This window comes from Prevotella heparinolytica, from assembly GCF_004342845.1.
Taxonomy (GTDB): domain Bacteria; phylum Bacteroidota; class Bacteroidia; order Bacteroidales; family Bacteroidaceae; genus Bacteroides; species Bacteroides heparinolyticus.
This window is the reverse complement of record NZ_SLXB01000006.1, coordinates 1-57,671: the sequence shown is the minus strand read 5'-3', so window position 1 is coordinate 57,671 and position 57,671 is coordinate 1. Positions and strand designations below refer to the sequence as shown.

Genomic DNA, 57,671 nt, shown 5'->3' with positions numbered 1-57,671 from the left:
ACAAATACGTTATCTACACTTTTTCACCGGAAATATTTTCAACCGGATTAAAATTTAGACCCATAACCTGCAGATTTCTCAGCGAAGTTATGGACTGTATGGAATATCAGGAAGAATGCAGTTTCCATTAAATAATCTGTTTGTCAATAAACAAGGTATAGGAAATTATCTTACCGTTGGCTTTCTTAATGGTATATATAGTTTCTCCTTTAAGCCCCAAACCTTTTCGTTGCTCTTCCCATGTTATTTTTTTAACAAGACGATTATTTATGGCTATAATTATATCACCTATCTCAATACCGGCCCGTTCTGCTATACCTCCTTTATATAAGCCATTGACAATCCAGCCATCGCAAATATCTGTGCGGTCGACAGTTGCCATATGCGTTACAGAGGATTGGGCATAAGTTCCCTTATTTTTATTACGTTTTACCCATACAGAAGAGTTTGCCGGGTCTAAAACGATATCGTAGAGAGACCATATTTCATTACCTATTATACCTATATAGGGTCTGCCAAATGATAATGCGCCCTTTTCATTGAGAGAATAATCTATCACAAGATTTTCAAGCGTATCGACCATGCAGAATTTTGCAGCCCTCACCGTAACATCATCAGAAGCACCGCCAACACCTCCGGCCTGTGTGCAGAAATATGCTTTTGGTGTATCCGTAAGATTTAGCGAAGATGCAGTTTTATTAGTAAGAATAATAGTGGAGCCACACCCTAAATCCATTCTAAACCAACCCTCCAACATATTTTTATCGTCGATTTGTAGCTTCGCCTTTACATCAATGCGGTTATCCTCAAATCGAGCGTTAAGTTTTATATAATTATCAAGCAAACCAACTGAAAAAGGTTCTTTTAACTGACGTATGCAGCACTCGCTGAAATTAATCTCCAAAGGAGTCTTTAATAGGTGAGTATTGCCTAATAAACCGTCAGTATGCCTCCCAAGAATATCACGCAACTTAATTATAGGTGTAATCTGGTTTTCGTATTCCTGCTCTCCACAATGGATTTTAACCGGGTCAATGAATATGTCTATGAGTTTAGGCTCGCTATTTCCTGCACCTCCCATTTTTGCCTTTCCTTTTCTTCCGAAAGCGTTTTGAAGATTTTTAAGTTTTAAATAATCTTCATCAAGATACAGAAAGTCAGCTCCTGTATCGTAAATAATGGTAACAGGAACTGTATCATTCAAGGTAGATTGGAGATACAGATGTCCGTCAAAGATAAACGGAATAACTCCATCGGGAACAGCCGCAACACTTCTCAAAGAGAATAGAGCCGAAAAAAGACAAATAAAGAAAAGAGTTTTCTTCATAAACAAATGTATTTTGATTATACCCCCCCAAAAAAATAGATGGTTTCCAGACTAATGCCTACTCTGTTACGACATAGTAAAGATACGGAAAATCTTTTTTCCTGCAAACGAGAAAGGCCGCATTTTTCATAAACCATCTTCTTATCATCTTCTTGTCATGTTCTTGTCATGTTCTTGTTGCTCTTCTCGCTATAAACAAGAAAGAAACAAGAATGAAACATCATCGACATAGAAAGATAATACATTATTCAGTAACTTTGCGACCTATAAACCAATCAACAATAACCGAATGATGAAAAAAAGCGCATTGGCTATACTCATGGCCTTCCTGTCATTGACCGCAAAAGCCCAAAATCCTTCAATCAACGAAGATGGGAAAAAAATAGAAAAAGAAAAGCCGGAGACCAAAGATCATCTGCCCGAAGTGCATGGAACCATCCGTTCCAAATTTGAATATCAGACAACAATGGGGGCAGGACGTTTCGAGGTGCGCAATGCCCGCATCAGCATAACAGGCAACATTTTTCCCATTGTTGCCTACAAAGCGGAAATAGATCTTTCGGACGAAGGGAAAATAAAAATGTTGGATGCCTATGCCCGGCTTTTTCCTACCAAAGGACTGATGCTTACCGCCGGACAAATGCGTGTGCCTTTCACCATCGATGCACACCGTTCGCCGCATCAACAATATTTTCCAAACCGTTCATTCATTGCCAAGCAAGTGGGAAATGTGCGCGATGTGGGTTTCACCATAGGCTATACCTTCCCTACCGATATACCCATCACCGTAGAAGGGGGGCTTTTCAATGGTTCGGGACTGACCAACCAGAAAGAGTGGCACAAGGAAGTAAACTTCTCGGCAAAAGCTCAATTCTTCTTTGCTAAAACACTGAACCTGACCCTCAGTGTCCAAAGCATACAACCCCAAGAAATACGTATGCGGTCCTATGACATCGGCGCCTATTATGAATCAGGGCGTTTTCATATCGAAGGAGAATATTTGTACAAACAATACGCCGACAATGCTTTCGGAAACGTGCATGCCGCAAATACTTTCATAAACTATGATTTACCGCTACGAAAAGTATTCAACAAGCTGTCTTTTCTGCTACGTTATGACATGATGACCGACCAAAGCGATGCCAAAACAACGGATAAAGAGACCGGCGTTCTTGTCGTGACCGACCACAAACGACAACGATTGACGGGCGACATCACTTTCAGCCTCTGCAAAGCATTCCGCACAGACTTGCGGCTGAACTACGAGAAATACTTCTATGCAAGTAATAGTATCGCCAAAGAATCAGAACAAGATAAGATTGTATTGGAATTGATGACCCGGTTTTAAAAAAGGGCAGTCGTTTTCAAGAACATCCCTAACTATACCGGCATCGGATAATACCTGACAAACATTTCTTGCGGAAAGTTTGAATTTTAATCTCAAAAAACATATATTTGAGAAAACAGAATTCGAGAGATGGCTAATCCGCAAATTCCGGGTATTTCCCAAGTAGAACAAGACCTGTTGTACAGTAAGCTGAACACGTACAATCAAGGAAAGGCTTCCTACAAGGAAGCAGGCACTTATCTTGTCGTGCTGCCTCGTCCCGAATATCCCCGGTACTCTTTATGGATATACTCTCCTCTGCCCGAACGGCAATCTATTTTCTTCATTTGCGACCTTTCTGCCGACATACACGAATCCTTGCGGATGGCAAGCACACTGTGTTTCTACTCCATCCGCCGCCTGATAATAGTGGAATATAATGCCAAAAGGATGCAGAGCAAAGGAGATGATATCATTTCTTTCGGCAAATACCACGGACACTTTTTGCACGAGATACTTCGCATAGATCCCGCCTATCTTTCATGGATAGCCTTCAAATTCCAACCGCGGATACCGAAACAAGAACGTTTCGTACAGATAGCCAAGATTTACCATTCAGTCAGTCTGGACATCCAACGAAGAAGAGCGAAACAGGCAACAAGCAACGGGCGTTTTCTGGGGAAAGAAGGAGAGAAACTGGAAAATCTGACCTTGACCGTGCTCAGCGTCACAGTAGAAGATAACCCCTACAAAACTCAAGTCAGAGGAACCACAGCCTATTTCTACGTACGCCAAGTGTTGAAACTGAAAGATGCCTCCGGAAATCTGGTTACTTTCAGAATCAATGCACGCACGGCAAGCCGAAGTTCGTGCCAACTGCCTGCCGCAGAACATGCCTACCGACCGGGAGAAACGATAGAAATCGCATCTGCCCGCGTGGCACGTACCTACATGGCAGGAAGTAGAAAATATACACGGCTCACACACATAAAGATGGCATAAGTTGCCGGAAAAAACATGCCCGCATGGGGGGAGGTACCGTATCACAATCCCGATACAATCCTATCGACATCAAGAGAAATGCCTACCGACCATGTCCGTCCTGCAGTCGGTGCAGAATTCCAATAGTACACTTCGGGTTTATAGGCAAAAAGGTTGTCTATAACACAATTCACGCTAATCCCTTGCCAAATACGCTGTTGCAGAGAAAACTTCCATAACTGGTAGGCATTGTCGAATTCTTTCAACTTCGTGTCGGGTTTAGATAAGTAACGTCCTGAAAGAGCAATGTTCAGTCCGTATATACTACACAATTGACGATCGAAGTCTATTCGCCAAGTGGCAGAGTGAGGACGCGGCTGTGAAAATTGCGAATCAATGGAACTGCCGCTTGTATGAAGATAGTTGTAATTCAGCTTTATTCCAACCCCCGATTCTGTTCGATACTGAGTTCCGAAGTCAATGCCCGACACCGTGACGCCATCCTCATTGCAATATATCGCCCCTTTCTCACGAACGGCATCACCGGGAAAATCCGTTGTAGTGATGCGCCTGTCATACTTATTGTAATACCCTGTAAGCGTCAGGCTGTATTGTCCGGCAAGCACTCCGTTACGAATGTGTCCGTTGTGCTCCAATGCCAGATTGAAGTTGTTGCTTCTTTCCGGCTTCAGGTCAGGATTACCGTAAACCATCTGAATACCTGCCATGTCAAAGTGCATATACATTTCCTTCAACGTAGGAGCACGAAATCCACCGGCATAGTTGGCACGTATGGAGAAACAGTCCCACTTAAACATGGTGGCAATACGTGCTGTTACGGCATTGGCCTTTGAAGCGGAGAAATAGTCGTGCCTAAGACTTGCCACAAAATTGAGCCACTGTGTGGGATTATAATCGAACTGAGCGAAAGCATCCACGATGTACTGCCTGTGAGCTTCATTATCAAGAAACTGATAAGTTGTCAAATAATCGTTCAGGTAGTCTCCACCGACAGTCAGCATGTTTTGTCCGAACTGATGAGTATAGAGCGCACGAACAACGTGCTGGCAATTACTGTAATCGTGGTCGTGAGTGCGCTTGCCTCCTATGAAACGAAACTTGTCGTATCGGTCGTAACCATACGAGATTTCGAGATTCTGCTCCTTACTGAAATCACAGACTACTTTCAAGCCTCCGTTGTAATCCTTATAATGATCGTCATAGTTGGCACGATTGCTCTCGCGAACAAAATATCCGCCTCTTGCAATCAGCTTCAATCCGTCGGTAGCTTTGAAAACAAGCCGTTCCTTTACATTGAAAGTTTTTCCACCGTAGACTTGTTGTATCTTCGAATTCGTATCGAAAGCATCGGTCAGACGAATAGACTCCATGACAGTACGTTGCAGGTTTGTTTGCGAATTCCATTTGCCAGAGTTAAAACTGAAAGTACCTCCATGTCTCCACTCCTTCCCGGCATCTCGATAGCGGGAGTTGATATTGGCAGTCCACGGCTCACTGCTTTCGCGAGTGATGATATTCACCACACCGGCCACGGCATTGGCCCCATAAAGAGCCGACGCAGCACCTTTCACAACCTCTATCCTTCCCACATTATCAAGGTTCAAACGGCTGTAATCCACGTTATTCATTGTCTCTCCGGCAAGGCGTTCGCCGTCCACCAGAAAAAGCACGGAATTACCGCCGAAACCATTCATCGTGAGCGATGTTTCCTGACTCATGGCATAACCGAACTCCAAACCGGGCAACTCCTCCGTAAGCAAATCCTGCACGTTGGTGGCATCGGCTTTGCGGATGTCGGCCGATGTAATCAGCCGTGTAACCACCGGAACTTCCTTCAGTGTCTTGGGCGTTCGGGTAGCAGTAACCACTACTTGTTGCAAGGCTGCCACATCAGGCGTCAGGCGCAACACCTGCTCGCCGGCCTTGGCACCGACATGCAGCACGAAGGTTTCCGTCTGAAAACCGACGTAGGATACCTGCACCCTCAACACGCCCTCGGAATTTACCGCCAAGCGGAAACGCCCATCCTTATCGGTCACCGCAGAATGTTCCTGATTCGATATTCTGACATGGGCACCTGCCAGCGGACTGCCGGTATCATCGAGCACACGCCCTCTCACATCAAAGGAATCTGCCCAAAGAGACGCATGCAGTCCGCAAAGCAAAAGAAAGAATACAAAGATTTTCTCTTTCATTGTCGGTGTCATTTCTGTTTCGTCCCGGTAAACGTGCAAATCAAGGCCATCGGCATGGCACCATAATTCAGGCTGAATTCCACTGTAAGTTTTCCCTGAGCAAACGCACCTCTCAACGTACCCGAATATTTTTTCCCGGCATCGGTGGTTCCGCTGAACTCCGTAGGGGACAAAGCGTAAGTGCCATCAGTCCCTGTCACCTTTACACCTTTGACAGTAAATGCAGGCACTGCCATCGGCGGATTACCAAACGCGCCGATATTGATGTCCAACGTGGCGTCGTTAGGAGCCGCTAAAGAGAAAGCTATATTCTCAAATGTACTCTCACTTTTACCTACAACACACTTTACATTTCCCTTGTAACTGCCGGCAATGCTCTTGGCCGCCGGAATCACGGGTTCGTCTTTATCATTGCTGCAAGAGGTTGACACCAAACACAGATTCACTACCGCCATGACCATGGCAATCATTGTTCTAAACTTTTTCATTCTTCTTAGGTTTTAAATTGATTATTATTGATACATATCTCTATTATTTCCTCGTTTCTTCTTTCGCCGGCTGTAGACAATATAACCGGACAGGAGCACTAACGTAATGAGCAATCCCGAAAGGAAAACAAACAACTCTGAAAAGGGGCCCAAAAACGGAGAATAACACCTTCCTACATGCAGTTCAAGAGCGAAGTTCCAAAGCGACATGGGCTGTTCTTTCAGCAGTTGCGGCATAATCGGCAGCCCTATCGCACCTTTCACATAATCAAACGTTATAAGCTTGCCTGTTCCCACGTCATCCGTATAACCACTGACCATATTCGCAGCAATCGGACGTGCTTTCCTTTTCTCTACCGGACGGCCTGAAAAATAATCCGCCACTTCACCGCTTGCCGGAGACCAACGGTACATGCCGCTGAATGAGCCTACCAGCCACCCACCATCGTTCTCCTGCTTAAAGACGGTAATTCCCATCGGACTGACTGCAGGCGACTTTTCCGAAGGCAATAAAACCGGAGGCAACCTAAACTGCTCATCCACCCTTATAAATCCGTCGGAGGTAGATACCAACCAAGCATTTTCCGCCTTGTCCCAGCGTATGGCCCGGAGTTTGTCGCTCCACACATTCTCCTGATCTTGTACGGTACCCGGCAAAGGCGAACTTTTCGTCAGTACCAAAGGAATCATTAACGGCGGACGAAGACACATGCCCGTAACCACCACTAAAAGAGATAAAGCCAAAAGGTAATACCCCAAACGATTGTGCCACCGTTGACTCCACTTCATGGCAGTCCCTTCCCATTTCCTTATTTTTCCTCTCATCAGTTGCTTGTGCCTGCGCATGACATAAGGAAAAACGAAAAGCAGAATTCCCGTCAGGCAGAGAACAGCCATCACCACTGCAACAAAATCTACCGCTAATTTGCCCACAATGCCGAACAATTCGCCACTGTGCAACAGCCACACGGTCTTGAACAGCGTTACCTTAGGCGTGTAATTTTCGGGCGATTGGAGCCGGTGACGCTCTACCTTGTAAACCGTACTGTCATTCAGATTCAAGAACGAAACGGTATAAACAGAAGAACGCGTTAAAGCCAACACCTGCCGACCTTTTTTATCCAATGCGACATCAGAAAGACGCTCCTCGTTATCCGGCAAATCTTGTTTCACCCATCCGCTTCCATCATAGCGATACAGGTCGTACAAAGCCGCACACCACAGAGTACCTTCAGCGGTCTTTACCACATTCTTTATATTACGTCCGTCAACGCCACGGGGAAGCCCGGTATTGAAATCTTTAAAGTCCGAGAAGTCCTTATTCGTCAGCCAGATGCCGGCACAACCATAAGCCAGCACCAAACTATCATCAAGAGCTACCGTACCTTTAAGGATACCGTTGTTATAGTTCTGAAAATGATAGCTGCCGGGCAACCATGCGCGACTTATCTGGCAATCGGCAAACAGTTTCCTATGATTGAGAATAACACCTGACACACAAAAGAACAACATAAATACAGCCGAAATAACTCCGACATATTTGTGATAGTTCTTCCATGTCAACACTCGTTTCTTTCCTTTTATCATACACTCCTCGTTCAAAAAAAGCCGGTCACTCCTCAGGAACATAGATTATCTCGCCCGACTCCAACTGGTAGGCAATGCCCACCTTCCGTCCTTTGGCTCCCGACCGCTGACTTTGGTTTTCGGACGGAGTATAGCGTTCTATCTTCTCTCCTTTCTTGGTGATTATCTCCATGTTGTCTTTGCCGGGATTCTTCACCATGGTAAAATCTTCGCGACTGAACATCTCCGTCATGTTGTAGCGGCTGACGAGAGCCACCATCAGGGCTACGGCAAAAACCATCGCCACATCGAAGAGATTGCTCACCACACTCATCGGATCGTCGTCGGCATCATGCGCCAGACAGTTGCGTCGTCTCGTTCTCATTCCACAGTAGTTTGCTCATCCAACAATTCGGCTATAAACTCCAGATTACTCATATCCTCGGCATACCATCGGCTCTTGGCTTGCTTGGCAATGAAGCCGATGGCGGCAGATGAAAGTCCGACGACTGTTGTGGCGAAAGCCACCTGCATGTTGTAGGCCATCGAAGCGATGTCGCCCGTCGAAAGGCCGACAAGGGCGGGTCCCATAGGGATAAGCGTCCCCATCAGTCCGAGCATCGGCCCCATCTTCAGCAGAGTGGTGGGCAGCGACATGTCTTTCTCCACAAACTGCCCATACCGGTCGAGCAACCTATTCACTTGCGCCTTGCTGCCTCGTGCAGCCACTACCTTATTTATATATGCCACTATCACGGCCTGTTTACTTTTGGGCAACCGGTCGGACAATGTATCGAGATTATCGACAGTCAACGCATCCATCTGCTCACGAATCTGCGCCCCTATCTTCCGCATCATAAGATATTGGCCGAAAAAACCTCCGAGCAGCAAGATGGCACGCACGAAAAACCATATCAACAACACAACCACAGGGACCAACAGGCCGGTGGAAATCCAAAACAATACGTCTGAAATGTAATTCATCTTTTTCTTTCTATTTTATTTTTTAGTTTCTTCATTCTCACAAGATAATTCACCCATCCTACAACCGCACCGGTCGTGACCACGCACACCACGAGCAACAGCATGCGCCAATCGAAGCTGTCGAAGCCTACCACAGCCGTACGCCCGTTGACAGTAGCAATGACCCCCATCAGAGCCAGGAGAATATTGCCGAGAAAGAGCATTTCAAGGCGTATCTCGCGTTCCGGCAAAAGCCGGCGCAGGCCATAGACCGACAAAGGGACAGCCGGAAGCAACAAACCGCCCAGCGTCCATGCCACCAACTGGAACGACACACCGGGGAGAAGGAATATTACTGCCGTCAACCCACTGAAGAGCACGGGGAAAATGAGTAATCCCGGAAAATACTTCAGCCCGATGAATACCATCCATTTACGACGGCTGACATGGGCGGAAGTCTTCAAGTCGACATGTGCCACACAAAACAGCAACGTCAACGCCACATCTACACTCAGCAACACTGCCACGTCGAGCATCAGGCTCGTATCGGCAAGCCACGATGCCATTTGCGTCTTAGACTGTTCGATGGCGAAAGGCCACATCATGGCCGTAAACACCATGACAATCACAGAAACCGCCATCACCTCGCGCACTCCGTGGAAGGTCTGTTTCAGCACGAAGCTGAAACAGACCAACAACATCATCAAAACAATTACTGTCTCCATATATGGCTAAAGAGAGTTGTTATGCTACATCATATTCTTACGGCGCCGCTTGACTAAAACAATGAGAACCAGAACCGCCACGACTACTATCAAAGCCGTCACCATGCCGCTGACCGTGGCAGTGGTCTGATTGTCACTGTTGTTCATCGTCTCTTTCTTCATCACCATACTCTTGTCGCTACCGTTCTTCTTGGCTTCACGGATGTCACTTACGTTCTGCCGATATTCTTCGGCAGCAACGGCATCGGTCTTCGAAGCGATAAAGTCACGAAGCTTTGCATTATCGCAAACAAAGCCCGAGCATGAAGGTTTGTATTTGTTCACCATCTCTACGTGCAACCGGGCTATGTCGCCTGCCTGCTCTGCCGAGGCTTTCCACAATCCTTTGCGGATGGTTTCCATCATCACGGCGGTCATTTCTTCAAGGGCAGCGGGATTACGCTTCTCGAAGAACTCCTTGGTCCCGAGATTGAATTTATCTTTCACATAAACATTATAGATTTCGTCCCAAAGTTCCTTATCAATAGCCTTGGGCTTCATCACGTTCCAGCCGTAAGTATTGGTTACGATATCGGCAAAGCCATCCGCACTGCTTGCGCCGCCCTTCATCTTCTCGCGGATATAGGCAGGGTTGAATATCGTGGTACGGCTCTCGATGCCGATGGCCTCTTTCACCTCCTGCATTCTCATGTTCTGATGGTTACGGTAATCGGCGAGATAAGCGTCGGGGTCTTTACCTGTCACATTACGAACGGCAAGATTCATCCCTCCCATAAACTCATAGACATGGTCGAGACTCAATGCCCCCCATGTATTGCTTTGGCGAGGCTGTACAACTACATCGGTACGGGTGAGGGCAGCCTCGAAAGCGGCCTTGCGGACGGTCTCCCAATCCTTTTCACTGCCATAGAAAGCCCCCATATTGTTCAGGTACACTTCAGCCAGTTGACTCTCTTTATCCCAACGGTCTCCGGCCTTAACCATCTCTTGTATGCCTGTACCATAGTTTCCATTGACACCGCCGAACACACGGAACATGCTGACCTCGCGTGCTTCCTTCGGCGACATTCCTTTCTCCACGAGTACACGCTCCGACTCTACCACACCGGCTTTGACAAGGTTCTCATAGCGGTCGCCACCGGCATTGGCCGCCATCTCGATGGCCCTGTTGATGAGGAAGAGACGCGAGGCGGCAAGATCACGCAACTGTCCGCTGGTTTGCACCACCACATCTATGCGTGGACGGGCAAGCCGGTCCGACGGTATCAGACGCAGGTCGGCCACACGCCCGAAAGCGTCTCTCACCGGCTCTACGCCAAGCATATAAAGTATCTGGGCTATTGTAGCCCCCTCGGTTTCGATGAATTCGCTACTCCAAAGCGTATAGCTCACCTTACGGGGATATTCGCCGTCGTGACGCTCACGATACAATTTTATCGTGTTCTCGGCCAAAGCCTGCGCCTTTTCCCAAGCATCTTCCGTAGGGGTATTTTCTACGTTGATGGAATAGAGGTTGCGACCCGTGGGCAGCGTATTGGGATTGACAATGGGGTCACCGCCCGGCGAGGGGGAGGTATAACCGCCATTCAAGGCATTCAACATCGAGCTCATTTCCCGGTCGGGGCTTCGACGCAGTGCATCGGCATAGTCGCCCACATTCCTCAACGCACGCTCCACGGCAGTGATGGCCTGTGCAAGGTGTATCTGCTCGCGGGTATATTTCGATCCTTTCGCATGGGGCTTTGTCGCAGCCTTGTCTTTTCCGGACTTCTGTTCCTCTTTATACCATCTCTGCCCTTCTTTGATTTTCGTCATCATCTTCTCGGGGAACTTGCCGCTTTGCTCCATCTTCTCGAAGGCGGCACGGCTCATCTGAGGTATTATTCTCTTACGGGTCACTTTGGCGGCACGCATCTCGCTCACCGTCCGGTGCTCCATATCCTTTTGCTTCTTCGGATGAGCGCCTCCTAAATTATCGGCCATCTGCATCATCATCATGATTGGATCAGGAGCAGCCTGCATGGCTTCTACTTCGCGTGCCATGCGCAGTTCGTCGGCAGTGATGCCGGCAAAACGGCAAATGTAATTGTCGGTAACCTCGACTTTTGCCGAACCGATCAGGCGTGCCACTTGCTCCTTGGCCTTTGCAAGGTAGGTGCGGCCGAACACTTGCTTATGTTTTTCCGCATCCGCCGAAGCACGTCCTTTCAGCTTGTCCACGGCAAGCAGTCCGTAAGCTATCGGATCGGTAGTCATGGCATAAACGCTGGTGGTGATGTCGGCAGGGTCGTACACCTCACCCATCGTGTATAATTTTCCGGTTATCTTCTCGTTCATCAATTCCTCGGCAAAGCTCTCTATGCATTCGATTTCTTCGGCCGTATATGCTTGACTCATGCGCTTGTCGTCAAGTCCCAATTCGCGGGCTATTCCCATTTCCACCGCCAGCGCCTTCACCTTCAGCGACTGTGCATCCGAGGGTTGCTTGTTGTAGTTGTCGACAGCATCGCTCAATTTGCGGTAGGTATTACGCAACTCGCTCTCCTTAAACGGAGGAGTGAGATAGGATTGCAATTGTGCATAAGTACGTCTTTTGGCAATCATCCCCTCGCCCACGTTCCCGATTGTGTATAGATAATAATGAGGAACAACACCTATGAGACGCTCGGGCCAGTCGTTGCTGCCAAGAGCCACCTGCTTGCGCGGCGTGTATTCCAGCGAGCCGTGCGTGCCGAAATGAATAATGGCGTCGGCACCGAAACCGAATCTTGCCCACAGGTAGGATGCTATATAGGTGTGGGGCGGAGCTTGGTTTGTTCCGTGGATTATCTTGAATGAATTGTCACCTTCGCCGGCCATCACCTGAGGCAGCAAGACGACGTTGCCAAACTGCAGGCGGGCTACGGCCAAACGCCCGTCGGCAGTCGCCATGTATTTTCCGGGGAACGGCCCGTTCAGTTCGTTCATCTCTTCTATCATCTTGCTCGACAGCGCTTTCCGCGTCCATTCATCATATTGCTCGGTTGTGACCAATGCCGGATGCCCCGATTCAAGGAACTCACCGTATGTCCCCTCGGCATAAGCGCCGAACACAGAACCACGTTGCTGAATCATCGTTTCGAGTTCCTTCGCCGAAGAGGGCAGGCCGTCCACGCGATAACCCTCGCTGCGAAGGCGCAACAACAGGTTGTATAGCGAAGGAGTCACCTCCATACCCGATGCGACCAAAGCATTCTGTCCGGGGCCTTTGAAGTAGTAGACGGCGATGCGTTTATCGCTGTTTTTCTTCTGTTGCAATGAGGCGTAGCCGCTGACCGTTTCGAGGAATTCGTCCATGCGATCGGGCATTCCGTACACTTCCTGCAAGCCCTCTTCGTTGATACGATGACCGAAAACGACGTAAGGACGCACCGCACCGTCAATCTCAGGCGTGATGATGCTCTGCGACATAAAGCCGCCCGACATTCCTTGTTTATCGTTTTCCCACTCCTCTGTCAGCCGGTTGACGTTGAGTGGCGAGAAAAGCGGAATATTCTTCCGCTTCAGGAAATCCACAACCGCGTCGCCCATGCGTCCGTGAGCCAGATTGACGACCGCCGCCACCTGAATGCTGTCGGCATGGCCGCCGCCTATGAAAGGCAGAAGTTTATTGACCCGATAGACGTTGAAGCCTTTCTGTTCAAGAGCCTTCGTCATGTCTGTGGCAGCTCCCATGAATCCGGTAAGCATCACCGCAGGTGCACCTTCTTTATATAGTCCGTTCTGCATGAGGAAAGCGTTATACTCGCCCACATTGTTGAACCCTATCTCGTCGGCATTCTCATCTTTGAGGTCAAAGTGTGTCAAAAGACAGTCGGGTCGTTCATTAACCACATCCGGTTCAGGAGCTCTGAACAGCTTGCCGTCAATGAACTTACGGATGTAGGCAAGCATACTGCGATAATTTCTGCGCCCGCCGTTTTCGAGATATTGCAGAATGAAGTCGGCGTCGACAGAATCGACCGACACGATGTTGTTGGCAGGATTGGTAGCGATGCGTGTCAGCACAGGTATGCGCAACGAAGCCTCGCTCAGTTGCCCGCGCCGATGCTCGTCAAGGCGGAGACCCATGCCACTGACAAGAATCATGTCGTAGTCACTGAGATGATCGAAATCATCGGCAGTTATCTCGCTCAGGCGGATCATGCCGTTATCGTTGGCTTTTGAAATCTGTCCCAATTCCACCGTCTGATAATTGAGGAAAGCGATATGGGTATAGCCTATCCATACGTTCCATGACACAAATGCCGCAATTACAAGCACTGCTGCCGTTGCAATGCAAAACATCCTCTTTTTACTTACTCTTTTAAATATTCCGTTCATTGTATTCTTCTTTATCGGCCGCAAAAGTACAGAAGCTGTTAAAAGAATCCAATACCCAGAAATTACGATTTACACCTGCATATATACCAAGAAATCGTTAACGGATTCGTATATTTCTCCATCACTGTGCCAATCCTCCGTGAATAACACTGCCTGCACTATACGGGCCATGAGTGGGGAGACCGCCACCATTATCATCTGATGCCGGACAGTTCAATGGCAACGACAGACAAGGCGGTAGAAATCATCCGTACCGTTCTGCACAACATAAGTCAGGGAAAGAGAACATAAAGAAGCGGCAAGCAGGTAGATTTCCGTTTGATATCCTTATATTTGTGTCCTCTTTGTAATACAAACTAAAATATAACTTCAAACAGACAATGGAAAATAATTTCGACTACCAAGCAGTGCCTTACGACTATGCCCACTGCTTCAACAACCGCTGTACGCAAAGTTCGCAGTGCCTGCGCCATTTGGTTGCAAAGAACAGCACATCGCAATGCCCCACTCTACGCATAGTGAACCCCAACTGCATTCCCGCAGACACTGCTGCATGCCCTTATTTCAACAGTACACAGAAGCTGCATGTGGCATGGGGGCTAAAGCATCTTCTGGACAATGTTCCTTATAAACACGGAAACGCCATCAGGCATGAGCTCATCAGTCACTTCGGCAAGACGAACTACTATCGCCACTACCGTCAGGAACGTGCACTGCTCCCACAAGACCAAGAATACATACGGCAACTATTCCGCAGCTACGGAATAACAGCAGAACCCCAATTTGAAAGATACAGCGACGAGTATTACTACGATTAAGCCGCACCTGTCCCTCCACATCGAGCCTTATTTCTGCTTCCATCGCCACACCTGTTTTGCAATGCCAATAAGCCAGAAACTTAGGACTTCGGCAAGGAGGACAATCAGTTTCAGCAAGCAAAACAGTTGGTTTCAGCAAATGAAACTTCCGGTGCCGGCAAGTGAAACTACCGGTGCCGGCAAGCGAAACTACCGGAGCCAACAGGTTGAAACCGACACGGACACAAGCGTTGTGTGCCAAAGGAAGCTGTGTCATAATGCCAAAATATAAGAGATTACCCCTGCTACAGTTATCTGTGGCAGGGGTAGTTTCTTCAAAAAGGGCGTTTGAAACCTCTTGAACGCCCCCTTGTAAAAAACGCTGAAGAAACTTATTTCGTATTCATCTCATCGGCTACCGCTTCTTCCCAATTAGTCCACATCGGGATATTCTCGTCATAACCGTCGTAACCGTAGTTCTGGCGAAGCTGCGCCTTATTGTTGGCCGTAATGGCAGAGTTAGGAACAGGCCAGAAGAGGTTGTGCTTGTTCACCTTGTATTCAAATGTTTGGTTACCTTGCGACCCCTTACCATAAGGACGGTTGAAAACATTGTAAGTGGTGCAACGCTTAAACCAGTAACTACCGCCACTCAAGTCAGTGCCTTCTTGCTTATCCCAAGTAGTAAGGTCATAGGTATTTCCCCATTCATCGGGCTTTCCGCTCTTGGCAAGACACCACGACACGCGCACCATTTCGGCCTGACGGAACTCTTCCATATAGAGTTCGCGGGCACGCTCATCCATGATATCGCCGATAGTCACTGTGGTGTACATCTTCTTGGCATTGGCACGCTGACGGACAGCATTCACATCCTGAGCCGCCTCGCCTGGCTTACCCTGATAGAAACGAGCCTCGGCACGGAGCAGATAGGTGTCCGCCAAACGGAACAGATACATGTCTCCGTTGCAACCTTTGCCCGATGCTCCTTGGAATTGGTTGGCACCCATGTTGGCCTCGTTCACAGCATCGAAGATGTAAAGTTGGTACAGAGGGGTAGGATACCAACTGCGGATGGTATCGGAACAGAGAATCTCTCCCTTCTTGACAAGTACGTTGCCGTCCTTTACGTAGTCTTCCGTAGCATACAGCTGATAGTTCTTACCATAGAAATCGGACTTGGGATTGTTATACTTGAAGTCTTCCATCTCCATCCAGTTACCTACGTCACGGTTGTGGCGGAGGTCTTGCCAATCCGTCTCGCCGCCATACGTCCAAATGGTCTTGTTATAATGGAATGAAGTACGGTTCAAAGCAATGCCTCGACCGGCAGCACGCACCCAGTCAAGCTCCGGATTATAGTTGCTATTGTTACGGGCATAGTTGGAACCCGGCCCTGCCAGTCCATGAGGGTCGCGAATCACGCTGTTGCTCCAGTGTACGAAGTTTGCACGCATGATGTTGTATGTGGTGAAATTCTGTTCGTTGGAGTTGATGATGGGCATGATAAGTTCCTTGTTCTCCGCATGACAAATGTTGGGAGTGCGATGTAGGTCCCATACCACATTGCGGGTCACCTTCCAAGTCTTCTCATTGCCCGAAGGCTGCCATACACCGAAAGAAGATGTCATCAGCCTCAGACCATGATTGTTGATAAGGTCGGTGGCAACGGATTCTGCCTTGGCATATTCGCCCGTCACCAGATAGCACTTCACAAGCAGATGCATACATGCCTCTTGATTTACCATGCCCAGATAGCTCATCTTCTGTTGCGAAGGAACGTGCTGCACGGCAAACTCCAAGTCGTGAACGAGCATTTGGAAAATAGCCTCTTTGCTGGTGGACTTATAGTTCTGCTTCGGAACCGTCATCAACTGCGCAATCACAGGTATATCGCCGAACTGCAAGGTCAGGTTATAGTAAGCGTATGCCCTGTGGAAGTAAGCACGTCCTTTATAGGCGTTCTTAATCTCCTCGTCCAGACCTGCCACCTTATCCACATACGAGAGTACGGAATTGGCATACTTCACGGCATTGAAACCTTCGTTCCAGAAACGCTGCATGTAGTTGCCGTCGCCACCGCCAGCCATACCGGAAGTAGGTGTCAGCTTGGCGTCGAAGTTGTCTTGGAAACCTCCGCCCATGTCTGTCTTGGCATACATCCCGACATCGGACAGGTAATAATTGGTACTCAAGCCCACATTGTTCCAGTTGCCGTCAAGAATATAGGTTTTCAACTGTTTGTCGCACATGGTCAGTGCAGATTTCAAGCCCTCTTCAGTAGAATAGGTGGTAGTAGGCTCGTAGAAAGAAAGCGGGTCTTGCTTAAGAAAAGAGTCGGTACAGGCTGTCATGGCAGCAGCAAAAGCCATCACCGCACTACCTCTATATAATGTATTGATATATCGTTTCATCTTGTTTTTACGTTTTAGAGTGTTACATTGATGCCGAATTGGAACTGTCTGTTAGCATAGCCGCCTGTCTCGGGGTCACCGTACTCCCAGCTGTCAAATGTGCAGACATTGTTGATACCGGCGGTGAAGCGAACTTTCTCGAGCATAAACTTACGCGTAAATTCCTTGGGCAGCGTATAGCCGATAGTGATGTTGTCCAGACGTACAAAGCTACGGTTATAGAGTTTCTGCACACCCGTGGCACCGCTGGGGCCTACCGCATTCAGTCGGGCATATTCGTTGGTAGGATTCTCGGGAGTCCAGTACTCTTTCTTATAAGTATTGCAAGTATTGGTAAACATCGAGCCGGAATTATCTCCGTTCAGGTAATTGCCGGACAAGCTCTTGTGCCCCATATAAGAATACATGGAGAAAGAGAACGACCAGTCCTTGAAGAATGTAAAGTCATTACGCAGATTCCAGTAGATAGGAGGATTCGTTGTGCCCAAATAGACCTTATCCTTGTCATTGTAGACCGGAGTACCGTCCGCTTTATCATCACCGGTATAGTGGTTGACAACTTTCGGGTCGCCGGGCTTCTGATTTACTTTGGCAGCTTCGGCCGCTTCGTCGAGTTGCCATATACCATCTACTTCCCAATACCAGATTTCGCCGATGGGCTTGCCTATGAACCAATTATTGGACGTATCATTGATTTCATTGCCGTTCTCATCATACTCGTAATAGAGGTGCTTGATGCGGTTCTTGTTGTAAGAGAAGCCAAGGCCGGTATTCCAAGTGAAGTTCTTCCGTTCGATGTTGCGAGAATTCAACGTGACTTCAACACCAGAGTTGGTTACTTCACCCAAATTGGTCGTGATGCTGTTGAAGCCCGTGAAATTAGGCAGGCGCTGAGCCATAATCATGTCGTGAGTCTTCTTGTAATACCACTCCACACTACCGCTCAGGCGATAGTCTAATACAGAGAAGTCAAGACCTACGTTATAAGCGGTGGTCTTCTCCCACTCCAGATTCGGATTGCCCAGACGGTCTATCTGCAGAGCCTGAATGACGCTGGCTCCGCCATTGTAATAATAGCCCATCACGCCGCCGTTCTTCAGGTTGGAAAGCGCCAGATAGGTATCTTTCAAAGAACGGTTGCCGTTTGTACCGTAGGAAACACGCAACTTGCCCGTATTCAGCCAAGGCAGATTGACGAACGCCTCTTCAGAGAACACCCAGCTACCGCCTACCGACCAGAATGTGGCCCAAGGATTATTGGAACCAAATGCCGAGTATCCGTCGCGACGAACAGTGCCGGTGAACATGTAACGGTCCTTATAGCTATAGAACAGACGTCCCAGATAGGCCGCCGCCGTGGAGTGCGTATCGGAAGTATAAATAGAACTCTGCTCCATGTTGGCTCCGGAAATGTAGTGGAAGCCCAGCACGTCGGTAGGAGTGATGTTGCGGGCATGGATTTCGTCGTACCAATGACGGTTTTCTTCGGCTTCCTGCACCAGTGTGACAGTGAAACGGTGATTGTCGAACACTTTATCCCACGTAAGAGTGTTGTTGAGCGACCAGTCGAAACTCTTTGAAGTATTACGGTTCACGCCCCGTGTAGAGGGTGTGCTGTTTGGCAACGCGGAAGACATGAAGTAACGGTCGTAAAACCACTGGTAGCGCGGAGCGATATTGAACTGGTAAGTGACGCCGAAAGGCAACGTCAGCTTGGCATTGAAGATGGTGTTCAATACCGTATATCCTTTTTCAAGGTCGTCGTACTGCACATTGAAGTGGTAGTTATAGCCGCCGTTGGTAGGATTGCCGCTACGGGGATACTGCAACTCCTTGCCGTCAGCATCATGACGCAATGCATAAGGAGACTCGCGAAGCTGGTTGTTATCCCAGTAATTACCGCCCAAAGGCACTGCATTCGATTCGTCGCTGCGGTCTTGGAAGTTGATATTGGCGCCTACTTCCAACCAGTCGGTAATCTTTGTATTCAGTTTCATGTTGGAGCGGAATGCATGGTAGTTATCGCCCTGAATGGCTCCTTGGTTGTTCAGGTAGCCGAAGCTGAAGTAATAGTTTACCCTGTCCGTGGCACCCGAAATACTGGCATTGTAATCCTGATTGAAGCCCGTGCGGAAGACGGCTTTATTCCAATCGTAGGTCTTGCCGTCCAAGAAGTTTTGCATCACCAAGGCTGCATCGTTATCCAAGCCCATACGACGGGCATACAGCGATTTCAGGCTTTCGTTTGCTTGTAAAGTCTTAGCGCCCGAGGTAGACCAAGCGTCTTGTGTGATGCCATATCGCGACAGATTTTCGTAGTGGTCGTAGTAGCCTGCGGGGACTTTGCTTTCCTTGCTGTAATAGCCCCACTGCCCTGCGTCGTTGTATCCGTAGGTGGTTGCCTTGAACCAATCTTCCCGATACTTCATATACTCTTCGGCGTTAAACACGTCGCGGTAAGCAGCCTTTGTGTTGGCGGCAAGGTTTACTCCGATATTGATGATGGGTTTGCCCTCTCTACCTTTCTTCGTGGTGATAATCAATACGCCGCTGGCAGCCTTGGCACCGTAAACGGCAGCCGACGAAGCATCTTTCAGCACATCGATTTGCGCTATATCGTCGGGGTTGATTTCGGAAAGCTCACCATTGAATGCCATTCCGTCGAGAATGATTAGAGGCGAATTGTGACTGCCTTCGGTATAGAGTGAATTCTGGCCGCGTAGTTGAATAGAAGCGCCACCCCCCTTGGCAGAAGAGTCATAACCAATCTGCAAACCCGGCGTGCCGCGCAATAAATCTTGCACAGAACCGGGATTTTGGTCGGCTATTTTATCCGGATTGATTTGCACCACCGAGCCGGTCAGATCTTTCTTGCGCATCGTACCATAACCTACCACAACCACCTCTTCCAATATTGCGCTGTCATCTTGCAGAATGACATTCACCGGTTTTCCGGGAGTGGCCGTCACCTCTGCTGTTTTATAGCCGATAAACGAAACTTCCAATACAGCACCTTTAGCTACTTGCAAATGGAAATTACCGTCAATGTCCGTAATCGTACCGTTGGCAGGATTACCTTTCTCGCGGATGTTGGCGCCTATTATCGGTTCGCCGACAGCATCCTTCACATTACCCGAAACGGATTGTTTCTGTTGTTGCATCATTTGTACAGTGTCGGCATCCTCTTCGGCAAAAGTAGCCAACGGATGGACTGCAACAAGACCGGTACAAAGCAACAAGGCGGCAAACGCCTTTCGATTTCTTTTAAATGATTTGGAATTCATCGTTTTTCTTTTTTATTAGATGAACAAGGAGATTCTTATAAAATGGAATATAACTTAAAGAAGAGAGAAGACTTTGTTTTCTTTCTATAAAGTAAGGAGAAATAGGATTTATGTTTTCATAGGCTCAAAGGGTTAATAGATGTTTTTCTTTCTGCTGCAAACATAAAAATTATTATCATGAGGGGAGAGATAAAAACTCTGCAAGAAAGATAAAAAATCGTTCATTGAACGACAAAACATCCCCGACGCTCCTCTAAAACCACAGACTGACGAATTATTAGTAGCCATATGAATGATATTCAACCCACAAACAAGAAAGAAGATTCACCGGAAAATATTATTTTTGTACATATCAAAATCATATACAATGACACACCTCCGCATTACCTGCATCTTATGCCTGTTGGCAATAATCGGCGCAGCCTCGGCGCAACGGCACAGCATCTCGCACTTCGGCGTGGAAAACGGCCTTTCCAATAACTACATCCTCAGTCTGGCACAAGACAGGAAGGGATATATCTGGATTGCGACCGAGTCGGGGCTGAACCGCTTTGACGGACGGCAGTTCACCGTGTACAACAAAAGTAACTCCGGCCTGAGCAGCAATGAGCTGAACGCCTTACTGGCCGACCCTACGGAAGACAAAGTGTGGATAGGCACGCAACGCGACGGGCTGTGCTGCTTCGACTACGCCACCGAAACCATCACTGCGCTGAAAAGTCCCGACGATGGGCTGATAAGCAATGACATCCCTTATCTGGCAGCGGCGGCAGACAGCGGGATATGGATTACCCACTACCACATGGGCGTGCAGCATTTCGACCCGAAGAGAAACGTTTTCCGGAACTATGACCGCAGTTCGATACCCCACCTGCCGTGGGGATGCTGGACGGCCATGGAGGACGGACGTGGCAACCTCTACATCGGACACGTGAAAGACGGGCTGAGCATCGTCGATACAAAGCGGAAGACCTTGCGCAACTATCGTCACCACGCCGGCGACTCAAGCAGCCTCCCCGGCGACGAGGTATACTCCCTCTGCATAGATCGCGACAAGAACGTCTGGGTGGGGACAAACCAAGGAGCCGCCCTCTTCCGCCCCGCTACAGATAAATTCATCTCCTTCAAGCATCGGAAGGGGGACGCGCAATCGCTCCTGCCGGGCACCGTCATGGACATCAAACAAATGAAGAACGGAAACATACGCTTCGCCACCAACATGGGAGGTATCAGCGTACTGGACTTGCAGAGCAACACCTTTACCGATGCCCGCGACATACGTTTCAACAACATTACGGTCACCAATGACGAATACGGCCTGACTGGCGCATACGTGCGCCGACTGTTGCAAGACTCCTTCGGCAACCTCTGGATAGGAAGCTACCGGGACGGACTGGACTTCATCAGCCATGAACCTAATATCTTCAACAGATTGCACTACACCGCAGAGAAGCAAGGGAAAAGCCGGTACAAACAAGTGTGGAGTCTCTGCCTAGACCATAAGAAACAACTTTGGATGGGCGGCGAAAGCGAGTTGGCCGTCTCTAAGCAAGGAGAGCAACTCCGGATAATCCCGCTGCCTACATCTACCCTGCATCCCCATGCCTACGTACGTGCCATCCACGAAGACAGACAGCACAGGATATGGGTAGGTACATGGGAAGCCGGGCTGTTCTACTATGAGCCGGAGAAGCGACGCTTCACGTCCATCAGCAAGGATGGCCTGCCCGCTGACGTACGATGCTTGTCCGAAGACCCGGACGGCAAACTCTGGATAGGCACACGCACCGGCGTGTATAGCTATCACCATGAAAAGCTGATGTCCGAAGAGGAACTGAACGCACAGTTGACCGATTTGCTGGTGCAGGACATCTGCCGCGACGCACACGGACGACTGTGGGTAGGGACCTTCGGCAAAGGGGTCTTTATCTTCACTCCGCAAGGCAAGTTGTTGCTGAACCACCAAAAAGGAAACGGCTTCCCGTCCAATGCGGTGAATGCCTTCACGACCGACTCGCAAGGACGCATCTGGGCCGCCACTCGCGAAGGTGCCGTCCTCTTCGCCGACACCGGTCGTCCTGAGAACTATACCATCTTCGGCAGCGACGAGGGACTGAGGAACACACAGGTACGTGCCATCCACGAAGACCGCGACGGAACCGTCTGGATGAGCACCAATGCCGGCATTTCCCGTCTGGACGAGCGACGGAAGGCATGCTATAACTACGACCATCGCGACGGCATCCCACTGGGCGACTTTATGGACGGGGCTTCCGTATCCGACGGCAACGGGACACTCTATTTCGGTTCGCAAAACGGAACGTGTTACTTCGACCCGTCGTCGCTCTCTGCCATGCGCGTCGTGGCTCCCGTCACCATCACCGGTTTCTTTGTCTACAGCAAACAGACCGAGAGTAAAGACATAGAAACATCATTGCCATTGGCTTCCGGAGAAATTGACCTGCCGTACAATCAAAACACCTTCAAGATATCGTTCAATGTACTAGACTATACACAGAGCTCACAAGTGGAGTTCGCTTACATGATGGAGGGGCTGGAAGATGTATGGTACAGCACACAGGGCGAAAACCAAGTGACTTTCCGCAACATTCCTCCCGGAGATTATACGTTCAAAGTAAAAACCCGTCTCCGCAATCAGGAGTGGGAAGAGAAAGTGGCTACGCTTCCCATCACCATCAGCCCTCCTTTCTGGCTGGCATGGTACGCCAAATTACTTTATTTCTTCGTCGCTGCCGCTTTCGTCTACATTGTAATCAGCTTCTACAAACGAAAGCTGGACTTGGAGAGCAGTCTGGAGGTGGAGCGCAAAAACAGCCAGAACAAACAAGAGTTGAATGACGAGCGCCTGCGTTTCTATACCAACATCACCCACGAGCTACGCACTCCGCTCACATTGATACTGGGCCCTTTGGAAGACCTGCTTAGCGACGGCAGCCTCTCGCCCAAGCATGCCAACAGGATCAGTATCATACACGACAGTGCCGCCCGGTTGCTGAATCTTATCAACAGCATATTGGAATTCCGGAAAACAGAGACGCAGAACCGAAAGCTTTCCGTTGCACGGGGCGACCTATCGGAACTGGTGCAGGAAATCGGGTTACGGTACAAGGAACTGAACCGCAATCCTAAAGTCGATTTCCATGTCCGTATCGATACGGAAGACACACTGCTTTTCTTCGACGCCGACATGCTGACTACGATTCTAAACAACCTCCTGTCCAATGCCGCGAAATATACCTCGGAGGGCGACATTACACTCTCTTTGAATGCTGTGGAGGAGGGAGGCGTGAAATATACTGAAATAAGTATCAGCGACACCGGGCATGGCATCGCCGAAGAAGCGCTTCCGCACATCTTCGAGCGTTACTATCAGGCCAACAGCAAATATCAGGCATCGGGGTCGGGCATCGGGCTGGCTTTGGTGAAAGGATTGGCCGACCTGCACGAAGCCACTCTCGAGGTGAGCAGCCGGCTGGAAGAAGGCACTACTTTCAGACTGCGCCTGCTGACGGACAATTTCTATCCCAATGCGTTGCATACGGACAAGCATCCGTCAAACGAAGAGACCGGAAACACAACCGACAACCCTCTGCCGGAAGAAAACACGGAAGCAGAGGAGCCGTCGGAAGATACCCGACCGCTGCTGCTTGTGGTGGAAGACAATCCGGATATACGCGAATATATCCGCCAATCGCTTAGCGACGATTTCGACATACTGACGGCCGAAGACGGCAGTGAAGGTTGGACGTCGGCTCAAGAGCGCATTCCCAACATCATAGTGAGCGACATCATGATGCCTGTGATGGATGGCATACAACTTTGCCGATTGGTGAAAGACGACATACGAACCAGCCACATTCCCGTCATCCTGCTGACTGCCAAAGACTCGCTGCACGACAAAGAGGAGGGCTACACCGCCGGTGCCGACTCGTATCTGACCAAGCCTTTCAGCGCCAAACTGTTGCACAGCCGCATCAACAATTTGCTGGAGATGCGTAAAAAGATGGCGGCCAGCCTGACGGCTGCCATTCCTCACACAGAGCCGGTTGCCGAAACGACAGAGAGTTTGAACCCGCTGGACAATGAATTCTTGCAACGTATCACGAAAATCATTGAAGACAATCTGGAGATGGAGAAAATGGATATTGCGTTCATTGCCGACAAAATGTGCATGAGCCACTCCACCCTCTACAGGAAAATAAAGGGGGTGACCGACATGTCCGCCAACGAATTCATCCGCAAAGTAAAGATGAGAAACGGGCTGAGGCTGCTGCTTTCGGAGCGATACTCCATATCCGAAATCTCCTACATGACGGGCTTCAGCAGCGTGGCATACTTCAGGCAGTGCTTCAAGAATGAGTTCGGGATGGCGCCGTCCGAGTATCTGAAGTTGAAGAAATAAAGAATGGGGTAAGACAATAATGCTACTGAGAAGAAAAGTTCCACGCTTCCTACGACATCTTGACTAAAAGTTTCACACCCTCTGTTGTATTGAGACTATACTTCTCAATACGACTGAAGCTACCTCCCAATACAAGTGAAGTGGCTTCAGTCGTATTGGGAAATAGCCTCAGTATATAAAGGGGAAAACGAAGCCTTTTTAGTCAAGCTCTATACCGTTCTTTACGGGAGAAAGGATGAACGTAAATTCATAATCGCCATAAGGCAACTGATATTCCGGACGGGCAATGTGTCCCCAACTGTTTTCGCATCCCAACCCCATCTGCACCTTGTCGATGCAGAAATTCGTCAGGTCGGATTCATCTACTTCGGGCGAGTGGCCGTTGCGCTTCTCCGAACCTTCGTCCAGCGACTCGATGGTGTAGTGCAGTGCCGATGCCGAAAAGGGTTCGGCAGCTACCACCTGCACGCCGTTTCCTGCCGCATTGAGCGTCTTCCACCAACGGATGTCGGTCTTCGTGCCGGTCTCCTGCGGACGGATGTAGGAGTAGAACTGCTCGGCCACGCTCTGACGATAGATGCCGAGGTCGGCGGCATGATTGCGGTCGATGTAGTTCTCAACCGGACCACGACCGTAATATTCCACCGCATCAAACAAACGGGGCATGGGCATCTGCATGCCGAAACGGAAGAGATTGGACACTTTGGCGTTTTTGTCGGCAGTAAGCTTCTGCGTGACTTTGATGGCTCCGGTGTTGTTGATGACGTATGTCAGGTTCAGCTTGGCCGATACGGCAGGCATGTCATAGGCAGCTTCCACAATCACTTGCTTGTTATCAATACGTTGGTTCAACGAGGTCAGCTTTATTTCGGGATTCTTCCATGCGTCATACTTACGTTGCAAACCTGCACCGAAATCGTTATCCGTGGGCGCACGCCAGAAGTTGGGTGTCAGGGCACTGCCTTCTTTTATCATATCTTGTCCATTCACCTTGTATTTTGTCAGGTAGCCGCTATGCTTGCTGAACTCTGCACGGAAAACATCATTACCCACGATGAGGAAATTATGATCATTTTCCTGCATTTGCGGAACCACGGCAGGCATGTTCTTGGTTTCCACATTTGCCAGCTCCATGGCAGGAGATTTATAAGGATTCAGTGTAAGCTGCTGCTTGGCCACAGCGTGCCCGGCAGGGAGCAAGCCTTCACGGTTCTTCAGTTTATAAGATACGTTCAGCAGCCACTCGGCGCATTGGCAGGTCTTGCCCCAATCGAGCTTGATTTTCGCTGTCTGTTGGGGAGCCACGTTGAGGTTGTCCACGCGTCCTGTACGAATTACCTTACCGCCTTTCAGCACCTCCCATTCCAGATAATAGGCGGAAAGGTCGCGGAAGAAGTTCTCGTTATACACAGCTACTTCGCCATTCTTCAAATCTGCGGGAGTGGTCCAAATGCTCTGATAGAAATAGCCCACCTCATACATGTGAGGATTGGGTACACGGTCGGGACTGATCAGGCCGTTATCACAGAAATTACCGTCGGTAGCATCGAAACGGTTGAAGTCTCCGCCATAAGCATAAATCATTTTGCCGTTCTTACCCGTCCAACGCACCGATTGGTCGACAAAGTCCCAAATGAACCCACCTTGGAATTTAGGATACTTACGCACCAAGTCCCAATACTCCTTAAAGCCGCCTTGAGAGTTGCCCATGGCATGCGCATACTCACATTGAATCAACGGTTTGGTGTAGGAGGCATCTTCACAATAAGCCCGGCAATCATCATAGCGATAGTACATCGGACAGAATATATCGGTTTTGCCATCCTTGCGGGCCTGCTCGTACTGCACCGCACGGCTTGGGTCTTCAGCCTTCACCCAATCGTAGGCAGCCTCGAAGTTAGGGCCATATCCGGCCTCGTTGCCCAACGACCAGAAGATGATGCTGGGATGATTGAAGCCACGTTGCACGTTGCGTTGGTTGCGTTCCATGTGCGCTTTTTTATAAGCAGGGTTCTTGGCAAGAGTCTTTTCCTTATAGCCCATGCCGTGCGATTCCACATTGGCCTCGGCCACCACATAGATGCCATACTTGTCGCAGAGGTCGTACCAGAGGTTATCATCCGGATAATGGCAGGTGCGCACGGCATTGATATTGAACTTCTTCATCAGCTGAATATCCTGCATCATGCGTTCGGGCGATACCACATAGCCGCCGTCCGGGTCCATCTCATGGCGGTTGGCTCCTTTGAATAGCACAGGCTGCCCGTTAACCAGCAATTGTTCTCCTTTCAGCTCTATCTTGCGGAAACCCACCTTGACGGGAATCACCTCGCTACTGCCTTGCAACGTGGCACGCAACGTATATAAATAAGGTGTCTCGGCAGTCCACTTCTGCGGATTCTCCACATTCATCACCGCCACGCCGCCATGCACCGTCTGCGCAGCCACTTGCTTGCCGGTGGCATCGAGCAGTTCCAGATTCACGTTGCCGCTACCTTTCAGGCTGACCGACACACGCAAGGAGCCATTCTGATAACCGGCATCCAAATCGGGCGTCACGCGGATATCTTCGATGCGCTTCTTATCGCGCGCATAGAGATAGCAATCGCGACCTACACCGCTATAACGAAAGAAGTCCTGGTCTTCGAGGTATGTGCCGTCGCACCAACGGAATACTTGGAAAGCTATCAGGTTCTTCTGCCCCGGCTTCAGATAGGGAGTAAGATTGAATTCCGCCTCCAGCTTGCTGTCTTCGCTATAACCTACATAGCGCCCGTTCACCCACAGATAGATGTTAGAGGTGACAGAGCCGAAATGGGCGATGATTTCCTTGCCGTTCCAGTGGGCGGGCACGGTCACTTCACGCCGATAAGAGCCTACATGGTTGTTTTCTGTCGGTACATAAGGGGGATTGTTCACGAATTGATTGCGCCAAGCATAACCCACATTCACATAGATAGGGTCGCCGAAGCCATTCAGCTCCCACACTCCGGGAACCGACATATTGCTCCACCCCTTATCGTTGAAACCTTCTTTCCAGAAGTCGACAGGACGGGCATCGGCATCTTTCACCCAAAAGAATTTCCAAGTGCCGTTCAGCGTCATGTAGTTGGCAGATTGTTCTTTTACTCCGCGAGCCGCAGCTTCGGCCGACTCGTAGGCGAAATAGTTGGTGTGCATCGGGGCACGGTTCACGGCGTTGACTTCAGGGTCGCGCCATTCGTTGAAGGATTGCGCGTTTGCCGACAGGGTCAAAACGGCAAACAAAGCGGTAATGAAATGTTTCTTCATGATAAATATGTTTATAATTAAAAAGGCGGTATGCAAGATACGCTTACGTACCGCCGCAAAAGTAAATGAGTCTGATATTCCGGTTTCCGGCACACCTTGAAATGACTTCCCAAAGGAGTGGGCGGCGACTTCCCAAAGGCGTGGATAATGACTTCCCAAAGGCGCGACGCACGACTTCCCAAAGGCGTGGGCAGCGACTTCTCAAAGGCATGGCGCACGACTTCCCAAAGGCGCGACGCGCGGCTTCCAAGGGCTGTTAAGGCTTTGCCGAAGCTGCACCGACTTCTATCGGCAACCACACATCCATGCGTCCCTCTCCGCGGTGCGCCCAAGCGTAATATGGAATCAGCGTAAGCTTTACATCCTTTACGGCCAGTTTGCCCGATGCATCGTAGCTTAAAGCCTGCGCCTCTGTCGTGATTTCGTCGATGTCGCAAAGCATATCCGGTCTTTCCACCACCTGGAATTCGGGTTGCCGGTTCAAGATAACATTGTTCAGGTTGAAAGCGTTGTCCGGCCATTCGGCACAATATACAAGAGGGCCGCGCTCCACAGCCACACGACCTCGGTCGGCCCCCACCTTGTCGTTGGCTTTCACCACACGCACAGGCATGTCGAAGTGAATCTCCACCACATCCCCTTTCTTCCACTTACGGTCTACGCAGAGGTAACCATTGGCCAACTCGCCCTGTACCGGGCTACCGTTGACCGACACCCGATAGAGGGGTTTCTGATTGTCGGCATAAAAATACAAATCGCTCGGAAGCACACTGCCACGCACCCATCCCGGAATGCGGATGTTCATGCCGAATTGCCCGCCACCTTTCGTCACCGTCAGGCGAATGTCTCCATTCCAAGGATAAGAAGTCTGCTGTTCAAGCACGACGTCTTTCTTGTTAACCTTCAACGCAGCCCGGTTGGACAGGAAAAGATTGACATACACTTTATCGTCCTTCACCGCATAGACATATCCCGGAAGCGAAGGGATGAAGCGGCTGATGTTGCTGGGGCAACAGGCACAACCGAACCAAGGCTGGCGGGTAATGGTACGGTCGGCATTGAACCTGTACTTACCGTCGCAAGACAAGGGGTTAGGATAGAAGAACTTACCCCCATCCAGCGAAACGCCCGAAATCAATCCGTTATAGAGTGTACGCTCCAGCACGTCGAAGTATTTGGCATCGCCATGCAGCAAAAAAAGGCGATAATTGAGGTAGACATTGGCAATGGCCGCACAGGTTTCGTTGTAAGCCGTCAGGTTGGGCAACTCATAATTGTCGCCAAAAGCCTCACCCTGATGACGGGCACCGATACCGCCCGTGATGTATAGCTTCTTGCCGACGATGTTCTCCCAAATCTTGTCGATAGCCTTGATGTAGGAACTGTCGCCCGTGATGGCAGCCACATCTGCCATGCCTGAATACATATAACCGGCACGAACGGCATGCCCCACCGCCTCATCCTGCTCCAAAACCGGCAGGTGCGACTGGGAATAGATATCTTTTATAGTAGTCGTTCCGCGTGCATCAAGGAAAAACTTGGCCTGCTCAAGGTATTTCTTGTCGCCCGTCACCGTATAAAGACGCACCAATGCCATTTCGGCTATCTGATGTCCCGGCACAAGGCGTTTTTGCCCCGGTTTATCACCGATATTCTTGCAGACACAATCGGCATAACGGATGGCAATGTCAAGGAAATTCCGCTTACCCGTAGCCTGGTAATGTGCCACAGCACCTTCCACCATGTGCCCTAAGTTGTAGAATTCATGGCTTAACACTTCTACCTTCGTCCATCGTTCCGGTCCCGACCAGCTATGCGGATGCTTCGGATTCATGGTGCGAGCCGTATAAAGGTAGCCATCCGGCTCTTGAGCAGCGGCAACGATGACGAGTACACTGTCTATATACTTCTTCAACTTTTTGTCCGGATAAGTCTGCAGCATATAGGAAGCTCCCTCGATAGTCTTATATACATCCGTATCGTCGAAAGAAAAACCTCTCACCTTATATTCATCACTGGGGTGAGCAGCCTTTACAAAATTCTCGTAACGTCCGGTCTCCTCACACTTGCTGAAAGCCAACGGAACTGTCACTTCACGACTGGCCTTGAGACGTTGTCCCCAGAAACCATCCACCACCTTGACGGAAGTAAAGGGAACCGGATCTATCGGATATCCCGTGTGAATGGTTTTCCGCTTCTGCGCCGACACTGCACCGGCCATAGTCGCGGCAAGTGCCCATACTAATACTCTTTTCATGGTTTCTATCAGATTAAGTTAAATTCTTCGTCACTCCTAAAACTGTTTAGGGTGCATTTCAGCTTCCACTTTCTGCCTTCTATCTATTTTTCGTAGGAACGCCCGGATGATGCGCCCAATGAGTACAGATTAAAAGACCGAAAATGAAATCAAAACAGCACCTATTTCTTCTCTCCCTGCCCGATGCGTATCACCGTAAACGAATAGGGAGGCATCTCATAGGCAAATTCCTCTCCGCCAATCTCGAAAGGAGAAGTTACAGGCTTGGCATCCTTACTTTGCGGTTCACCCGTCAAGAGCGTTTTTGTGGCAGATGGGTCCACTAAAGCCCCCCCCTCCAACCGTATGCGGGAAGCGACCTTCACGGGAAGCAGATTGACAAGCTTCACGATATAGTCACCACGAGCTTTATCTTTCACCACCGATACGCCGACACGCTTCCGCACGCCATCCGGCTGATTGTCCAGACTGACCACAGAGGGCAGATACTCGGACCCGGAATGTTGCCCATACATTTGCTGCACATAGTAGCTCACCGTAGGCTTCACCTCCGTATTATTGAAGTAAATCAAATCCGGATTCCACTGTGTATGTCCTTCTTTGGCTAACAACGGGGCATAAGAAGTCATAGATACCACGTCCCCGTTCCGTTCCACAGAAGTAAGGTACAAAGCCTCCGTCAAAGCCGTTTCGATGTTGTTGTGCCTGCCCGATACATGAGAAGCATATTCTCCCAAATACACCTTCGGTTTGTTCCGGTCGTAGCGGTCGTAGTAATCCTGATTATGGATGAGCCAGCCCGGCTCCACGTAGTAATGCTCGTCCACCACAGGCACACCGAGGCGTGTGGCCAGTTTCCACCCTTCTTCATAATCCGTACCTTCATAGAAAGGGCCTACTGTCCCGATGACTGTTATTTCGGGATGCTTCTCCCTGACAGCATTGTATATCAGCGTAAAGCGTTCTTCAAAGACATCGGTTATCATGTCTTCGTTACCGATGCCGATGAACTTGAGGTTGAAAGGTTTCGGATGGCCTGCTTCGGCACGCACCTTCCCCCATTTCGTATGACGGGCATCTCCATTGGCATACTCTATCAGGTCGAGCACATCCTGAATATATTTATCCATCTCCTCCATCGGGATGCCGCCCTGCTGCCCCATGCAGGTCAGCTCGTCCGTTGAATGATGGGCACACGTACCGGAGTTCTGACAAGGTACACCGGCTGCAAGCACAGGCAACGGTTCGGCACCGATGTCTTCGCAATACTGGAAATACTCAAAATAACCCAAACCGCGTGTCTGATGATAGCCCCAAAGATTGCGCAAAGGCTTGCGGGATTCAAGAGGGCCGATAGAGCCTTTCCAATCGTATATATTGTCCACACCGTCTCCGTGGGCCACGCATCCGCCGGGGAAACGAATGAAACGGGGATGCAGGTCGGCAAGTGTCTGCGCCAAATCGGCACGTAGACCGTTCTTACGCCCTTTGAACGTCTCTTGCGGGAAGAGAGAAACCATGTCAAGCGCATACTTGCCTGCCACCTGAGGATAGATAGCCAAAGAAGCGACAGGCACGTCAGCCGTTGCCGTTACAACAGTCTTTTGCTGTTTCCAGTCTTTTGAGGAGATAGTGACAGACGATTGTCCTATCACCGCACCGTTCGTATCAAGCAACTTCACCACCACCTTGCCTCCCTTACCTTCAAGAACCTTACCAAAGAGGGAAAAATCATAGCGTGCACCTTTCTTTACGGCAATGCCGTCAAAACCGCTATTCACAAGTCCTGCCCCCGGGGCAGATCTCACTTCCAGCACCGCATAATGCGGATTATTGGGATGAAGCGGGCTAAGTGTTTCAATGTTGAGCGTTGCAGAACCGGCATCGGCCAATGCCCAAGAATGCGTACTATTCCAGTTCCGGTCATTACCACGATCGGCGGGAGCATATTCAAAGTCGCGGTTCTGAATCAGCTCCGCATACAATCCACCGTCGACGGCATAATTGATGTCTTCAAAGAAGATGCCTATCAAATGATCGCTTATCTTTTTGCCCGCTTCAGCCTTCACCGTGACGGTAGCCTGCAACGGTTTCAATCCGGCAAGGCGCACAGGGTCTTGTGCCATGCGTTCGGCATTCTGCAATGCACGATAGCGTTTATGCTCGGCATAGCGGATGAGTTGCCCCACCGTGTTGTATGCCACTTTCTGTACCCAACCGTCCTGTTCCACTCCATTTATCAAGACTGTCTTTGCCAACGTGGGATATACATCTTCGGGCACGAATTTATCGAGGTCGGACGGTGCAAAGTAGCTCTGACGTCCCCACTTCTGCAAGTCGGAAGAAGAGACGTAGGCCAGCGCCTTACCTGTCTCCGTAGCCGACCATATACAATGCCAACGTCCGTCGGTACGGCTCTGCATCAGGTGCGGCTTGAACATTTTCTTTGCCCTTCCCCACGGACCGAAATCCGAATTGACATAGGAAAAACCGTCGGCCACACTAAACCATTTGCTTTCATCGGCACTCCAGGCAAACCGTAATCCACCACCTCCATCCCGATGGGAATAGGAAAAGAGATAGACCGAATCGGGTTCATTCGTCACACGGTTCGTTCCGGCTTGCGAAGTAGCAGCCACAGCCGACAGCAAGCCGGCAAACAATATATTGAGAAGTCTTTTCATCATATTCATATTCATATTATTATGTATTTACTGCTTATATACCTGAATTCGGGATAAGAAGCAGGTCGATAACCTCAGCCGGAGGCTTGTGTTTCAAAGTCAAAGTTCGTTGGTTATCAAGCGTTTATCCCTATCCCGTCAGAGGCTTGTGTCTGACGGCTCAAACACTTGTGTCTGTCACGTCAAACACTTGTGCCTGTCGGCTCGGACACTTGCCTCTGTCACGACAAAGGATTGCAGCTGTCAAAACAGGGGGGGAGGGAGGCCGGCGTAAAAGACTCTCTTCTGACTAATCGCTGTAAACCGGTGTATTCAGGAAATGTCCGCCCGACAGGATGCAGCCCCTCACTTTAGCAAAAGCAACCGTCTATACTGAACTCAGGTGCTTATATGTATCTACTGTACCAGTACGACACCACCCATAGGCCGAACGGTGATCTGCATCGTACCGTCGGCCTTGACTTTCTCCGCCTTCTGCTGCGGTTGCAACTTCTTATCATCAAAATAAAGGGAAACATTTTCTCCGGCCTTCAACATCGGAAGAGGCAGTTTTAGGTTCAACACCTCGTTCATGGCATTGATGGCAGCTACATACCACGTATCACCGTGACGACGGGTCAAAACGACATACCTTCCCGGATAACCGTCGACCAGGCGTGTCTCGTCCCAAGTGGTAGGCACCTTCTTCATGAAATCGAGACAGAGTCGGGGAGCATCTGTCAGGTTGTTGGGAGCCAAAGCAAAGTTCTGGATGGGGTTTTGGAATAATACGGAAGTAGCCAACTGGAAGATGTCCGTTGTACGGCGCACCGTCCCTCCATTGTTGTCCCGGTTCAGACGTTTGTTCAAGACCACACCTCCAAACTCCATGCTTCCTACGGCATTGCGAATGAAAGGGTGCAGGCAGGCATTGAACGCCTCGTTATCGCAAAAGTGCTGATTGAAGACAAGATTCTCCGAGGCCAGTACCGCCTCACTGCCCACATAGTTGGGATACATTCGTTCCCAACCTCGAGGCAAGGTGCAACCATGAAATATCACCATCAGCCCATGGCCGTCGGCATCGCTCAGAATCTCTTCGTACAAGCGCATGGTCTCCTGCTTATCTCCTCCGAAGAAGTCTACCTTGATACCCTTCACGCCCAGACTTTGCAACCAACGCATCTCTCGCTTGCGAATGACGGAGTTGTCCATTCTGTTGATAGGCCCTTGCTCGATATCGTTCCAGTAACCGCTCGAACTGTACCATAAGAAGACATCCACACCTTTGCCGCGGGCATAGTCAACGAGTTGCTTCATACGTCCGTGACCGATATTCTTATCCCACCAATTATCCACCAATACATATTCATATCCCATGACCGCCGCCAAATCAATATAGCGTATCTGGTCATCGTAGTTGATGCTTCCATCCTGCCACAGTATCCAGCTCCATGTGCCGCGTCCCATCTTATACTCATGCACCGTTGCATAACGCGGTTCCACCACATCCCAAGGAACGGTAGTCTCCACAATAGGCCTTAAGTCTTCGCCTACCGTTATGGTGCGCCACGGCGTAGAACCGGGCAGCGCAAAGGCCGGTTCCACCGTTCCGTTCCCGTTGTTTTCATCGTACATCGGGAAAGCAATGCTGTATAAGCCATCATGGGCGTCACTCAACCGCGAGCCGCAATAGCGGCTGTCCACTCCGGTCTCACTGACCAGCACCCAACCTTCTTCGCCCACCCGGAACAAACAGGGGAAAGTATATCCGTGACCGAATTGCGAACGCACACTCATCGGAGCATCTACTTGATATTCCTCTTCGTAGCTGGGCTTCGTGCGTTTCCAGCCTATCATTGCATCACTCTGCGGAGTAAGAAAGGTGGTGGTATGTGACGGAAAGCGGAATCCCGTCTTCTCGCTGCCTACCCTGACGCTTCCTTTGTCGTCTTCCCTGGGCAGTGTATAGCGGAAAGCAAGGTCGTTATGACTGATGCGAAACGTTATTTGCACATTCTTTCCTTCGGCATTGACAAAAGAGCAGAGCAATTCGTTTGCCCGATAATTTATCTCAGAGGTCTTGATGCGCGACTGCCGGTAGGAGGTATCTATGGGGGTGACTTTATGTTCTTTCAGCGTCAATCCCTTGCTGAAATCGCCCACACTCGTTGTCATGCCGAGGGGAGAAGCTTCCAGCATCTGCTTCTCATTATAAGATACGGCATAGCATGCTTCGCCGCCGTCAGAGCACGATACGGTCAATTGCAATTTGCCATCAGGCCCTTTCACCACCAAATTCTGCGCCGACAACGGCAAGACCGCCATCAGCAAAGCGGCAAAAACTTTCAGTCTGTTTTTCATGATTGATGTATTTAATAATTTTCTATCAACGATTGCCCGTAAAATAAGTGAAGAGATAGGCTCCGTACTTTTCTTCTGAAGCAAGTTTAAGACCGGAGTAACAGGGAAGGGCAAATAAGGATAGCAGCAAAGCCAAAAGACTTACATAACAAAAAGTACTTTTCATGGTTCTAACTATTGTGGTTTTATATCAAACAGCATTCTGGGTGTAAAAGTAACACCTATCATTCATCATACAAAATAAATAGATATGTTGCGTAACATATACACTTATTAAAAGCCTGTTTTATTTTCATCTAAAAGAGTCCTCAAGAGCACACCGAGCAAAATCCGAACAGGCTTCTGAGGCTCATCCAATCAGCGATTCAGGAAACGCACCATCTCACAGGCAGCCAGCAAAAAGGCTCCCACACCGAAGTTAGCCGTGGAATTGGCATCCACCACTTGCCCCGGAATGGCTTTTTCACCGATCGGCTGCACATACCCCACACGTCCATCGGGCTGCAAAGCCACGGTGATAAGATAGTTCCATGCTTTCATCACCACGGATCGGTAGGTGTCCTCGTCCAAAAGTCCGTTGTTCATGCCCCACAACAAACCATAGGTGAAGAAAGCCGTTCCGCTGGTCTCCGGACCGGGAGCATGTTCGGGGTCGAGCATGCTACGTGTCCAGTAGCCCTGCGGCTGTTGGCAGGCAGCCACAGCCTCGGCCATCGCCCGGAAACGGTCGGCATATTCCTGCCGATACGGGGCTGTTTCAGGAAGATCTTTCAGTACCTTTGCCAGTGCTGCCAGCACCCAGCCGTCGCCACGTGCCCAAAAATCTTTCTTACCATTCACGCTTTTATGTTTGGGATAGACATACTTGGCATCGCGATAGTAAAGCCCGGTCTCTTCATCGTACATAATGTCGTTGGCATACGCCCAATATTCATGCAGTTTATCCAAGTAGAGCGGATTTTTGGTAATCCGATACATCTTGGTCATGACGGGCATCACCATATAAAGACCATCGGCCCACCACCAGTAATCGTTTTCAGCCGTGCTCATCTGATACTCCATCACTTCACGCGCACGGGCTATCTTGGCTGAATCCGGTTGAACGGAATACAAGTCGGCGTATACTTGAAAGCAGACCTGATAATCGCCGAAGAGCACGTATTCGTCGCTCTCGCCATAGCCGTATTTCCATTCGGCCTTATTATCGGACTTGGCTCCCTTCCATCCATTGTGCTCGGCCCACGCTCTGGAATACTCGTAATATCCGGAATTGCCAGTCAGGAAGTATGCCTCCATATTTCCGGTATGGTAGGCCGCATTATCCCAAAAGGAACGGCCATGCGCGGGATGCGACTTCTGCCAATAAGCATTCACTTTGTCTATGATGCCGAGAACTTCATCGGCTTTCGGCTCGTTCGCCGTGCACGAAGTGTTTGCCAAACAAAAGGCAAAAACCGGTAGCATAAAAAATATTTTCTTCATCTTCTTTTATCAATAACAAACTATTCAACACTCTACACACCAGAGATGCGTGGAGAAAACTTCATCATTTCAATACCTCCAACACATATATGGGCTGGGCGGCAATCTCTACCGCCTGTTCTCCGTCTCCCTGCATTGTTTTCTGGACGAACAGATGCAACAGGCGTTTCTGCTTCCACAGCTCCGTGTCGTGCGAAGGTTCCCAAGCATCTACCGAGAAACCGGTCAAGTCGCAGATGTTCCATCTACCCGTCACAACATCTTCGGTATGCGCCACAGACACACGGCTACCCCGCTCCACATCACGGAAGAGGTAGAAAACCTCACCTTTATCCACCACAATGCGCGGACGGGAAACCGGAATCATCTTTGTTCCTCCCCCTTTCAATGAGAAAGGAGTGCGACGAGAGGAGACTTGACGGATATTCCACTTCTGCCCGTCGTGCCACACCACGCGATATTGAGGAACGTCACTATCCGCATCCCTCCAATAGGAGGCTATGTAGGGATTGCCCCCGGCATCCGCACTCATACCGGTCTGGTTGATCAACTCCGATTCCTGCGGGATGCGACAGACGTATTCGGCGTTTGCCGCACGGATGGGAAGTTCATACTTTTCACCGTCCGACTTATACCACGTGACACCGTTGTCAAACGAGCGGGCATAGCACAAATCGTGGTTCGTTTCCACATGCCACGTTTCCCTCCACACCCACGACAAGTGGATGGTTCCCCGTTCGTCGACATACATCTGCCAGTAGGCACTCCGCTGCTCCTCGCCGTCTATCAAGACGTCTTGTATGCGATGCCACTTCCGGTTTTTCACATCATAACCGTTCAGCACCAGATTGCCCCTACCGGACGAACCGGAACGGTAGGCAAACAACAGGTTTCCTCCGGGAAGCAAATAAAACTCAGGATAGGTCACGTTGTGCTCGTCGATGCCCGTCATCGGCTTTTTCTCGCCCAGTTCCAGCGAATAAGGAGCCAGACTGCGACAATAGTTCAACGGATGCCCGTGATGGTCGAAAGCCACATGGAGATAACCGTCGCCATCCAGCATGATGCTGACAACATTATGGGCATCTTCCACATTTCCTTTATACTGCGTGCGGTGCAGCGTCCATTGTTCCGAACCTGCCGTCCGCTTGCCCAGCGTCAGGAAGCCGTCGCCATCATAATATCCGATGTATTGTTCATCACCATGCGTCACCACGGAGTTGTTGCGAAATATGGTGGTATTGACGGAAGTCCGGCTATAACCTTTCCCCACTTCCACCAAACGCACTTCGGGCTGAAAGCCGATGCCCACGCTTTGAGCGGACAATGTGCCCCAACTGCTGCCAATCCCAAGCACGACCGGAACGAACAGCCGCAACCATCTTTTCGCCTTATTTCTCATAGAAAGCATGGTCTTTGGGGAAATCTTCTCCTCCCCATGCCTTTTTCGAAGTCCACGGAAGGGAAGCATCTGTCCAGAAAGGATGGTCGGCAGGCAATCCCAGCGGCAAGAAAGCCAGCGAGGCCATATACAAGCTGCCGTTATTCGTGTACCAATCCGAGATGTTGGGTTGCGAGCCATTGAAGCCCAATGTGAGGAATCCCTGTTCGTTGAAATTGCGGTCGTCGGCAAACATGCGTTTGATAACGGCAGTCATGGCAGCACGCACCTGTCCGCCGGGCAACTCTTGGGGCAGCCAGCCGCGCCATGCCAGCAAAGCAAGTGGCTGAAGGATGCCCGTACGATAGGTGATGGAACGTCCGAACACCGGGAACGCTCCTTCGGGAGAGATGAAGCGCTCCAGAATAAGACCAAAACGCTGCATGCGCTTCTGCGCACGCTGGAAGTTACAGTCGGAGGCATTCCACACCCGGTTCTTACCGCTATCGGTGAAGACCTCAAGGCACTCCACATACATGGGATGCAGCACATAGCTGTTATAATAATCGAAAGCAAAGCCCGGCCCGTCGGAATACCAACCGTCGCCCACATACCACTCTTCCACCTTGCGAAGGGCGGAAACAATGCGATAGGTGTCACTCTTAGCCCCTGCCTTGCGCAGGAAGCACTCCACGGTGGAGGAGAACAACAGCCAGTTGGTGTAGGGAGGGTCTACACGGCGCAGCCGGGTGAACTCTTCGATGTAACGCTGTTTCGTCAGACCGTCCAGCGGCAACCACAGGGACTCATAACCGCGCAGAAAGCTTTCGGCCACGTAAGCAGCATCCACCAAGGGCTGGCCTTCCTTGCGCCACAGCAAGTAATCCCCGCTTTCGGGGTCTACGGCCTGCACGTAGCTTTTCAAAGCCCACTCACGCAGCTGCTTGCGTTGCTTGCCTTCGGCAGTATCGTCGTCAGGCAAGGAGAGCCAGGGAGCCAGACCTGCCATCAGGCGGCCGAAGCATTCCATGTAGGTCACACGCTTGTCCCGTCCATCCCAAGTGGGGCTGAGCTCCACCAGCATGCGTTCCTGAAGCTTTCCTTCGCTCATGCCGGACAACACGGGAGCGGCCATCCGATAGAGCACACCGCACCAAAGCTCACGGTCGGTCACTTCTTTTTCTTTCTTATTTTTGGCTGCCACGTCGTGCGCAGGCAGCAACAGGACTGCCGCCAAGAGCAGCCACAGGCATTTCATTGTTTTCATGATATCTGTTTAAGTCGTTTTTCCATGTTGCAAATTTACACTCTTCCCATCGGTTTATACATGCATAATTATTTCAAAAAGGGTAAAAATTCAGTCAAACCCCTGCCCGAAGCATCACATTCTCCCCTCAAAAACTTATTTTTGCAACAAAATTTTCATCAGCATCATGGCAGGTATCTACATTCATGTTCCTTTTTGCGAAACGCGTTGCATCTATTGCGATTTCTACTCCACTACCCGTTCGGAATTAAAATCGCAATACGTCCGTGCCCTTTGCCAAGAACTGCGGCTGCGCAAAGACTATCTGAAAGGAGAGCCGGTGGAGACCGTCTACCTTGGAGGTGGCACTCCCTCGCAACTGGCCGAAGAGGACTTCAGGCAGATATTCGAAACCATCGAATCCGTCTACGGACTGGAATCCACCCACGAGATAACGCTCGAAGCCAATCCTGACGACCTGACGGAAAAGTATGCGGCCATGCTGCACAGCCTTCCTTTCAACCGCATCAGCATAGGCATACAGACTTTTGACGATGCCACGCTGAAACTGCTGAATCGCCGGCACGATGCCCGGCAGGCCGTAAGAGCCATAGCGCATTGCCGGGAAGCCGGTTTCGGAAACATCAGCATCGACCTTATCTATGGCCTGCCGGGCGAAACGGACAGCCGATGGGAACACGACCTGCAACAAGCCGTCAGCCTCGACGCAGAGCACATCTCCGCCTACCACCTGACGTATGAGAAGAACACCCGCATCTATCAAATGCTGAAAGCCCGCCGCATCCACGAGGTGGACGAGGAGAGCAGCACACGCTTCTTCGCCATGCTGACCGACAAGCTCGGCGCGGCCGGATACGAACATTACGAGATATCCAACTTCTGCAAACCCGGCATGTATTCGCGCCACAACACTTCCTACTGGAAAGGCATTCCTTACTTGGGCTGCGGCCCCTCGGCACACTCGTTCGACATTGACACGCGAGAGTGGAACATTGCCTCACTAAGCCGCTACATCCGCTCCATGGAGACCGGACAGCACACCTGCGAAACCGAGTATCTGGACAAGCCCACCCGTTATAACGAATACATCATGACCTCTTTGCGCACCATGTGGGGAGTATCTTTAGAAGAGGTGAAGCAGAGGTTCGGCACCGAACTATGGCAGCATTGCATAAACACTGCCGAACCTTACATAAGAAGCGGCAAACTGAAAACGAAAAACCAACACCTGCGCCTCAGCCATACAGGTATCTTTATCTCCGACGGCATCATCAGCGACCTGATGTTTGTTTAAAGGCAGTTCCCATTTCGCCCGACACGCTTCCGTCCGGCCGTTATATGGGTAAAGGCGTCCCTTTTGTAAAGGATTATCATCCTCACCAAATCCTGCGATTTCTCCGACACCGAGGAACGATGCTTTCCACACCGAGGAAGACATTACCTGAGCCCGGGACAAGAAGCAGGTCGATGACCTCATCCGGCGGCTTGTTTTTTTTAAACCAAATCCCACTGTTTATCAAGCGTTTACCCCTGCCCTGTCAGATACTTGCGTCTGACGGCTCAAACACTTGTGTCTGTCGGCTTGAACACTTGCGTCTGTCACGACAAAGGCTTGCAGCTGTCAAACAAGGGGAGGGCATTCGGCGTAAAAGGCTCTCTTCTTTTCTGCCTGACCGCTACGTACCGGTGCATTCAGGAAATATCCGCCCGATAGGATGCAGCCCCTCATCTGTTTTAGAAAATGGCATTATCTTTCCACATCCGGTGAAAGCTTGACGCCATCGACTTTCGGAACAGATATGCACTGCCTACATCCACGCTTCACAAATAACAATAAATAGGTATTTAACAGTATGCCATTGCATAAACATGCGCATTTGCTTGCTTTTTATTGTAAATATGCTTACCTTCGCAACCCGAATTTATTCAGAGACATTGAAGAAACTTAGGACTATAATGAAGTGGTTCCTCCCTCTGCTGTTCATTGCTTATTTGGGAGGCATTACGCTGTTCACCCACTCACATGTGGTGAATGGCGTGATTATTTCACACTCTCACCCCTTCAAAGGAGAACATGAACACTCCGAAGCCGAGGTGGAGACCATTTTCTTTCTTTCCTCTTTCTTCTCTCCTTCGTTTACCGTTTCTTATGCGACCGCACCGGTACTTTTCGTCCTGTTGTGTGTGCTGAGTGTTCTTTCGACGGAACACATCAAGTGTCGCAATTCTAATAAAACCATCAGCCTCCGGGCTCCTCCTTTCTCGTTTTGATATAGAAATATTTTTTCTGAGGCGATTCTTTTTCAGAGTCGCGTCTGTATCGTTGGTTTGGAAGCAATCTTTCTCTTCCGTTCCGCTTTCTCTTTTCCGTTCCTCTTCCTTTTGCCGTTTTCTCTTTCAGAGAAGAACATGCCAAACTGCGTGATGGCCGAGAATGGGAAAAGCCGGAATGCGGGTTCGGGACATTGTCTTCGCGAATAACAGAGAAAGGGAAGAATCTGCCATCACCTCCTGCAAAAACGGAAACATCTGTGGGAGAAGGTGGCAGGAGAGCGCATATGCCGTCCAAGTCCGAACCAATTCCAAAACTCACATCTTTTTTCTATAATCTGTCTATATGAAGAAGAATCTTTTTTTTGCAGTATCTAAAGTACTGTTTATCATGCTCATGTTGTCCTCCGCTCCCTGTAATGTTTGCGCCGGGCTTTTGCCTCATACGCCGGCAGTGGAGGAAGAAACGGAAATGAGACAAACATTCAGGGTGATGCAAGAGGATAGCCGCGAGCCGATTGCGGGAGCCGTGGTCTATTGCGATGAAGCGATGGAACCACGGGTGACGGCGGTTGACGGCCGCTGCGTCATCCGGTTTAAAACACGGCTCAAAAGCATCAAGGTGAGGGTCAGCTATGTGGGCTTCGCACCATTGGAGATAACTGTCAGAGCGGATGTATCAAAAACCATAGACCTGTTTCTGCGCGAAGATATAAAGCAAATCTCGGAAGTTACGGTCGTTGCCCAGCGCAAGCACACCTCGGTGTTGCAGCAAACAGCCACCATACGGCAGGACGCACTCGAAAAGGTAGGCTCTGCCTCTTTAGCAAAACTGCTGGAAACCGTACCGGGTGTAAGCTCCATCAGCACCGGAAACACCATTGCCAAACCCGTCATTCAAGGCATGCACAGCAGCCGCATCCTTCTTCTGAACGACGGTGTACGCTTGGAGAGCCAGAGTTGGGGCGAAGATCATGCACCGGAAATAGATTACAGTGGCGCCAACATGATAGAGGTGGTGAAAGGAGCCGAGTCCATACGCTACGGTTATGGAGCAATGGGAGGTGTGGTGCTGCTCAATCAGGCCGCCCTTCCCTATGGGCATCGACGCCTCAAAGCCGGAGGAACCGTCAACATGGGCTACGATAGCAATGCCCGCGGATATAACGGAACGGCCACGGTGGAGATGGGATATAAACACGTGGGGCTGCGGCTGCATGGCATGTATCAGAAAGCAGGCGACTACTCGACTGCCGAATATATCCTGAACAATACAGGATTCAACAATATCAGCATGTCGGCTTTGGCCGGTTATCAGAACAGAAACATCACAGCAACGCTGTACACAAGCCTTTACTACTCACGAAGCGGCATCTATTATGCTAGCAGAATATCCGACATCGACCAGTTGCTGGCACGTTTTGCGGCAGGAAGACCAGATAACAGTTCGTTCAAGCCATTCTCCTACGATATTAAGCCGCCTTTCCAACAAGCACAACACTTCACCTTGAAGGGTGACATCAAATGGGAGATCAACAAGAATCACAAGCTATCGCTCATCCTCTCTTATCAAGATAACCTGAGATGGGAATTCGAAAACCGGAAACAAGACAAGTACAGTTGGATACCTGTGCAGGATCTTATCCTCACTACTTACAAAACAGACCTGTTGTGGAATGCCAAGTGGAAACGGTGGGACATGACGACTGAGTCCGGACTCTCGGGCAGCTATCAGTCCAACTACAATTATCCGGGTACTAAACAGCCAGCTTTTATTCCCAACTATGCGGCCCTTACCATGGGAGGATTCTTGCTGCAACAAGCAAAAATCGGACGACTTCAGTGCTCCCTCGGCATGCGCTACGATTTCAGAGCGATGGATGTGGACGGGTATACCAGTCTGAAGAGTTACAAATACTACAAGGATTTCAAAGTATACAGCAACTTCACAGCCAGCCTAGCCGCCCACTATCAGCTCTCCGACCGATGGGATGCACGTGCCAACGTCGGATGGTCGTGGCGTCCGCCCGATATCAATGAACTCTATGCCACAGGGTTGCATCACGGCACCCATTGGGTGGTGGGTAACCGAAAGCTGACCAGCGAGCATGGATACAAGGCTGTATTCGGCACGAGATACCACACGGAATGGTATTCCATAGAACCGAGCTTCTTTTATCAGCGTGTACACAACTACATCTATGACGCCATTGGGAAAGGGTTGAACCGATTCCATAACCATCCCAGTGGCAAATATCCGAAGTTTATTTTCGGACAAGATGATGTGATGTTGACAGGAGGCGACATTACGGCAACGGTCACTCCGATTGCCGGCCTCACCATCACGGCCAAGGGCGAATGGATCTATGCCCGTAATCTCACGCAAGACGAATGGCTGCCTTTCATGCCTTCCGACCGCTATGGCATGTCGGGCACCTATAATTGGAAAATCGGCCGTGAAGGGAAACACAATGCATCCGTATCGCTATCGGGTGTCTACGTAACCAAACAAACGCACTTCGATCCGGATAAAGATTTGGTACCCGACTCCCCACCTGCCTATGCTTTGCTCAACGGAACAGCAGAATGGAGCATGAGACTGCCCGGACAGAGAGAATTGAAACTGATGATAATAGGTGACAACATACTCAATACCCTGTATAAAGAATACACTGACCGATTCAGGTATTATGCCCATGCAAGAGGTTCAAACGTAATATTCAAGACAATAATAAAATTCTAACAAAATGAAAAATAATAATATCCATTCTATAATACCCATACTTTGTGTACTCTTGTTGCTGGGTAGTTGCTCTGAAGAGAGTGTGGATAATTTTCTGAAAAAGATAGTCAAAGCCCCGCCATCATCAATAGAACGGGATGTAAAAGGACATGAGCAGATTTACTCGGTACAACTTATCTTGAGACTGGCCCGGAAGTCCGATCATAAATTAGATAACCGAGACGATACATACATCGCATTTGAAAGTGGCAGTAAACCAACTCCTATCCCTCTTGTTCAGGAGATAGCGTTGTCGAAAGACGAAAACGGGAACATCACGATTACATCCGACAGGAAGGCTTTTGATGTCATCAAATCGGAAAAGTATCACTATGGCCTTGAACTGAAGTACTATGATGTCAACGGTATGCTAATCAACCATCAGTTCTCGGGTTATTATTCCGACGACGAGGATAACTCCACCCTGCTGGTGCACCAGCACTTCTTTACCATTCAAAATTATTCCCTGAATGGCCGGCAGTTGGTTTATCCCATGTCTTTAGACAGCGTTTATTACAGCAAATACGCTTTCGCCGAAGATGTTAACGGGAAAAGAATTGAAGCATCCAGAATTTCTCCTTCGAATATCTATGCGCTCGATGATAACAATCAAGTCAATGGGGTGAGATACAGTGATGAGTTGACGGAGAAATCCGTTGAAAATTCCATGAAGCCTGCAGCAACCGAGCCATACGATGACCCTGTTACAGGCAAAAGGTTTAGGCTCTATCAAACCATCAACAATTTCAGACTGAACGAGAAGGTACCTGATATTTTCAGCTATGAGTATCGTGATACCGACCCAGTTGAGGAGGAACTTGGAAAAGATTTAACCGATTATGACGACATGAACCGGCTTCGTTCAGGCAACACGGTGATACGACTCAGGGAAAAAAGATCGCTGGACGACGGAGCACCCTACGATGCTTTGGGCTTCAAAGGCATGCTCCGCTTCAAGGAATCCAATATTGCATTCCAAATGAGAGTCTGCATATGCCATATTCTAAATAGGGTCTCCATCCCCGCCAACGAGAACCAATTAGGAAAGTACGGCAACACCGACAACAACGTCAATGGCGGCGTATACAACTATAATGCACTTCAGACAGCTTGGAACAGTTTCGATATCGACTATCCCATCGCCTTCAGGGTGATTGCCGACCTCGATGGGGATCGGGAGAAGTGTATGGATGATATCCGCCACTTCTACCCCAAGGCAGACAAGACTGATATGCAAGCCATGTTCTGGGGGGATGAAAGTTTTTTCAACCGTATTCCTAAGATAACCATGTAAACAAATGATATTCTAAACAATCTAAAATGAAAAGAATAATTCAAACAGTCCTACTGATTTTCACCGTTGCAGCATTATGCTCGTCGTGTGACAAATTTATATTCGGCAATGTCAAGGTGGACTATGAAGACAATGCCCTGACACGGAAAAAAATGCCGCAATCTGCTGCCGACTTATACAAACCTCCCATCGTCACAGAATCGGGATTAGCCAATCCCGATCCAGATGGCGCACTCCGGGATTGGGCTACATGTCTCGTCATGTTCAAAGAAGGGCATCCGCACGGAGGAGGAAAATTTCATGGTAACTTCATCTATGAGAAGGCTCCTTGGAAGCAAGAGGAATTTGTGATTATCCACAACACCGCGAAAGGAATAGAAGTAGAGGTAGACACCGCGAGTACAGTGACTTATCTGGAAAAGCTCTCAGGGAAAAAGGGGCCGCAGTATGTCCGCATCATTGGCGGATCTACCAAACTATGGGGATTGTGTCTGTTTTTTTATGACCGCAATGGAAAACCTATCAACAACCGTATTTTGGAACATTCAGATCAGTATCAAACATTTATTTCCATCAGTGATGTCGATGACAAGGGACAGCCGTTCATGGTAAAAGATGTACGCTATCGCGGGAAAGATAAGCCGGATATGATTGAATCGGAATACTTTAAAAGACAAAACAGCTTTGACCGATTAAGATTATCGACGCCCAAGCTGTTTGAATATACCTATCGTGACACATGGACTACTGAAGACATGGCCGACGGTGTACGCGAGCTGTTCAATCAGAAACTGCTTCCGCCGTTCCAAAGATTCCATACCGACGGCGCCACGGCACCATACGACCAAGACTGGGTGGGACTGAAAGGACACATGAAGTTCGACATTGCCGAAGAAGTAGATCCGATATACGACGGCTGGCCTGTTCCACTTGGGAATGGAAGCATCTACAGCAGGAGCAGTAACCTGTTGCCCTATTTCTATCTGGCCGTCAGGGTAATGAAATGCGAGAAAGGCAAGAAAACAATCATCCCCATGCCTCTGGGCAGTGGAGGCAGGCCTCTGGGGGCAAGCAAGTATATATGCGCACCATATTATGATCCTAATCCGCAATCCGAATGGAAAGAGATGATTCGTTTCAATATACCACTCAAAGTATATACTAATACCTATGACACCGACCCAACTAATTCCGACCCCAACGAGCCGTATTACTATCATTTAGGGAAAGAGATAGGATTGACACCACAAGAAGCGTATGATGCCATCCTCAATGTAACTACCCATGGAAACGGAGGCTTTGGTGCATGGTTTTTATAGAAAGCTAATTAATTATTAACAAATATTTTTCACTAATTAAATAAATAAGACAATGAAAAGCTTTTTGAAAAACGGGCTATTGCTCGCAGTAATTGGTTTATCCGTATTTACAAGTTGCCGCAGAGATGGTGACGAAAACGAACAAACATCTGAAACTAAAATCAATCACCTTCTGATACAAGAAGTGTATTATGGTGGTACTTATTTTACCCGAACTTATGATGGGAAAGAGTACGAGCAAGCGTATGATGAAGACAAGTATATCAAGATCTATAACCCCACATCCAAGACTATCTATTTAGACAATTATGCTTTGGCCGTACATCCATTTGATCCCTGTAACAGAATAGAACTCAAAGATGAATATAACTTCATCAAAACACATTTCGGGGTATCTACCATCGTCCTCTTCGGGGGTAACGGCACTCAACATCCATTAGCTGCAGGAGCCTCTGCTATCATCGCTAAGAAAGCGATTAACCATAGAACCGACAGGGAAAAATACTTAAAAGACAATGAGGAGAATTTAGATAATTACAAAAGATTGGACCAACTTATTGATTTAAGTAAAGCCGACTATCAGTGGGTACCGAAAGAAGAAGTCAGTGGTGTGGACAACAATGTGCGTGAAATGGCTCTGTGGTATTCGCAAGGAGAATGGAAGAAAGATGAAATGAGCAACTTTGACGTATCCAACAAAAGTGTCATAGCCCTGATTAAATTGGGCGATACACCGGAAAATATCAAGAAAACTTTTATAGAAGAATCTGGTTACACGAAAGCAGAAGACATTGCCAAGAGAAAGTACTACAAAAATGTTGCTTACAAGACTGACGGACACCACAGTCACGAAGCCACCCTGATGATTATGCCTTATGAGTGGGTTGAAGATGTAGTGACCATCTGTCCCAACACAGAATTCAAATGGTCAGTGGTAGATATAAAAGTAGACAAAGGACACAAGGGTGTGCAAGAAACGGCGAACGATAAGATTGATAAACACGCAGGAAAGGCCTTAGTAAGACGGTTTGATGGAAATAAATTTGTCGACGACAATAACTCTACCTCCGACTTCGAAGTTGCAGAAGCATCCATATCCTCTAAGAGAAATAAATAAAGACCTGAGTTCGAGATAACAAGGATATAAGCAGGTATTCTATACCTATAAGACTTAGATGTGGATTTCATCAATACAAGACAAACTTATCATTTGCAGATAAAATTTGTCTCTACCCTATATGAAAAACCAAGTTCAGGATGATAATTAAAACAAAGTAAGTTTTTGTATTTTTATACCGAACTGTGTGGTGGTATGGGGGGAGGTAAAAGACCGAGAACCCTTTAGGCGAATTTGGAAGCATGAATTCCTGTTCTCATCTGTCTCTAATAAGACATTTGGCTGACTGGATTGAAAGAGAAACTAATATGTAATAATGATTACCCTTAAAGACTCGCTTTCCTTAATGAGCCAAGACCCGGAAGCGCCCTTACCGGAAGTACTTCTGAGAGGGGATAGGATAAGTATACGACTGAGGTGCCTTCAGTATACGACTCATCCTGCATCAGTCCTATACTGATGTACCATCGATATAGGACTGAATTTTCCTCCCCCTTTTTTATTACCCTTCAAGAGATACAAATAATACGATTTTTCAAAATAGAAGAATGGCTGTTTATTCTGAACTGGCGTTAAAGAGTTTGTCTTAACTTTCACAGTAAGCACTCCTCTTTCGGAAACACATCTTATACTTCAACGAAATCCCTCCCGGGGCAACCCAAAGTCAAGATGAATTCAGAATGTAGCTTTTGAAAAGTCAACGAAGAGTTTATAGGAAATCAGATATCTACTAAAAATGTGATTAAAAGAATAAAATAATACCTGCTACATATTGTTACATCACATTCTAACTGCATAAATAAGCAAATCGAAACTTTTTCACACCTCTACAATTGACTTAAATCAAGAAATAAGAGTATAAAGCACACTTTCTGTCTCTAATTTTTTATGTTATAAAACATGTTCTTACCTTTGCAGAGGTAAAAAGAAAAACTAAGCGCTTAGACAAGTTTTTCAATAGGTATTAGATTTGATAGATTAGTTTTTAGGATTAACATTAAAAAAAGTAGGTATTATGAAACGTTTAGGATTAACATTAGTGGCAGCAGTCTGCCTGACTGCCAGCACATTTGCAGCAGGAAACCAACCTACAACTGCAAAATGGGAAGGTAACATCAACGTAAGCAAGTTGAGCCAGTATCTTAAGCTCGATGCAAATCAGCATGAGGAAGTAGCTAATATATGTGAGTACTTCACAGAGCAAATGGAGCGTGCAACAAGCGCACGGAAAAATCAGGAGAAATTGCTACGCAACGCAGTATACGGCAACCTGAAACTGATGAAGAGAACTTTGAACGAGAAGCAGTATGCCGATTATGCCAAAGTGCTGAACGTCACCTTGCAGAACAAAGGCATCGAAGTGAAGTAAGCATCTCTTCAGGATGCATGGATGCATGCACTAAGAAATTAGGAGAATCTCCATACGACTTGCATGGCAGGAAATTTCAGGATTCAAGTTTTATACTTGGATCCTGTTTTTTTAGTACCATCCGTTTCCTCCGCAGCACTACATTTGGCAAGACGAAAAGATTTATCTATCTTTGGCTGTCGCCCGACAAGGTGATAACTGCATTTACAAACCTTCAACTGATTATGAGAAAGACATTCATGCTCATAGGAATGGTGCTAAGCCTCTCGTGTTTGGCACAAAACACAGAGGGATACCGAAACCCGGTCATCCCGGGCTTCCATCCCGACCCAAGCGTCTGCCGCGTTGGCGAGGACTTCTATTTAGTGAACAGCAGCTTCCAATATTTTCCCGGTGTGCCGTTGTACCATAGTAAAGACCTGGTGCACTGGACTCAGATAGGGCACTGCCTGACACGCGCTTCGCAACTACCACTACACGACGCAAGTGCTTGGGGTGGCATCTACGCTCCCACCATCCGCTACAACAACGGCACGTTCTATATGATTACCACCAACGTGTCCGACTGCGGCAACTTCCTTGTGCACACCACCGACCCGCGCGGAACGTGGTCAGAGCCAGTACGGCTGAAGCAAGGGGGAATAGACCCGTCCCTCTACTTCGAGGAAGACCGATGCTAAATGGTCAGCAATCCGGACAAGGGCATCTGGCTTTGCGAAATCAACCCTAAGACCGGCGAGCAACTCAGCGAAAGCCGCCGCATTTGGAACGGCACCGGCGGACGGCATCCCGAAGCACCGCACATCTACCAAAAAGACGGCTGGTACTATCTGCTTATTGCCGAAGGCGGAACGGAATACGGGCACAAAGTGACCATTGCCCGCAGTAGGCACATCGAAGGTCCGTATGACGGCAATCCCTCCAATCCCATACTGACCCACATCAATATGAATGCGCAGGACAGTCCTATTCAAGGCACCGGACATGCCGATCTTGTGCAGGCTTCCGATGGCTCGTGGTGGCTGGTTTGCCTAGCCTTTCGCCCGCAGACGGGTAGCCATCATCTGACGGGGAGAGAAACCTACCTCGCCCCCGTGCGCTGGAACGAAAATGCCTGGCCGGTGGTGAACGGCAACGGCACCATATCTTTGCAAATGGATGTCCCCACCCTGCCGCAACAGCCCTTAGCGAAGAAGCCTGTACGCACTGACTTCAAAGAAGGAAGAATGGGACACGAATGGGTACACATCCGCAATTACCATCCGGAGAACTACTCCTTTGTTTCAGGTAAACTACGCCTGAAAGCCACTTCTATCAGCCTGAATCATGAGAAGGGAAGTCCCACTTCCATGGGACGCCGCCAAGAGCATATCGGCTTCCGCGCCACCACTTCCGTGGCACTGCAGAAAGCCGAAGCACAAGATGAAGCCGGATTGACGGTATATATGTTTGAACCTGCCCACTACGATCTCTTCGTGAAACAGACATCAGAAGGTGCACAAGCCGTCGTGCTGCGCTATCGCATGGGACTCCTTACGCACATCGAACGGGAAGTTGCGCTTCCCAAAGCCACACAAGTGCAGCTCCGCGTCCACGGAAGCAGTGACCGATACCGGTTTGAATATGCCACCGACGGAAAGAACTTTCATCAGCTGGGAGAGATAGATGCCAAATACATCAGTACGGAGACAGCCGGAGGATTCACCGGGATCATGCTGGGAATGTATGCCGTTTCTGCCACTGCCTCATCCAAAGCATACGCCGAATTTGAATACTTCGACTACGAAGGGGAATAATACGGCCGCTTTTTCAGGAAATATACCCGAACCCATAAAGCCGTCTCGTATAGCCACCACGCAATGACGTGCGGAGTTTCGCTCTTTGACGTGTGGGGGCATGTCTCCTAAGGTGTGGGCATACCTCCTCTGAAGTGTGAGCTTACGAGTCATTAAGTGTGGGGACAGACTTGCTGAAGTGTGGGGACAGACTTGCTGAAGTGTGGGCTTACATTTACTAACATGTGAGCTTACGTTTCACAAGCCACAGTCTCCTTGATTTCCCACAGATGGCATCAGTTACCCGCCGCACTTTTCAAGATTTCCATCAATATAGGTTTTGCTCCACTGACAAAACATTCCACAGCAATGACCATCAGAATAAGTCCCATCAGACGCATCATCACGTTGTTTCCCGTTTCGCCCAACACCGTCACCAAGCGCGTTGAAGCGCGCAATATAAAGAAGGTGAGCAAGTAAATCAAGGCGATAGTACCTATCAAAACCCCTTTCATCTCAAAAGTATAGGCATCCTGCATCAACACAATGGCATTGGCTATGGCACCCGGACCACAAAGCATCGGAATGCCGAGCGGAGTAATGGAAATGTCATCGGCATAGGTTTTTATCTCTTCGTCTTTCAGCTTCATAGGCGTATAACGAGCCTGTAACATATCGAAGCCTATCTTAAAGATGATGACACCCCCCGCTATACGAAAGCCATTGGTAGAGATGCCAAAAAACTTAAAAAGGAATTGGCCGGCGAAAGTAAAGGTCATAATAGTGACAAAAGCCACCAATGTGGCACGCGAAACCACCGAACGACGCTCCTTGTCCGTCATGCCATGGGTCATGGTCAGGAAGACCGGCATTGTGCCAAGGGGATTTGTCAAAGTGAAAAAAGAGGTAAAACAGAGCAAAGCGAAAGGTAAAATAGATTCCATGGCTATATCATTTATGTTAACAAGCGACAAAAATACAATTAAATCTCACTCTTTTACAAAACCTGCATCAAATCTTTCAAACTAAAAATCTCATAAGTGGGACGGAAAGGCAATTCCGTTTTTCCATTCACATTATAAAACACTTGATGCATGCCTACTCCTTTGGCCCCGGCCACATCATTTTCCCAACTATCACCTATCATCAACGAGTCCTTCAACTCGGATTGCGTGGCCGACAAGGCGAAATGAAATATCTCAGGCCACGGCTTCAACACACCGATATCATCAGAAAGAACCACTTTCTTGAAGAAACCATCAATCCCTGACGAACGCATCTTGTGGCATTGAAGTTCTTGAAAGCCATTAGAAAGGATGTACAGATTGTATCTGGCCGACAGATACTCCAGCACTTCGCGCGCATAGGGCATCAGCCCTTTCTTCGTAGGGATAACAGAGAAAAAGTCGTCTGCAAATCTTTGTGCCAAAACAGCATCTCCTGCCCCCACCGCTTCCAAAGGATAAAGAAAACGCTGGCGGTTCAGTTCATCCTTCGTCAACTGCCCATTGCCATATTCCTCCCACAATTCTACATTGCGCTGCTGATAAAGGGTATAGAAATGATGGAAATCGCGAAAAAAGGAATCATATCCGTACTTCCGGTACATCTCCTCAAAAGTATCGTGCGCATTCTGTGAGAATGCCCACAGCGTATCATCCAAATCAAAGAAAAGATTCTTATATCTATATGCCATTATAAAGAGTATAGACGAAAAAACAGGTTCTTGCGGATTCACGCAGAAGGACTCTGCCCCCCTTCGATGAATCTGCAAGAATCTGCGTTCAATCAATTATTTCACAAAGGAGCTGTTACTTTACCTGAATGACCAAGTACTTGGATACGCTCCAGAACTCTTTCGGGTTCGTTATCTTCAGTATAAGCTGACCTTTGTCATCTTTATCCAAAGCAAAACTTCCGGTAGGATGAGTAGTCAGTACCTCTGCACTCTTGGAATATAGTTTGATTTCCTTTGTTGTACGGATATCTACCTGAGTGAAGTAGTCCTTATTGGCATCGCCTTCCTTCAGCACATCGCCCTTATTAAGAATGTTCTGTTCTTTCAACTCTTTCTTGGTGCCAAACACAAACCAACCGGTGTTGAGTGCCTTGTCCTGTTCGGCAACAGTTTTCGCCTTTGCCTCATTCTCGGCAGAAAGCACCTCTTTATCCGCAGTCAGTCCCGTAACGGCTGCATCCAGTTCTTGGATACGGATGTTCTTGGAAGCCAACTCTGCTTGCAGTTCTTCGATACGCTGGGTCTTTGCAGCCAGTTCCAGCGTCAACGACTCAACCGCTTTCTTCAGTTGGGAAGAATTGTTCTTACTGTTCTTAAGCATGGATTGCAACTTGGCGATTTGCTCTTTGTTTTCCTCCATCTGCTTACGGATAAACTCGATATCGGAAGCAATCTGTTGTCTGGCATCCAAAGAGCCTTCAGCCACAGCCCCACGTTGCAAATCGACGCGACTTTCGGCCGCATTGATCTGACGGAATCCCTCCGAAATATCATTAAAAGTACCCATCATCTCATCCAGTTCGGCATTTCGCTGAGTCAGTTCCATCAAAAGAGAATCATTTTCTGCTTTCAACCGATCTTTGTCACCTCCTGAAAGGTTGCCGCACGAAGCCATTACAGCTCCGCATACAATTAAAACTACCAACTTTTTCATACGTCTTTGTTTTACGTTTTGTTTAATGAAGTTATTTAATCGTCTATTCCTGCTACTACTATCACGATTTCGCCACGTGGTTCATTAATGGTGAAATGTTCTATCAATTCCTTCAAAGTGCCGCGCACTGTCTCTTCGTGTATCTTGGAGATTTCGCGCGAAACGGATGCCGGGCGTTCGGCACCAAAATATTCGGCCAGCTGCGCCAAGGTCTTCACCAACCTGTACGGCGATTCATAAAAGACCATGGTGCGATGCTCTTCCGCCAATGTCTTCAAGCGCGTCATACGCCCTTTCTTTTGCGGGAGAAAGCCCTCAAAACAGAACTTCTCATTCGGCAATCCCGAAGCGACCAAAGCCGGCACAAAAGCTGTTGCCCCCGGCAAGCATTGCACTTCGATGCCGTTGCGGACGCATTCCCGTACGACCAAGAACCCCGGGTCGGATATGCCCGGAGTGCCGGCATCCGAAATCAAGGCCACCGTTGCCCCTCCCTTTATTCTTTCCACCACATGCTCAACCGTCTTATGCTCATTGAACTTATGGTGAGACTGCATGGCATTCTTTATCTCAAAATGCTTCAGCAATATCCCGGAAGTACGCGTATCCTCGGCAAGCACCAAGTCGGCCTCCTTCAAAATCCGGATAGCACGAAAAGTCATGTCCTCCAAATTGCCGACCGGCGTAGGCACTACATAAAGTTTTCCCATATCCATCATCAAGTATTCAACTGAAATATTTTTTGAGAAGCTCCATAAAGTCAACAGCCGCTTCATTCTCCTCATCCGGATGCACTTCCGAAGTGAAAATCGCTATGGCCTTATCCAAAGAAGAAGCTTCGTTCAGTCGCACCACAATCGCATTCATCTTTGCGGCATCCCCTCCAAAGAGTTCGCGTACAAAACGAAACGAATCATTCAAGCTGATGGCATGCCGCAGATCTGTGGACGGCTTAATGCGTTCTGCCAAAATAGAAGAAGAGAACACCACAGGCGACTGGGCAGCATCCTGATTGATAACCTTATCCCCGGCAACCGGCCGTTCCGCATCGGGCAATGCCGCAACTGGTGTTTCCACAACGGGCATTTCTTCGGCAGACTTCCGGTCCAACAACCGCTGCAATGCATCCAGGCGCGTCTTCATCTGCCGGATGTTCCGTTTTGCCACTATTCGCAATGCCGGATTTCTTTCAGCAGAAACTGCCTGCAACAAATACTTCAGTTCCTGAACATCAAGTTCTATATCATTCAATAAAGTCTGCATACCCCTTACACTGTACGTGTTAACACCGCAAATGTAGAAATAAATAATGAAATAATATAAGGAAGTAAACAAAAGTATTATTTTTGTGCTTTAGAAAGGGATTTAAGTATATTTTATCCTCCTGAAGAAAAACATTCAGAAAGTTCAAAACAGAATTCAATAATAACACTTGAAAACATGGTAGTATTCTCAGAAGATCACATACAAGAGACCAAACGCAGAGGAAGAATCGAAGTCATTTGCGGGTCGATGTTCTCCGGCAAAACAGAAGAATTGATACGACGCCTCAAACGGGCCAAGTTTGCCAAACAGCGCGTAGAGATTTTCAAACCAGCCATAGACACCCGCTATTCCGAGGCCGACGTTGTGTCTCACGACAGCCATTCCATCTCCTCAACTCCCATAGATTCATCGGCAAGCATCCTATTGTTTACGTCAGAAATAGATGTAGTGGGTATTGATGAAGCCCAATTTTTCGATGCCGGATTGATTGATGTGTGCAATCAGCTTGCCAACAACGGCATACGTGTCATTGTCGCCGGGTTGGACATGGACTTTCGCGGTGTGCCGTTCGGCCCGATGCCGGGATTGTGCGCCATTGCCGACGAAGTGTCCAAGGTGCATGCCATCTGTGTAAAATGCGGACAGTTAGCCTCCTTCTCCCATCGCACAGTGAAAAACGACAAGCAAGTATTGCTCGGCGAGACGGCCGAATACGAACCCTTATGTCGTGAATGCTACCTGAAAGCCATCCAGACAGATCGGCTGGCATCCCACGAATAAACAAAATCAAAGGCAAAACTTTATGGAGCGTAAAAAGATCACATTCGACAGTTTCATCCGCGGCGTCATACTCGGGCTCATCATCATCGGTGTGCTCATGCTCTTCAAACGCTTGAGCGGAGTGTTATTACCTTTCTTCATTGCTTGGGTCATTGCTTATTTAATTTATCCTTTGGTCACTTTCTTTCAATATAAACTCAAACTGAGAAGCCGGGTCATCTCCATATTCTGTGCGCTATCTGTCCTCACAGCCATCGGAACAACAGCCTTCTTTCTTCTGATTCCTCCCATGATAGAAGAATTCGGAAGGGTAAAAGATCTATTGATAACTTATTTCTCCAACAACCCCCAGAACGGAAATATCCCCCAAACACTCACCGAGTTTCTACAAGAAAACATAGACATGCAGCTCATAACCCGGCTGTTCAACCAGGAGCACACCTTAGAGACCATCAAAGAAACACTTCCCAGCATTTGGGCAGTAGTATCCGAGACCTTCAACATACTATTCAGCATATTTACCTTCTTCATCATACTATTATATATCGTTTTCATTTTGCTGGATTACGAAAGCATCTCCGAAGGTTGGATACATTTGGTGCCACATAAGTATCGCGGTATTGTTGGCGGCGTGCTGAATGATATTAAGAATGGCATGAACAGATATTTCCGCGGACAAGCCTTTGTGGCTTTATGCGTAGGCATTCTCTGCAGTATCGGCTTTCTGATCATCGACTTCCCTTTAGCCATTGGATTAGGCCTTTTTATAGGGATGTTGAACATGGTTCCTTATCTGCAAGTGATAGGGTTTGTTCCCACCATCATACTTGCCATATTAAAAGCCGCAGACACCGGTAATAATTTCTGGTTGATCCTAGCCTCAGCCATCATCGTACTTGCAGTAGTGCAAGCCATCCAGGACGGTTTCATCGTGCCGCGTGTCATGGGCAGAATCACCGGTCTGAACCCGGCCATCATATTGCTTTCTCTGTCTATTTGGGGTTCATTAATGGGAATGTTAGGAATGATCATAGCGCTTCCTCTTACCACCCTCATGCTATCCTACTATCAACGTTTCATCATCAATCGAGAAAACATTCACGGCATTAAACCATCTGATAATCAAGAAAAAGAAGAAGAAAGGAAGGATTATATTTAACTTTTTCTTTTATTTTACTTGTATTTTCGACAAAAGTCTCTATCTTTGCACCCGCTTAACAGCAAATAAGGTTTGATTCGCTAGCTCAGCAGGTAGAGCACAACACTTTTAATGTTGGGGTCCTGGGTTCGAGCCCCAGGCGGATCACAAACTACAATGAAAGAACAAGTGAACCCTGATAATGCTTCATTATCTAAAAACCGCAAAACGATTTGTGATACTTTACCAAAACGAAATGTAACAAATTCGTTTTCGTTAACACAAATCGATTTGTGTTTTTTTTATTTTG

The 57,671-nt window shown here is 48.6% G+C and carries 35 protein-coding genes, 1 tRNA gene and 1 pseudogene; 15 read left to right on the top strand and 22 right to left on the bottom strand.

Annotated features, from left to right (window positions below):
* Positions 1-127: 127 nt before the first annotated feature.
* Positions 128-1,327, bottom strand: coding sequence for a PDZ domain-containing protein (locus EV202_RS04690; protein WP_131925792.1), 1,200 nt, complete (start codon positions 1,325-1,327; stop codon positions 128-130).
* 292 nt (positions 1,328-1,619) lie between these two features.
* On the opposite strand from EV202_RS04690, the gene EV202_RS04685 reads away from it, so the two are divergent.
* Both EV202_RS04685 and EV202_RS04680 read left to right on the top strand, forming a co-directional pair.
* Entirely contained in the window at positions 1,620-2,675 is a 1,056-nt protein-coding gene (locus EV202_RS04685; protein ID WP_131925869.1) for a porin, read from the top strand.
* 129 nt (positions 2,676-2,804) lie between these two features.
* On the top strand, positions 2,805-3,656 hold the full coding sequence (locus EV202_RS04680; RefSeq protein WP_106069940.1) for an exodeoxyribonuclease X C-terminal domain-containing protein: 852 nt from the start codon (positions 2,805-2,807) through the stop codon (positions 3,654-3,656).
* Positions 3,657-3,697: 41 nt separating this feature from the next.
* Here EV202_RS04680 and EV202_RS04675 read toward each other — a convergent pair whose 3' ends face one another.
* The 7 genes from EV202_RS04675 to EV202_RS04645 are packed head-to-tail and all read right to left on the bottom strand — an operon-like array spanning position 3,698 to position 13,919.
* Positions 3,698-5,851 (bottom strand): TonB-dependent receptor, encoded by a 2,154-nt coding sequence (locus EV202_RS04675; protein WP_165899395.1) that lies wholly within the window; start codon positions 5,849-5,851, stop codon positions 3,698-3,700.
* Positions 5,852-5,859: 8 nt separating this feature from the next.
* Positions 5,860-6,339 (bottom strand): calycin-like domain-containing protein, encoded by a 480-nt coding sequence (locus tag EV202_RS04670; protein ID WP_106069938.1) that lies wholly within the window; start codon positions 6,337-6,339, stop codon positions 5,860-5,862.
* A gap of 24 nt (positions 6,340-6,363) precedes the next feature.
* Positions 6,364-7,926: a PepSY-associated TM helix domain-containing protein gene (locus tag EV202_RS04665; RefSeq protein WP_131925788.1), complete on the bottom strand. Its 1,563-nt coding sequence runs from the start codon at positions 7,924-7,926 to the stop codon at positions 6,364-6,366.
* 25 nt (positions 7,927-7,951) lie between these two features.
* Positions 7,952-8,290, bottom strand: coding sequence for a DUF2149 domain-containing protein (locus tag EV202_RS04660; RefSeq protein WP_131925786.1), 339 nt, complete (start codon positions 8,288-8,290; stop codon positions 7,952-7,954).
* Positions 8,287-8,889 (bottom strand): MotA/TolQ/ExbB proton channel family protein, encoded by a 603-nt coding sequence (locus EV202_RS04655; protein ID WP_106069935.1) that lies wholly within the window; start codon positions 8,887-8,889, stop codon positions 8,287-8,289. Before EV202_RS04655 ends, EV202_RS04660 begins: the two co-directional genes overlap by 4 nt.
* Positions 8,886-9,593: a hypothetical protein gene (locus tag EV202_RS04650; protein ID WP_234878242.1), complete on the bottom strand. Its 708-nt coding sequence runs from the start codon at positions 9,591-9,593 to the stop codon at positions 8,886-8,888. The genes EV202_RS04655 and EV202_RS04650 overlap by 4 nt, the downstream gene beginning before the upstream one ends.
* A gap of 24 nt (positions 9,594-9,617) precedes the next feature.
* The gene (locus EV202_RS04645) at positions 9,618-13,919 is read right to left on the bottom strand and encodes a cobaltochelatase subunit CobN (RefSeq protein ID WP_165899394.1); all 4,302 of its coding nucleotides are present in this window, start codon (positions 13,917-13,919) and stop codon (positions 9,618-9,620) included.
* Positions 13,920-14,335: 416 nt separating this feature from the next.
* Between EV202_RS04645 and EV202_RS04640 the strand changes: the two genes are divergently transcribed.
* Positions 14,336-14,773: a DUF6078 family protein gene (locus tag EV202_RS04640; protein ID WP_106069932.1), complete on the top strand. Its 438-nt coding sequence runs from the start codon at positions 14,336-14,338 to the stop codon at positions 14,771-14,773.
* 371 nt (positions 14,774-15,144) lie between these two features.
* Here the strand turns inward: EV202_RS04640 and EV202_RS04635 are convergent, their stop codons facing one another.
* Complete coding sequence (locus tag EV202_RS04635) at positions 15,145-17,166, bottom strand: RagB/SusD family nutrient uptake outer membrane protein (protein ID WP_131925782.1); 2,022 nt, start codon at positions 17,164-17,166, stop codon at positions 15,145-15,147.
* 14 nt (positions 17,167-17,180) lie between these two features.
* Positions 17,181-20,450 (bottom strand): SusC/RagA family TonB-linked outer membrane protein, encoded by a 3,270-nt coding sequence (locus tag EV202_RS04630; protein ID WP_131925780.1) that lies wholly within the window; start codon positions 20,448-20,450, stop codon positions 17,181-17,183.
* Positions 20,451-20,817: 367 nt separating this feature from the next.
* On the opposite strand from EV202_RS04630, the gene EV202_RS04625 reads away from it, so the two are divergent.
* Positions 20,818-24,873 carry a hybrid sensor histidine kinase/response regulator transcription factor gene (locus tag EV202_RS04625; protein WP_131925778.1) on the top strand — a complete coding sequence of 1,352 codons (4,056 nt, stop codon included), beginning with the start codon at positions 20,818-20,820 and terminating at the stop codon, positions 24,871-24,873.
* 198 nt (positions 24,874-25,071) lie between these two features.
* On the opposite strand, the gene EV202_RS04620 is transcribed toward EV202_RS04625, so the two are convergent.
* From EV202_RS04620 to EV202_RS04590, 7 genes are all read right to left on the bottom strand, one after another.
* Positions 25,072-28,164 carry a glycoside hydrolase family 2 TIM barrel-domain containing protein gene (locus tag EV202_RS04620; RefSeq protein ID WP_131925776.1) on the bottom strand — a complete coding sequence of 1,031 codons (3,093 nt, stop codon included), beginning with the start codon at positions 28,162-28,164 and terminating at the stop codon, positions 25,072-25,074.
* 256 nt (positions 28,165-28,420) lie between these two features.
* Positions 28,421-30,421: a glycoside hydrolase family 127 protein gene (locus EV202_RS04615; RefSeq protein WP_131925774.1), complete on the bottom strand. Its 2,001-nt coding sequence runs from the start codon at positions 30,419-30,421 to the stop codon at positions 28,421-28,423.
* Positions 30,422-30,582: 161 nt separating this feature from the next.
* Positions 30,583-33,108 carry an alpha-L-arabinofuranosidase C-terminal domain-containing protein gene (locus EV202_RS04610; RefSeq protein ID WP_394364508.1) on the bottom strand — a complete coding sequence of 842 codons (2,526 nt, stop codon included), beginning with the start codon at positions 33,106-33,108 and terminating at the stop codon, positions 30,583-30,585.
* A 393-nt stretch (positions 33,109-33,501) separates the two neighbouring features.
* On the bottom strand, positions 33,502-35,448 hold the full coding sequence (locus EV202_RS04605; RefSeq protein WP_131925772.1) for a glycoside hydrolase family 97 protein: 1,947 nt from the start codon (positions 35,446-35,448) through the stop codon (positions 33,502-33,504).
* Positions 35,449-35,805: 357 nt separating this feature from the next.
* The gene (locus EV202_RS04600; RefSeq protein WP_131925770.1) at positions 35,806-36,930 is read right to left on the bottom strand and encodes a glycoside hydrolase family 88/105 protein; all 1,125 of its coding nucleotides are present in this window, start codon (positions 36,928-36,930) and stop codon (positions 35,806-35,808) included.
* Positions 36,931-36,994: 64 nt separating this feature from the next.
* Positions 36,995-38,332: an alpha-l-rhamnosidase gene (locus EV202_RS04595; protein WP_131925768.1), complete on the bottom strand. Its 1,338-nt coding sequence runs from the start codon at positions 38,330-38,332 to the stop codon at positions 36,995-36,997.
* On the bottom strand, positions 38,322-39,578 hold the full coding sequence (locus EV202_RS04590) for a DUF2264 domain-containing protein (RefSeq protein WP_106069923.1): 1,257 nt from the start codon (positions 39,576-39,578) through the stop codon (positions 38,322-38,324). Before EV202_RS04590 ends, EV202_RS04595 begins: the two co-directional genes overlap by 11 nt.
* A gap of 166 nt (positions 39,579-39,744) precedes the next feature.
* Here EV202_RS04590 and hemW point away from each other — a divergent pair, with 166 nt between their 5' ends.
* From hemW to EV202_RS04550, 8 genes and pseudogenes are all read left to right on the top strand, one after another.
* The gene (gene hemW / locus EV202_RS04585) at positions 39,745-40,872 is read left to right on the top strand and encodes a radical SAM family heme chaperone HemW (RefSeq protein ID WP_131925766.1); all 1,128 of its coding nucleotides are present in this window, start codon (positions 39,745-39,747) and stop codon (positions 40,870-40,872) included.
* Between the two features lie 662 nt (positions 40,873-41,534).
* Positions 41,535-41,849, top strand: coding sequence for a hypothetical protein (locus EV202_RS04580; protein WP_234831699.1), 315 nt, complete (start codon positions 41,535-41,537; stop codon positions 41,847-41,849).
* Between the two features lie 346 nt (positions 41,850-42,195).
* Positions 42,196-44,592, top strand: a complete 2,397-nt coding sequence (locus EV202_RS04575) for a TonB-dependent receptor (protein ID WP_394364507.1) — start codon at positions 42,196-42,198, stop codon at positions 44,590-44,592.
* A 4-nt stretch (positions 44,593-44,596) separates the two neighbouring features.
* Positions 44,597-45,925, top strand: coding sequence for a hypothetical protein (locus EV202_RS04570; protein ID WP_106069920.1), 1,329 nt, complete (start codon positions 44,597-44,599; stop codon positions 45,923-45,925).
* Between the two features lie 26 nt (positions 45,926-45,951).
* Positions 45,952-47,244, top strand: a complete 1,293-nt coding sequence (locus EV202_RS04565; protein ID WP_106040934.1) for a hypothetical protein — start codon at positions 45,952-45,954, stop codon at positions 47,242-47,244.
* A 52-nt stretch (positions 47,245-47,296) separates the two neighbouring features.
* Complete coding sequence (locus EV202_RS04560) at positions 47,297-48,361, top strand: DUF4876 domain-containing protein (RefSeq protein ID WP_106069919.1); 1,065 nt, start codon at positions 47,297-47,299, stop codon at positions 48,359-48,361.
* Between the two features lie 1,015 nt (positions 48,362-49,376).
* The gene (locus EV202_RS04555) at positions 49,377-49,730 is read left to right on the top strand and encodes a hypothetical protein (protein WP_131925764.1); all 354 of its coding nucleotides are present in this window, start codon (positions 49,377-49,379) and stop codon (positions 49,728-49,730) included.
* A gap of 224 nt (positions 49,731-49,954) precedes the next feature.
* A pseudogene (locus EV202_RS04550) lies at positions 49,955-51,526 on the top strand (glycoside hydrolase family 43 protein).
* Positions 51,527-51,801: 275 nt separating this feature from the next.
* Here EV202_RS04550 and EV202_RS04545 read toward each other — a convergent pair.
* The 5 genes from EV202_RS04545 to EV202_RS04525 form a co-directional block, all read right to left on the bottom strand.
* Positions 51,802-52,449, bottom strand: a complete 648-nt coding sequence (locus EV202_RS04545) for a MarC family protein (protein WP_106069917.1) — start codon at positions 52,447-52,449, stop codon at positions 51,802-51,804.
* 53 nt (positions 52,450-52,502) lie between these two features.
* Positions 52,503-53,201, bottom strand: coding sequence for a YjjG family noncanonical pyrimidine nucleotidase (locus tag EV202_RS04540; protein WP_106070578.1), 699 nt, complete (start codon positions 53,199-53,201; stop codon positions 52,503-52,505).
* A 115-nt stretch (positions 53,202-53,316) separates the two neighbouring features.
* Positions 53,317-54,177 (bottom strand): Cbp1 family collagen-binding glycoprotein adhesin, encoded by an 861-nt coding sequence (locus EV202_RS04535; protein WP_131925762.1) that lies wholly within the window; start codon positions 54,175-54,177, stop codon positions 53,317-53,319.
* A 35-nt stretch (positions 54,178-54,212) separates the two neighbouring features.
* Entirely contained in the window at positions 54,213-54,887 is a 675-nt protein-coding gene (rsmI, locus tag EV202_RS04530; protein WP_131925760.1) for a 16S rRNA (cytidine(1402)-2'-O)-methyltransferase, read from the bottom strand.
* A gap of 16 nt (positions 54,888-54,903) precedes the next feature.
* Positions 54,904-55,440: a hypothetical protein gene (locus EV202_RS04525; protein ID WP_131925758.1), complete on the bottom strand. Its 537-nt coding sequence runs from the start codon at positions 55,438-55,440 to the stop codon at positions 54,904-54,906.
* A gap of 177 nt (positions 55,441-55,617) precedes the next feature.
* On the opposite strand from EV202_RS04525, the gene EV202_RS04520 reads away from it, so the two are divergent.
* The 3 genes from EV202_RS04520 to EV202_RS04510 all read left to right on the top strand — a co-directional run bounded on the left by EV202_RS04520 (position 55,618) and on the right by EV202_RS04510 (position 57,529).
* Positions 55,618-56,223, top strand: a complete 606-nt coding sequence (locus EV202_RS04520; RefSeq protein ID WP_125239569.1) for a thymidine kinase — start codon at positions 55,618-55,620, stop codon at positions 56,221-56,223.
* A 22-nt stretch (positions 56,224-56,245) separates the two neighbouring features.
* Positions 56,246-57,382: an AI-2E family transporter gene (locus EV202_RS04515; RefSeq protein ID WP_131925756.1), complete on the top strand. Its 1,137-nt coding sequence runs from the start codon at positions 56,246-56,248 to the stop codon at positions 57,380-57,382.
* A 74-nt stretch (positions 57,383-57,456) separates the two neighbouring features.
* Positions 57,457-57,529, top strand: a tRNA-Lys gene (locus EV202_RS04510).
* Positions 57,530-57,671 lie beyond the last annotated feature (142 nt).

Excerpts from the sequence above, each read along its gene's own strand:
- EV202_RS04690 (WP_131925792.1), bottom strand. The coding sequence starts at position 1,327 with ATGAAGAAAACTCTTTTCTTTATTTGTCTTTTTTCGGCTCTATTCTCT.
- EV202_RS04685 (WP_131925869.1), top strand. The coding sequence starts at position 1,620 with ATGAAAAAAAGCGCATTGGCTATACTCATGGCCTTCCTGTCATTGACC.
- EV202_RS04680 (WP_106069940.1), top strand. The coding sequence starts at position 2,805 with ATGGCTAATCCGCAAATTCCGGGTATTTCCCAAGTAGAACAAGACCTG.
- EV202_RS04675 (WP_165899395.1), bottom strand. The coding sequence starts at position 5,851 with ATGAAAGAGAAAATCTTTGTATTCTTTCTTTTGCTTTGCGGACTGCAT.
- EV202_RS04670 (WP_106069938.1), bottom strand. The coding sequence starts at position 6,339 with ATGAAAAAGTTTAGAACAATGATTGCCATGGTCATGGCGGTAGTGAAT.
- EV202_RS04665 (WP_131925788.1), bottom strand. The coding sequence starts at position 7,926 with ATGATAAAAGGAAAGAAACGAGTGTTGACATGGAAGAACTATCACAAA.
- EV202_RS04660 (WP_131925786.1), bottom strand. The coding sequence starts at position 8,290 with ATGAGAACGAGACGACGCAACTGTCTGGCGCATGATGCCGACGACGAT.
- EV202_RS04655 (WP_106069935.1), bottom strand. The coding sequence starts at position 8,889 with ATGAATTACATTTCAGACGTATTGTTTTGGATTTCCACCGGCCTGTTG.
- EV202_RS04650 (WP_234878242.1), bottom strand. The coding sequence starts at position 9,593 with ATGGAGACAGTAATTGTTTTGATGATGTTGTTGGTCTGTTTCAGCTTC.
- EV202_RS04645 (WP_165899394.1), bottom strand. The coding sequence starts at position 13,919 with ATGTTTTGCATTGCAACGGCAGCAGTGCTTGTAATTGCGGCATTTGTG.
- EV202_RS04640 (WP_106069932.1), top strand. The coding sequence starts at position 14,336 with ATGGAAAATAATTTCGACTACCAAGCAGTGCCTTACGACTATGCCCAC.
- EV202_RS04635 (WP_131925782.1), bottom strand. The coding sequence starts at position 17,166 with ATGAAACGATATATCAATACATTATATAGAGGTAGTGCGGTGATGGCT.
- EV202_RS04630 (WP_131925780.1), bottom strand. The coding sequence starts at position 20,450 with ATGAATTCCAAATCATTTAAAAGAAATCGAAAGGCGTTTGCCGCCTTG.
- EV202_RS04625 (WP_131925778.1), top strand. The coding sequence starts at position 20,818 with ATGACACACCTCCGCATTACCTGCATCTTATGCCTGTTGGCAATAATC.
- EV202_RS04620 (WP_131925776.1), bottom strand. The coding sequence starts at position 28,164 with ATGAAGAAACATTTCATTACCGCTTTGTTTGCCGTTTTGACCCTGTCG.
- EV202_RS04615 (WP_131925774.1), bottom strand. The coding sequence starts at position 30,421 with ATGAAAAGAGTATTAGTATGGGCACTTGCCGCGACTATGGCCGGTGCA.
- EV202_RS04610 (WP_394364508.1), bottom strand. The coding sequence starts at position 33,108 with ATGATGAAAAGACTTCTCAATATATTGTTTGCCGGCTTGCTGTCGGCT.
- EV202_RS04605 (WP_131925772.1), bottom strand. The coding sequence starts at position 35,448 with ATGAAAAACAGACTGAAAGTTTTTGCCGCTTTGCTGATGGCGGTCTTG.
- EV202_RS04600 (WP_131925770.1), bottom strand. The coding sequence starts at position 36,930 with ATGAAGAAAATATTTTTTATGCTACCGGTTTTTGCCTTTTGTTTGGCA.
- EV202_RS04595 (WP_131925768.1), bottom strand. The coding sequence starts at position 38,332 with ATGAGAAATAAGGCGAAAAGATGGTTGCGGCTGTTCGTTCCGGTCGTG.
- EV202_RS04590 (WP_106069923.1), bottom strand. The coding sequence starts at position 39,578 with ATGAAAACAATGAAATGCCTGTGGCTGCTCTTGGCGGCAGTCCTGTTG.
- hemW (WP_131925766.1), top strand. The coding sequence starts at position 39,745 with ATGGCAGGTATCTACATTCATGTTCCTTTTTGCGAAACGCGTTGCATC.
- EV202_RS04580 (WP_234831699.1), top strand. The coding sequence starts at position 41,535 with ATGAAGTGGTTCCTCCCTCTGCTGTTCATTGCTTATTTGGGAGGCATT.
- EV202_RS04575 (WP_394364507.1), top strand. The coding sequence starts at position 42,196 with ATGAAGAAGAATCTTTTTTTTGCAGTATCTAAAGTACTGTTTATCATG.
- EV202_RS04570 (WP_106069920.1), top strand. The coding sequence starts at position 44,597 with ATGAAAAATAATAATATCCATTCTATAATACCCATACTTTGTGTACTC.
- EV202_RS04565 (WP_106040934.1), top strand. The coding sequence starts at position 45,952 with ATGAAAAGAATAATTCAAACAGTCCTACTGATTTTCACCGTTGCAGCA.
- EV202_RS04560 (WP_106069919.1), top strand. The coding sequence starts at position 47,297 with ATGAAAAGCTTTTTGAAAAACGGGCTATTGCTCGCAGTAATTGGTTTA.
- EV202_RS04555 (WP_131925764.1), top strand. The coding sequence starts at position 49,377 with ATGAAACGTTTAGGATTAACATTAGTGGCAGCAGTCTGCCTGACTGCC.
- EV202_RS04545 (WP_106069917.1), bottom strand. The coding sequence starts at position 52,449 with ATGGAATCTATTTTACCTTTCGCTTTGCTCTGTTTTACCTCTTTTTTC.
- EV202_RS04540 (WP_106070578.1), bottom strand. The coding sequence starts at position 53,201 with ATGGCATATAGATATAAGAATCTTTTCTTTGATTTGGATGATACGCTG.
- EV202_RS04535 (WP_131925762.1), bottom strand. The coding sequence starts at position 54,177 with ATGAAAAAGTTGGTAGTTTTAATTGTATGCGGAGCTGTAATGGCTTCG.
- rsmI (WP_131925760.1), bottom strand. The coding sequence starts at position 54,887 with ATGGGAAAACTTTATGTAGTGCCTACGCCGGTCGGCAATTTGGAGGAC.
- EV202_RS04525 (WP_131925758.1), bottom strand. The coding sequence starts at position 55,440 with ATGCAGACTTTATTGAATGATATAGAACTTGATGTTCAGGAACTGAAG.
- EV202_RS04520 (WP_125239569.1), top strand. The coding sequence starts at position 55,618 with ATGGTAGTATTCTCAGAAGATCACATACAAGAGACCAAACGCAGAGGA.
- EV202_RS04515 (WP_131925756.1), top strand. The coding sequence starts at position 56,246 with ATGGAGCGTAAAAAGATCACATTCGACAGTTTCATCCGCGGCGTCATA.